Raw genomic sequence first — 57,671 nt, forward strand, 5'->3', positions numbered from 1 at the left:
GGGTACAAGAAATAGAAGGGGCTTTATTGCATGAAAGACCTATTTTTTGGCGACGTTTAATTCCAGTTAAGTTTGTTGCGGGGATTTTGGCAATCTCCGGGAAATTAGTGCTTGGTCGCGAAGGTCCAACGATTCAAATAGGTGGTAATCTTGGTGATATGTTTGGAGAGTTGCTTCATTTATCCCAAGACAGACGTGATACGCTAATCATGGCAGGTGCAGCCGCCGGTCTTACAACGGCATTTAATGCCCCCTTAGCTGGAGTGCTTTTCGTACTTGAAGAGCTGCGTAATGAGTTTAATTTCACCTTCACCAATTTTAAAATGGTAGCTATTGCTTGTGTGATGGCGACAATTACCTTGCACTATTTTGTCGGGCCACAAGCAGACATCCCGATGAATGTTTTTGAATTGCCTAGCCTAAGATCGCTATGGCTCTTTTTCCTTTTGGGAATTATGGTCGGTTTTGTTGGTTTGTTATTCAATCATAGTTTGATGCTGAGCTTAAAACTCACCGATAAATTGAATTTCGGATTACGAATACTCTATGTGCTAATGATTGGCGCAGGGGTTGGGGTTCTTGCTTATCTTCAACCTGACTACGTGGGTGGCGGCTATCATATTATTAATCGAGCACTAACACTTACCTCGAGTGTATCAATACTCACCCTTATTTTAGTAATTCGCTTTTTTACGACAATGCTCTGTTACTCAACCAATGTCCCTGGTGGTATTTTTGCCCCGATGCTGGCCTTAGGCGCTTTATTTGGTACGGCCGTGTCACAATTATTACAAGATTTAATGCCCGATATAACACTTCATCCTGGTATGTTTGCCGTTGCAAGCATGGGCGCTTTATTTGCAGCCTCTGTGCGGGCACCGATTACTGGTATTGTTTTAGTTGTTGAGATGACTCAAAACTATTCTTTGATTTTGCCATTAATGGTGTCTTGTCTGACTTCTACTACTGTTATGCAGTTGGCGCGCAACCAGCCGATTTATACGCAGCTATTGCGTAGAGCGATTCGGAAAGAGCGTTTAGAGGTAGGGTCCGACCTACGTTAAATGTAATAGCTAATCTTCTCCCCCTAAGTCACATACAAGGACGGCATAGGGTTTGGCATTAGCTATGAGCTCAGGAATATAAGCCATTGCTAAGGATCCGGCTTCTCAATGGTTGTTGTCATGAATTGCTTTGAAAAGGCTTGCGGCGACTCTGATTTCTGCAAATTATCCAGATAAATAAGTTTAAAATAGCTTTTATTGGCTTGAGAATTAATATCCGGATTCTCAGGAAAATACTTAAGAAGCGGAAGAAAGGCCGACTGACCTATGATATAGCGTTTATCTCTGTTTTTAGGCGTAAGTCCCCAGACATTTTGATAGCTAATTGCTTCTGTTTCTTGGTTATCTAATTGTTTATTGCCGACATACAACATTACATGACCGCCAATATAAATTAAAGTCATTAATGGATGCCCCTGCGATTTAAGTGTTTCTAGACGGTCATCAATATTTTTCTGCGATAAATCGATAGCAGAATTCAATTTCCCTTGGGCTCCTGAATTTCGAGGCAGCCAAATACCGAAAGGCGCAAAAATACTTTTCATTTCTTGTGAGCAATCATTAAAAAAGAAAGTACTGCCCCAACCATAGGGTCGATTTTTTAATTGCTTTAGAATTTTCACCAGGTTTTCTTTAGAAGCGGCTAAAGGCATTAGAGTTGCCGCTTGCGCAGAGATTAAAGCTGTTTTAATGATGGCTTGATTGTACTCATTTTTAACCGGGATAAGAATAGATGTTTTTGACTCATCTTGTTGAGCAAGCGGGAAGACAGCGCCAATATAACCGGTAAAGCGAAAATTATTTTTGCTGTCGACAATAGGTGTTTCTGTTTTAGTGATTGCGACCAGATTTTTTTTGGCAGCTTGTTGCCATTGCTTAATAAATTGGGGAGAAGCATAGGCCAGATCATTGGTTTTTATCCAAGCAAAATAAGCATCTGGAGTCAGAACTAATGACCATGCCTTATCTTTAGAGGTTGTAAAAACATAGAGAGGTGTACCTGCCCAAATTGCTGATTCTTGCAAATTATCAAATGGGAATCCTTGCCCTGGTATACTAATATGATAGAAATCAGGCGCCTGATCCGGTAGGGCACGTGCAAAACTATTGTCCACGGCGATCGCTCTATTTTCTTCCTTGAAATAACTCGCTTGTATCGTATCAAGGGCCATATTGTGTTTTATTTTATTCCACCAAATGGCATTTTGTTCTTTAAAATTTTCTGCATAATGGCGATCATTAGGCGCTTTATTGAGGTTATTAAACTCCTCCAATACCTGTAGTTCAACTGTTTTCATAATAGGCAAAACTGACTTAACCATTTGCTCACTCCAAGGAGAGAGCGCTTGTGCATCGCTTGCATAATAATGATTATAAAATTGCTGTAACTGTGTTTTTTGATATTTTTGGCTTAGTAGTGGGGTAGAGTAATCATTGCTGTTTTCCGGTAAATAGTCGTTAATATTTTGACTGTAGTTATCGAGAGGAAAGTCATAAATAGGTACTTCAATGGCGAAAGAGACAGTGTCAGAGAGCATTAAACTGATTGAGAAGATAATGTTTTTATTTAGCATAGATAATTAGCTCAACAGAAAAATGGGTCAGGAAAATATATATTTTATCATAAATTAATTAACCCGGTAACATTCATGGTCAATGTGTTCCCTTTTTTTTGTTTTTGTTCATTGGTAAATCAGTTCGGTAGCACAACCGACCTAATCCATACGAATCACAATTTTCCCAAAATGCTCACGACTTTGCATACGAGCATGAGCCTGCTCAATATCAGAAAAACTAAATTCGGAATCAATAATGGGCACAATATGTTTGTTGAGTAAAGCGGTAGCCCAATGCATCTGGGTGGATTTCCACAACGCTGCTTTTTCATTAATGGATTGAGCACGTAAAACAAAGCCAATAAGCTGCAGGCGTTTTCTTATCAAAGTGACCAGGTTGAAATCAACTTTGGCGCCTTGCATGCAAGATATCTGTACTAATCTACCCTTTGTTTGCAAAAGCTCTAAATGCTTTTCAAAGTAATCTCCGCCAATAAAATCAACGATCAAATTAATGGAGTTACTCTCGATAAGGGTGTAAAAATCTTCAGATTTGTAGTTAATAACCTTCGTTGCACCCAATTGCAGCGCCTTATCAATTTTTTCTTGAGTACTAGCAGTAGTAAGGACTTTGGCGCCGATGTGTCTGGCCATTTGAATGGCAAAAGATGAAATGCCGCTACCAGCGGCATGGATAAGCATCGTTTGACTTTGATTTAAATGTCCGAGTAGAAAGACTGTAGCATGAGCCGTGACTAAAGCTTCAGGAATAGCTGCAGCATCGCTAAATTCCCAGCCTTTTGGTATGGGCGCTGCCAGTGACTGATTTAGACAGCAATATTCAGCATAGCCTCCGCTGCCTACTAGCCCGTAAACACGATCGCCAACACTAAACTGTTTAACATGACTACCGATTTCCACAACCTCACCAGCAATTTCTAAACCTGGAATATTCGATTCACCTGGAGGAGGAGGGTATTTCCCTTGTCGTTGCATGAGGTCAGCGCGATTTAATCCTGCTGCTTTGACGCGAACAAGCAGCTGATCTTTATGATATTGGGGTGTTTCCTGTTCTTTTATAATGATACGGCTTTCTGGTCCAGGAGCGTCAATTGCTGCATAGCGCATAAAAATCCTCATGACATGTTTAGCTACTATTCATAACTCATTTATTAATCGGGAACAATATATTCGATTCAAAATTCTCTGATTTAAAACAACCAGCATGGCTGCAATTTAAAAAAGCTCGCTAAATAGAAAAACTTCGTTATACTTTTGCACATTGCTAGCAACCTGGTTGTTTGATGGCAAAATACACTAAGCATAAAAAAATAGCGTTATTTTTTATATTTTTCCAACTATTGGTAACTCTTTTGTTTTTCATTTGGCCGTCATGTTCGGCATTAATTCAATCGTTATTTTTCAGTGACTCTTTTGGTTTGCATAATCGCTTTGCTTCACTGACTAATTTTCTCGATTTATTACGCGATCCGGATTACGGAAAAGCTATGCTCATTACCTTAGTTATCGCTTTTTCTATCACTTTAATAACCATGAGCTTAGGTTTATTACTTGCAATTCTTTTGCAAAAGCGAAATAAAAGCCAAAAGATTTATAAATCCCTGCTTCTGTGGCCTTATGCTGTTGCCCCAGCAGTGGCCGCGATTTTATGGCGTTTTTTATGTCAACCAACGATAGGTTGGTTGGCACATGATTTTGAACTACTTGGGATAAATTTTAATTATCTTACTCATGCTAATCAGGCATTGTTAGTTGTTATTCTGACCGCTAGTTGGCAGCAATTCAGTTATAATTTTCTTTTTTTCTTTGCAGCGTTGAAGGCCATTCCCCAGTCTCTCCTTGAAGCAGCTATCATTGATGGCGCATCCCCTTGGCGACGTTTTTGGCAAATTATTTTTCCTCTTTTATCACCCACCACCTTCTTTTTATTAGTGATGAATTTAATTTACGCTTTTTTTGATACCTTCGGTATTATTGACGTCATGACGCATGGCGGGCCTGGTAATAGTACGACGACCTTAATTTATAAAGTATATAAAGATGGTTTTGTGGGAATGGATCCGGGAAGTTCCTCTGCGCAATCGATATTGTTAATGCTGATTGTGATCAGCCTCACGCTAATCCAATTTCGTTACCTTGAAAAAAAGGTGCATTACGAATGAAAATGATAAGACGATTATTAGCTCATAGTGTGTTGATTGGATTTATAACGGTTCTATTTCTACCACTTTACTTAGCACTGGTTGCTGCTAGTCATGAAGGTGCTGCAATGATGCATGCCCCCTTGCCGGTATGGCCGGGCACGGCTTTATTTCATAATATAAAGAGCGTACTCACGGAAGGATTGATGGCTACCGGAGGGCAGCCAGTAGGGCAGATGTTAATCAATAGTTTATTAATGGCAGTGTTAATCGCGGTAGGTAAGATTATCTTGGCTTTATTCTCGGCTTTTGCGCTAGTGTATTTTGAGTTGCCCTTAAAACGAGTTTTCTTTGCGCTTATTTTTTCAACGATGATGTTGCCTGTTGAAGTGCGTATTGTGCCTACCTTCCAAGTCATTGCTTCCTTTTCATGGTTAAATACCTTTGCAGGGCTTAGCTTACCATTGATGGCCTCGGCAACTGCGACTTTTTTATTTAGACAATTTTTTAAAACAATTCCACCAGAGCTTGTTGATGCTGCAAAATTAGATGGGGCCGGACCAGTTCGATTCTTTCTTGATATTCTGCTTCCCTTATCGAAAACACAAATTGCTGCTTTGTTTATAATTCTTTTTGTCTATGGTTGGAATCAGTATTTATGGCCTTTGGTTATTACAACAGAGACTAATATGGCGACCATCGTGATGGGTATTCGTTATTTAGCCGGTGTTGCGGATCAAATTCCTCAGTGGCATTACATCATGACAGTTGCGCTCATTGCTTTATTACCACCCTGTCTAGTCGTAGTGACGATGCAACGTTGGTTTGAAAAGGGGTTAACTCATTAAATGTCAACGGTAAATTTAGTCAAAGTCAGTAAATATCAAGGGCAACAGCTTATTCTTGATCAACTGAGCTTAACAATTGATAAAGGTGAATTTGTTGCTGTTGTAGGGCCTTCCGGTTGCGGTAAATCAACCTTGCTTCGTTTGGTTGCGGGATTAGATACGGTCAGCTCCGGAAATATTTTAATTAATAATCAATGTGTTAATGAAATACCTCCCGCAAAACGGGACATGGCGATGGTATTTCAAAATTATGCACTTTATCCTCATATGACTGTATTTGATAACATGGCCTATGGCTTAAAAATGCGAGGGATGAAAACTGATCTTATTCGTCAAAAAGTGGCTGAAGTTGCCGCTTTATTGCATTTATCGGATTATTTGACGCGTAAACCCTCAGCACTTTCTGGTGGGCAACGCCAACGGGTGGCGATGGGAAGGGCGATTGTTCGCTCACCGGCGGTGTTTTTATTTGATGAGCCGTTATCAAACCTGGATGCAAAATTACGCAATGAAATGCGTCAAGAAATAAAAAAATTGCATCAACAATTAAAAACAACCTCTCTTTATGTTACCCATGATCAGACAGAAGCAATGACCATGGCTTCCAGAGTTCTTGTTTTAAATAAAGGAAGGGTAGAGCAAATTGGTACCCCGCGGAATTTGTATCAACAACCTGCCTCCCTCTTTGTTGCCGGTTTTACCGGTCATTATCCAATTAATTTTTTGGCGGCAAAAGTTAATCTGAGTTCGCAAAAAGTCATTTCTGAGCTTGGTTTTGAGTTAGCTTTGCCTAAACTCAATGAATCAGTAACCTGTGGAGAAGAGGTGATTTTAGGCATAAGGCCTGAGCATCTTAATATCGTAGCCAATAATAAACCAGGGGCAATTTCAGTAAAAGTAGAATATATTGATGATATGGGTGCAGATAAATTAATTCAGACTCTGAGTTTATGTGGTAAGGCGCGTTTTTCTATAAGGACATCAGCCGATACGGAAGTGATCAATAATCAACTTGCTTTAGACTTAGTGATTAAAAAAGCAAATTTATTCCATAAAAAAACAGGTTTGCGTTTAGGAGGATGGCATGACTAACGACAGTAAAGCGTTACGCGAGATTGATAAACCCTTCTATCGTTATTGGCAAGCTTTATATCATTCATTTTTTAATAGTGAGTTATACGTCGATGTAGGGAAACGTTGGAGAGGGCTTGCCCTAGGTTATTTACTGCTTTTAATGTTTGTTGTAACACTGCCGTTTTCTTGGCGGGTCAGCATGGATTTCCGGCAATTTTTTATGCAAGACTTGATTCGGCCTTTGGAGCAATTGCCAAAATTATATATTCAAAATGGTACCGTATCACTCAATGAGCCTATGCCCTATGTGATAAAAAACAAGCTAAATCAGGCGGTCGCCATTGTTGATACGACAGGTACAGTCAAAACTATCGATCAAACTTACCCTTTTTTGAATATCTTAATCACCAAGGACAAACTGTTTTATCGCTTTCCCTCACCGCAATTCTTTTTTAATCTGGACCATGTTCAGAATCCAGTGAGTCCCATTTATGTTTATCCATTTAGTGAGCATAGTAATGCGGTATTTGATGGCAAGGAATGGGTTAAGTCGTCTGGAATACTACATTTAAAAACCTTTTTTGGATTTTTGATTTACCCAACTATTGCTCTCGTATTTTTTGCAATGTTCCTTATTATCCTGCTGGCCTTTGCATTGATGGGGCAATTTATTGCAAAATTATTAAAATTTTCAATCAGTTATAAGCAGTCCTCTCGTTTAACAATGGTGAGTATAACTCCATTTATGATAGTCTTATGGATCCTTTTAACCTGTGGGTGGTTTTCTAATCGCGCCGGCTTTTTTATGCCCCTGCTTTTCATCCTCTATTTTTGTTATGCTGTAATATCACTTAGAAAAGAGAGCCAAAAGCTGGTGGTTATGTGAGGGACTTGATTCATTTTGCTCATGGTAATGGCTTTCCATCTCCATGCTATAAGCAATTATTTAAGGGATTAGAAGAACGTTATGATTGCTGTTATATCGATAGAATTGGCCACGATCATAAGTTTCCAGTGACGGAGAATTGGCATTTTCTAGTTGATGAAATTATCGATAGTATTAAACAACAAGCTAAGCAACCCGTTATCGCTGTCGGACATTCATTCGGTGGGGTTTTAAGTGCTCTGGCAGCGATAGAGCAGCCGTCTTTATTTAAGGCAGTCATTATGCTCGATTCGCCGCTGATTGGACGCTTTAAATCAAGTATGGTGCGTCTGGCTAAAGCTCTGGGGGTGATTGATCGCGTGACGCCAGCTTTTCGCACGCGAGAGCGAAGAGAGCACTGGCAAAATAGGGAGCAGCTGATAAGTTACCTGCGCGAAAAGGAGTTGTTTAAATCATTTACCGATGAATGCTTACAAGATTATATTGATTATGGTTTAGAAAAAACGGGCGAAGGCTACGCGCTCCGCTTTAATCGGCATATTGAGTATTTAATCTATCGTACGATTCCCCATCATTTAGCGGAATACGAAGGTAAATTAAAGACTCCAACTGCATTGATTTATGGTGATAAGAGCAGTGTTGTGGATCGATTAGACCTTCGCTACATGAAAAAAAATTACAACATATTGAGCTACAAAACGGAGGGAACTCATATGTTTCCAATGGAGCATCCCACCGAGGTAGTGAAGCAAATTTTCTACCTCTTGGATGCTATACTAAAAAAATGAGTTAATGGTATTGTTCAATACAAAGGACCGTTTTTTAATAAGGAGAAACCCGTGTTGCAAAGTCTAATTATTTTAGCCGTTTTGTCAGTAGCCCTTTTATTATTTTCCCGTCAAGCATCTCTTGCGGTTTGGGCTATCAGTTATGCAGTGTTTGCCTTATTAATTGAACGTTATGGCTCACCAGGTATGCTTGCACAAATTTTCTTATGGGCGGTATTCGCAGTCCTTGTCTTGGGTTCAATAAAACCATTACGTCGGAATTTATTATCGCGTCATCTCTTTCCTATAATTAGCAAAACAATGCCCGCGATGTCTGCAACTGAACGAGAGGCTTTAGAGGCTGGAACGGTAAGTTGGGAGGGTGATTTATTCAGCGGTGCGCCAGATTTCAATGTTTTACTCAACGCGCCAGTGGTGAAATTAACCGCTGATGAACAAGCTTTTATGGACGGACCAGTCAATGAATTATGTCGCATGATTGACGATTGGGATATTACTCATGTACGTACTGATATGCCTCCCGAAATGTGGCAGTTTATCAAGGAGAAAGGTTTTTTTGGCCTGATCATTCCCAAAGAGTATGGCGGCCATGATTTTTCTGCGACAGCGCAAATGTCTATTTTAGCAAAAATATATGGGCGCTCAGTGACTGTTGGCAGCACTGTTTCTGTGCCTAATTCCTTAGGCCCAGCCGAGCTGCTATTAAAATATGGAACGAAAGAGCAAAAGGATTATTATTTACCCCGCTTAGCGGATGGACGAGAAATTCCATGCTTTGCTTTAACAGGACCTAATGCCGGTTCGGATGCGGCATCGATTCCCGATAAAGGCGTTGTCTGTCGCCAAACTGTGAATGGTCAGGAAGTTTTGGGTGTCCGCTTAACTTGGAATAAACGTTATATTACGCTTTGCCCAGTAGCAACCGTAATAGGCTTAGCCTTCCGCTTATTCGATCCTGATAATCTCTTAGGCAAAGGATCTGATGTGGGAATCAGTTGTGCTTTAATTCCTGCTAATACCCCTGGCGTCATTAAAGGTAGGCGTCATTTCCCTTTAAATACTGCCTTTCTAAATGGTCCAACTCAAGGCAAAGATGTGTTTGTTCCTATGGATTATTTAATTGGTGGGGCCGATATGGCCGGACATGGCTGGCGCATGTTAATGGAGTGTTTAAGCGCCGGACGTGCTATTTCTTTACCTTCCAGTTCTGCGGGTGGTTCGCAAGCCGGTGCCCTTGCAAGTGGTGCTTATGCTAGAGTCCGTAAACAATTTAATCAAGCAATCGCTAATTTTGAAGGAATAGAAGAACCTTTAGCTCGTATTGCCGCCAATACTTATATGATTGATGCAGGGTTAACAATGACTGCTGCTGCAATCGATCATGGCGCAAAACCCTCTGTGGCTGGTGCTATCTTGAAATTCCACACGACTGAGCGTGCTCGTCAACTTGTTATGGATGCAATGGATATTCACGGTGGCAAAGGAATTTGTTTAGGTCCCAACAATTATCTAGGACGTGGTTATCAAAATGCACCTATTGGTATTACTGTTGAAGGGGCAAATATCTTAACGCGTAATTTGATTATATTCGGACAAGGTGCGATCCGTTGCCATCCTTATGTATTCAAAGAATTAGAAAGTGTAAGAGAAAAGAATCTGAACCATTTTGACAAAGCGTTTTGGGGGCATATTGGATTTGTCTTTGCTAATTTAACCAAGTCGTTCATCTTTGCATTTACTGATGGACGCTTTACAGCTACTCCGCCAAGTGCAGCTAAGCGTTATTATCAACTGATTCATCGTTATAGCGCGAACCTTGCTTTTCTTGCTGATTTCTCCATGGCAGTGCTGGGCGGTGAGTTGAAACGAAAAGAAATGATTTCTGCTCGTTTAGGTGATGTTTTATCTAAACTCTATCTAAGTTCCGCAGTTTTAAAACGTTTCCATGATGATGGTGAACAACTTGCTGATTTGCCCTTAGTTGAGTGGTGCTGTCAGCAATTGATGCATGAAAGTGAGTTGGCGATTCGGGGCGTGATAGCGAACTTCCCAATGCGCTGGGCACGTGTGGTGCTGAAATTATTTTTACAACCTTTTGGTAGCCAACGGCCTGAGCCTTCGGATAAATTAAGTCAAAAATTGGCGCACATGCTCACGGAACCGAACGAAACTCGCAACCGGTTAACCCGTTTTGCCTTTTCAGAAGCACTCCCTAATTGCCCGCTTGGACGGCTAGAGGAAACTTTCAATAAGTTATACGCAGTAGAAGAGTTGGAAAAGAAAGTGAGTCGTGCAGCCAAAAAAGGCCAATTACAATCATTAACCTTGCTTGAGCAAATTGATGAGGCTGTGCATGCAGGTATTTTAGATACTAAGGAAGCTCAACAATTGAAAGATGCTGAATATGCAAGGCAAGAAATTATTGCTGTAGATGATTTTGCTGATGAAGAATTACGTAGACAACCAGTCGTGAGTAAAGCGAAAAAATCCAGCAGTTATGACGATTTAGCTGAAACGGTCTAACCCGTGGGAATTCTCCTCTCTACGGATGTTATTGTCATCCTGCCTGCGCAGGCATAGGGATGACAATAACAAAATACCAACCAACGTATTTTAACAAATGCCCCGATGCCTTTAGTATGAGATGTTAGGTTAAGCTTGAGAATCTGAGAACTAACTTATTTCTCTTCTAGCACTTCATCAGGCATGGTGACATTGAGCTCAAGAACTGCATTATCACCCATGCGCTCAAGATTCACGCTAACTTGGTCTCGGTTAATGCGAATGTATTTTGCAATAACCGCCAGAATTTCTTCTTGTAACTTTGGCAGATAGTCCGGTGTATTACGCTGAGAACGTTCATGTGAAATAATAATTTGGAGACGCTCTTTTGCCACTGAGGCAGTATTATTACGTTTCCTCAAATAATTGAATATGCTCATGCTGGTGCTTCCTCCTTGTTTTTACCGAACAGGCGACGTAGCAATCCTTTACGCTCGCTGGTAATAAATCGCATGGGTCTGTTTTCGCCAAGAAAACGAGCAATAGCATCTTGATAGGCAAGACCAGCGTCACTGGCTTCATCAAGAATAACCGGTGTTCCTGTATTTGAGGCTTTAAGAACAGCCTTTGATTCAGGTATCACCCCAATTAGAGGAATTGCAAGAATTTCTTTAACATCTTCAACAGAAAGCATTTCACCTTTTTCTACTCGCTCGGGATCATAGCGAGTTAACAAAAGATGTTCTTGAATGGGCGCAACATTATCAATTGCCCGTTTGGTCTTAGAGGCTAATATTCCTAAAATGCGATCAGAGTCTCGCACGGATGACACTTCAGGGTTAGTGACAACAATGGCATGATCTGCAAAATACATCGCCATGTGTGCACCTGTTTCAATGCCGGCAGGTGAGTCGCAAATGATGTAATCGAATTCATTTGCCAAATCGGATAAAACTTTTTCTACCCCGGCTAAAGTCAATGCATCCTTATCACGTGTTTGTGAAGCGGGTAATATAAACAGATTAGGAATACGTTTATCTTTGATTAAAGCTTGATTTAAACTCGCTTCCTGATTGATTACATTGACAAAATCATAAACCACCCTGCGTTCGCATCCCATAATAATATCAAGATTCCTAAGGCCAATATCAAAATCAATGACTACGGTTTTGTGACCTTGCAAAGCAAGACCTGAGGAAAATGCTGCAGAAGTTGTGGTTTTGCCCACGCCACCTTTACCAGATGTTACAACAATAATTTTAGCCAACGTAGAACCCTTCCATTAATCGTTAGATTAAAAATTTTATTCAGTTTACACGGTATTGTTTGCTCAGTTCAAGCTCAAAGAATGTCCTTAAGAAATTAATTTTATCGAATGGGAATTAAATGCTTTTTTTAAGGTCCAATTTATTAAAATCGAGCCCCTTAAAGCCAAGTATTTCGAAATAAATAACCGAATGGATTGTTATGACAAATTTGTTACAAAGTTTTTTATTGCTGTCATAAGTGCATTACATAGTTTGGCTAATCTTAGCTTGTATCTACTAAAGAGGAGATTAACCATGTATTTAAAAAAGCTTATTATGACAACAGTACTTGGCATGTCAGTGCTGGGAGCTTCGGTAGTATCAGCGGATTCATCGCTTAATGCTGTTAAGATTGTTCCAACAAAACAGATCCATCAAAAACACGAATTTAAGGGGTTATTAACTGCTGAGCAGCGTAACGAACTAAAAGCAATAAAGAAAAATTTGCATGAGCAATTGGTTCCATTATTCAAAGAGAAAATGGCTCTTAAATTGCAATTAAAGGGCAAGATGGCTGCTCCACAAACTCAGTGGGCTGATATTAGTAAACTAGTCGAGCAACTTAATGAAAATAATGCAAAAGCAACGACTTTAATTGCTCGTACTCAACTATCAACCTTTCAAAAATTAGGTGTTTTACTCCCACTACAACACCATCATCATCACCATGGGTTTAAAGGGTGGAGATAAAGACTCTTTCTCGCGGTAAGTTCAACTATTATAGCAACTGACTTGCAAGACAGTTGCTATAATCTGCACTTAGATCTTAGTACCATCCATTAGAGCCACAGCAACCACCATAATAGCTAGTGCTACAGCAGGAAGTACAAGTTGAATAACCGCAATTAGAAAATCCACAGCCTGTTAATGCTGCTGAGGCAACGAGCACTGCAATTATTAGTATTTTTTTCATGACGGCGTCCTTGCTTTTAGTTATTATCAATAATTATACACAAAGAGCGAAAAATAAACAAAAAAATAAAGAAAAAATTATCCCTTTAAGCTTATAACAGCATATTTAGTGCCTTTCTCTAGCGATATTTGAAAAAACTTAGTGACTAAAATAGAAACATTCTGTATGATATGAGTAATAAAAGAATTAACGGTACTCATTAGTGACTGACTTCTTTGCGTAGAGTAGTTGTAGAATACAGGGATATAGACAGAGATGTGCCGACTTAATGCTTGTTTAATTAATAACGAGCTGTATCAAAGTCAATAAAACACAGAGTCTGTGAAAATATTTTAATACTAAACTTGATACTGCAAATTTAATGCTTCACTATGCATACTATAAAAAAGGATAGTCTAGATGAAAAATTCAATACACATTCTCGTAGTCGAAGATTCTAAGATAGCGCAAATGGTCATTGAAACCAATTTAACCCAATGTGGCTGTATTGTTGATATTGCAGCCGATGCTCAAGGCGCTTTAGAAAAAACACAAGGTCATCATTATGATGTGATTTTGATGGATATAAGTCTTGGAAACGGCCCCGACGGATTTGATATCGCAGCGCAAATAAAAGCGCACAGTACCTTGAATAAACAAACATCGATCGCTGCTGTCTCTTCACATGTCGAGCCCGAATACCGCGATAAAGCAAAAGCAGTGGGTATGGTAGGGTATTTCAATAAACCCTTTACCCAAAAACATGCTGAAAAAATCATTGGTTTTGTCAAAAATAATCAATTAGCTCACATTATAAATCACATGAGATAACTCATAGAGTTTGATAGGGAAATAGTAAGGCAATCTTTTTTTCCGCTCTTAAATCACCTCACATGGACTACGAGAAATTTATTGATCTGAAAGAAAAAATAACTCATTATAGCGCCCGGGAAAATAGCCCACAGAACAAATAAGTGGCCTGTGCGTATTATAAAACCTCCTTTGACATTTATATTGTGATAATTGATTAATACGGATAGAGCCGCTACCTAATGCAACTTGCTATAAGGAATAATAAATGAAGTATGCACTAGTAGCGACACCAGGTTATTTGCTTTGCATTAATTTGGAAACCAAAGAAGTCACACCAATTGAAAATCATCGACGGGAATATTATGGGATTTCCTGGTTTCCCGGACAAAAAGAATTAATTCTTTCTCACTCTAATCTAGACAATAATTCTCTTATCGATATTCATGGCTACAGTCAATCTGAAGTAGGCTATGTTAGTGAAGGTACTCAAGTAAGCCAACAATTTTTGTCTCAACCACACCAACTTTTATGTGCTCCAGATAAGCGTATTATTTGTACAAATACCGGTAGAAATGCTATTTCAGTGATTGATCTGGAAAAACCAGGTTTATACCATGAAGCTCGTGTCAGTTCTGCGCGTTGGGATCGCCTTTCTTTGACAGAATACAGCGGTGATCATATAAATTCGGTCTTTTTAAAAGATGATCAATTATTCGTTATCTGCCATCGTTTCAAAAAGGGCTCTATTTTAGCTACCTTCGCTTATCCCTCTCTAGAATTAATTGATGTCAAAAATTTATACGAAAAAACAGGCTTACATAATATATGGGTTACTGATGAAGGCCAACAAATCAGTTGCGACTCGGAAAATGGCTCTATTATAGATTTATTATCTGGCCAAATACTCTGGCAATCAGAAGTCAATATTATGACGCGTGGCATTGCGGCAAATAGTGAATACTTACTCGTGGGGGAAAGCAAAATAACGGGGCGTACTTCACGTATGGCGTCTTTAAGTGGTTTGTGGATCTTAGAAAGAGAGAGTTGGAAAACAGTCGATTATTTCTGTCTCGGACCTTTTGGTTGTGTTCACGAAGTACGTCTACTTGATGTTCCTGATGAAGCACATCATGGACATATTTATTATGGTTTAGAAAGCTTACTCCAAAAAAATATGTATCGTGATATTGAGCGTCAATCGATAATAGGCACTTCATCTGAAGTTTATAAATTCTGGAAAAATTATCGCCTATTGTATGGCGCTCCAGAAATACTCCCTGATAGCTCGAAAAAAGTAGATGATGCTGAACTTTGTTTAGCAATTACCAAAAATCCTTCTGAATCGTCAAATAGTTCCTTTGCATTTGATTATTTTTTATCGACTGATACCAAAGAGTCACATGTCTCAGCAGTGCTTGGCTATCATGGAAACGCTAGAGACACTCACATGCATGCTATTTTGCTGCAGCGCACAGAGGATATTGCCTGGCTATCAATTTGGATGAATGATGGTAATTCATGGAGCTTAATTCCTGGAATAAGTATTAGTGGGCTGCCTATATCGGGAATCATGAAAATTAATATCGAGGAAAACAACATTCAAGTATTGATAAACCAAAAAGAAATTTTAAACTTAAGCCCTGAGTCGATAAATTGTCCTAATTACCAAAGAGGATTTGGTATCCGTTGGCTTGGTGCTGCAGTGAGACCCTGTCCATGAATCACCTAGCCGCGCTTGAAGCAGAAAGTATTTATATTATTCGTGAGTTGGCTGCAGAAGCAGAAAGACCAGCAATGCTTTATTCTATTGGCAAGGATAGCTCAGTACTTCTTCATTTAGCACTGAAAGCATTTTATCCGGCCAAACCTCCCTTTCCCTTGGTACATGTTGATACTACCTGGAAATTTAGGGATATGATTCGTTTTCGCGATCGCCGAGCTCAAGAATTAGGATTGGAGCTCATCTCTTATACGAATCAAGAAGGTATTGATGATAAGATCAGTCCCTTTACTCATGGCTCATCTTATTACACTGATGTAATGAAAACGGCTGCATTAAAACAAGTATTGGATAAATTTCAATTTGATGCCGTGCTAGGTGGCGCGCGTCGTGATGAAGAAAAATCACGAGCCAAAGAGCGTATTTTTTCTTTGCGTAGTAAAAATCATCGCTGGAATCCTAAAAATCAGCGGCCGGAATTGTGGAGTTTGTACAATACCTGTATTCATCCTGGTGAAAGCTTAAGAGTATTCCCACTTTCTAACTGGACAGAATTAGATATATGGCAATATATTTATCGAGAAAATATTGAAATTGTCCCTTTGTATTTCGCAGCATTACGTCCAGTTGTTGAGAGAGGGCAACAATTAATCATGGTTGACGATGATCGTCTGCCGCTCGAACCAGGAGAAGAACCTAAATTGAAGAGTGTGCGTTTTCGTACTTTAGGTTGCTATCCATTAACTGCTGCGATTGAATCCACAGCACAAACCCTGCCCGAAATTATTCAAGAACTATTATCAAGCACCTATTCGGAACGACAGGGGCGCATGATTGATCACGACAGTACTGCCTCAATGGAAAAGAAAAAACTAGAAGGATACTTTTAATGCAGGTTAATAGTTTAGTCACAACTGATTTTACCTCGTACCTAAACCAACATGATCAAAAAGACTTGTTGCGCTTTATTACTTGTGGCTCTGTCGATGATGGTAAATCGACATTAATAGGACGTTTACTCTACGAATCACAACTTATTTACGATGACCAATTAGATTCGCTAATCACAGACAGCAAAAAATTTGGCACTATTCAGGATGGGCTGGATTTGGCATTGTTAATGGATGGTTTGAGTGCTGAACGAGAGCAAGGAATAACTATTGATGTAGCTTATCGTTTTTTTAGTACAGACAAACGAAAATTTATAGTAGCAGATACCCCGGGGCACGAGCAATATACCCGTAATATGGCAACTGGCGCCTCCACAGCTCAAGCAGCTGTGCTCATTGTTGATGCGCGTAAAGGCATTGTTACGCAAACACGCCGTCATAGTTTTATTCTCAATACTTTTGGCGTAAAAAATATAATTTTAGCCATCAATAAAATGGATCTGGTTCACTATGAACAATCCATTTATGAAAAAATTAAAGAAGATTATCTAGAGTTTGCACACAGCTTAGATTTTACTCAAATTATTGCTATCCCTATTTCTGCGCTAAAAGGTGATAATATAATTCAACCTTCCGTACCAATGCATTGGCATAAAGGATTAACACTCCTTCAACATTTAGAACAAATAACAATACAGCAACCTAACCAAGAACAAGCCTTCCGTATGCCAGTACAATGGGTAAATCGTCGGAGCCATGACTTCCGAGGTTTTGCTGGTCTTATCACTTCTGGCTCGATTAAGCCCGGGGACACTATTAAAGTTATACCAGGCAATAAACAAGCAACCATTAATCGTATTGTAAGCTATGATGGCGACTTACCTATGGCTGAGGTCGGCCAATCAATAACCCTTACTTTAAATGAAGAAATAGATATCTCACGGGGAGTAGTATTGTGTGATGCGGATAAGCCCTGCGCTACTGCCGATCAATTTATGGTTACTCTATTATGGATGCATGAATCACCAATGATTGCCAGCCGCCAATATTTATTTAAAGGCCATACAGTAACGAGTTTGTGCTCTTTAGGAAAACCGCAATACCGTATTGATATAAATAATGGAGAACATTTGGCTGCACAGGACTTTCAGCTGAATGAATTGGGAAGCTGTGAATTATTTCTGGATAAAGCTATTGCATTTGACACTTATAAGGCAAGCCCTCGCTTGGGAAGTTTCATTCTTATTGATAAATTAACCTATGAAACCGTCGCTGCGGGACTAATTCATTCCGAGTTGCGACAATTAACTCATTTATCAGAACAAAATGTATTAATAAAACCAAGTCACCGTGCCGCAATAAAAGGACAAAAACCTCTTGTACTTTGGTTTACGGGATTGTCTGGTGCTGGAAAATCTACTATTGCTAATTTATTAGAATATGAGCTTAATTCTCGAAGAAAACATACCATTTTACTTGATGGAGATTTAATTCGACATGGTTTAAATCGTGATTTGGATTTTTCTGTTTCGGGACGCGCTGAAAATATTCGCCGTATTATTGAATTAGCTAAAATAATGACTGAGGCAGGGTTAATCAGCTTAGTATCTTTTATTTCTCCCTTTAAAGCAGAACGTGAAATGGCTCGCGAGCAAATAGGACGCGAACAATTTTTAGAAATTTATGTCGATGTTCCTTTAAATATTGCTGAAACTCGGGATGTTAAAGGCTTATATAAAAAAGCTCGAGCAGGGGAGATAAGTAATTTTACAGGGATTAGTAGTCCCTATGAGGCACCTGAAAATCCCGATTTGCATTTGGACACTAGTGTTTTAAGTCCAGGGCAAGCAGTGCATGCCATAATTGATTTGTTAGGTTTCTAGCAAAATTTGAATGAAGCTAACTTAAGGCCAAAGTGAGATCATTAAAAAATCTAACCCCCTATGGCATGGTTGGTGATGCGTTTCTTATTTATTTTTATATTGAAAATTAAAACAAAAGTTTTATACTCATAATTTCCAAATTAGAAAGGAATTTGCAAGGTGATGAAACGTTCAATAATAGCTTTGGGAGTTTTGTTGAGTAGTTCCAGCTTTGCTGATTCACTTTCTTACGAAGAGATCCAACTTTGTACTAATGCCTACAATCATGTTTGGTTTTCCTTTGAAACACTAAAATCCACTCTAAAAGAAGATCCTGCCGAGCAATTACCACAACTTATCACCGAATTTACCAAAGCGGTGACTTCAGATATTCATTTTGAGGTTCAGAAGCTTCCTGTCCCCCCCGATTTTACAAGCACGATTTCTATCATAGTGGATGGTATTCCAGATTTAGCGAATACAGCGGCATTCGGAATAGAAAATTTTGGCGAACATCATATTACATCTCCATTTAGCATTAAAAGACTTCCTAATACTGATGCGGGCCACGTTTATAGTATGACCACTCGCGATATGGAGTTTAGCCGAGATGCGAGCGCAGAAGGTGGATGTACAGTATATCTGTCGCAAAAAGATGTGATTTGTACCGTGCAAAAAGGAGAAACAGGTACGAAAGCCTTATTGAGTAGTATCATTGATAATGTTGTTACTGCCTATACAATCCCTGCGCCCCAATGTGCAATGTGGAATGCTGCGCCCATTACTCCCTATGTTTAAAATGCGTGATATATATGAAGTTAAGCCTTCCTCATTTCCTATAATTGTTGTATAATATTCGGTTAATTTAATTATAGGAGTGTGGTATGTCACTTTCAATTGTGCAACAAGCACTGACTTTTGATGATGTGTTGTTAATCCCTGCCCACTCGACAGTCCTACCGAAAGAGGTTTTGCTAAAAACCCATCTTACTCGTGAAATTGAATTAAACATCCCTTTAATCTCAGCTGCGATGGATACAGTGACCGAAGCGCGATTGGCAATTGCTATGGCACAGGAAGGAGGAATCGGAATTATTCATAAAAACATGAGTATTTCCGCTCAAGCCGATGAAGTGAGAAAGGTAAAGAAATTTGAAAGTGGAATGGTAAAAGATCCGATATCCGTTACCCCTTCCATGAATGTCCAAGAATTATTGGCAGTGATGGCTAAGCACAATTTTTCTGGGGTTCCAGTGGTTGACGGAGAACTTCTGGTAGGAATTGTGACTAGTCGAGATATTCGATTTGAAACAAATTTAGCCTTACCCGTTTCGGCAGTAATGACCCCTAAAGAGCGTTTAGTTACTGTCAGAGAAGGGGCAAGTCGAGAAGAAATTCGCAGTCTTCTTCATAAACACCGCATTGAAAAATTACTGGTTGTCAATGAGGCATTTAATCTTCGAGGCTTGATCACGGTAAAAGATATCCAAAAGGCCAAAGAAAATCCCTTTGCTTGTAAAGACAGTGCCGAGCAATTAAGGGTGGGTGCTGCGGTTGGTGTTAGTGAAAACACCGATGAGCGAGTCATTGCTTTGATTGAAGCGGGGGTAGATGTCATAGTGGTTGATACTGCTCATGGCCATTCACAAGGTGTATTAAACCGAGTGAAATGGATAAAACAGAATTTTTCTAATGTTCAGGTTATAGGCGGTAATATTGCTACTGCTAGGGCTGCTCTAGATTTAGTTGAGGCAGGAGTGGATGCAGTGAAAGTAGGCATAGGTCCTGGTTCTATCTGTACTACACGAATTGTAACCGGTGTTGGTGTTCCACAAATTTCTGCGATTGCTAATGTGGCACACGGGCTTAAGGGCAGGGTCCCTATTATCGCTGATGGCGGTATTCGTTTTTCTGGTGACGTTTGTAAAGCTTTAGCTGCCGGTGCAAATACGGTGATGCTAGGTGGAATGTTTGCCGGCACAGAGGAATCGCCTGGTGAAATAGAGCTATACCAAGGCCGTACTTATAAAAGCTATCGTGGTATGGGTTCTATCGGAGCTATGGCACAAGCTCAAGGCTCCAGTGATCGTTATTTTCAGGATGTCAGCCAAGGTACTGAAAAATTAGTCCCTGAGGGAATAGAAGGGCGAGTACCTTACAAGGGTCCTGTACAGACCATTATCCATCAAATGATGGGCGGACTGCGTTCTTGCATGGGCTATACTGGTTGTAATACTATTTCAGCCCTTCATGAAAAAGCTGAGTTTGTTCAAGTTACCAACGCTGGGATGCGCGAATCGCATGTACATGATGTGAGTATCACTAAACAAGCGCCTAACTATCAGGTTGATGATTAAAATGAGAGATATTACTCAAAAACCTCTTGTTATTCTTGATTTCGGTTCCCAGTATTCGCAGCTCATTGCTAGACGCGTCCGTGAAATGGGGGTGTATTGTGAAATACATCCTTATAATATCGACGTGGCAAGCTTACAAGCACTCAGACCTTGCGGTATTATTTTGTCGGGTGGGCCATCCACTGTAACCGAAGTTTCTAATCCACGAGCACCAGAATGGTTATTTGAATCCGGATTGCCCTTACTCGGAATCTGCTATGGCATGCAAACGATGGCAATACAGCTTGGTGGCCAGGTGCAGTCGTCGACGATTCGCGAATACGGTTATGCAGAATTGCGCTTACACAGCCATAGTCAATTATTAGACAATATTGAAGATAGAACAACGCCCGAAGGCGAAGCTTTATTAGATGTATGGATGAGTCATGGCGATAAGGTAACTGTTCTCCCTCCTGGTTTTGAAATCATTTGCGAAACACGCAATGCACCCATAGCCGGTATGGCTAATGAAGCTCATCATTGGTATGGCTTGCAGTTCCATCCTGAAGTAACTCATACCGTGCAAGGATTACGAATTCTGGAACGTTTTGTCATTGATATTTGTAAAGCGGAAACAACCTGGACGGCGGATAATATTATCGAACAAGCAATTAGCGCTATCCAAGAACAAGTAGGTGATCAACAAGTCCTTCTTGGTTTATCCGGAGGAGTGGACTCTTCTGTCGTTGCTGCTTTATTACATCGAGCTATCGGTGATCAATTAGTTTGTGTCTTTGTGGACACAGGGTTACTGCGTTTAAACGAAGCCGAGCAAGTGATGGCTATGTTTGGGCAACACATGGGGATACGCATTATTGCTGTTAATGCAGAAGAAAAATTTTTAAAAGCCTTGGAAGGCGTTGATTGTCCAGAAACAAAACGCAAAATTATTGGCCGAACGTTTATCGAGGTTTTTGATGAAGAAGCACAGCACATTCCTAATGTGAAATGGTTAGCTCAGGGTACCATTTATCCTGATGTCATTGAGTCGGCTGCGACAAAAACAAATGGTGCTGCTGTAGTGATAAAATCCCACCATAATGTGGGTGGTCTACCAGAAACGTTGAATTTAAAATTATTAGAGCCGATTCGTGAACTGTTTAAAGATGAGGTTCGCAAGATTGGTTTGGAGTTGGGTCTACCTTATACCATGGTTTATCGTCATCCTTTTCCTGGTCCTGGTTTGGGTGTGCGTATTCTCGGCGAGATAAAAAAAGAATATGCAGAGATTTTACGTCATGCGGATGCAATTTTTATTGATGAGTTGCATAAAGCTGATTTATATCAAAAAGTCAGCCAAGCCTTTGCCGTTTTTCTACCGGTAAAAAGTGTAGGGGTCATGGGTGATGGGCGGCGTTATGATTATGTTATTTGTCTGCGTGCTGTGGAAACAATTGACTTTATGACGGCCCATTGGGCTCATCTACCCTGGGATTTTCTGGCTCAAGTCTCTAACCGTATCATCAATGAAGTGGCTGGCGTATCTCGGGTCACTTACGATATTTCCGGAAAACCGCCAGCAACTATTGAGTGGGAATGAGCCATCAGTTTTGGATGAGACAAGCTTTCGAGCTTGCCTTAAAAGCAAAGGAGCAAGGCGAAATCCCTGTGGGGGCTGTGCTTGTTTCTCAAGACCAGCAGTTGCTAGGCTGTGGTTGGAATCAGGTCATACAAACCAATGATCCCTGCGCTCATGCTGAACTTCTCGCCATTCGGACTGCGGCGGCCAAACTTGATAATTATCGGTTATTAAACACCACGCTCTATGTCACTCTAGAACCCTGTTCCATGTGCGCAGGAGCGTTAATTCACGCACGTATTGAGCGTTTAGTTTTTGCCACCCGAGATTTTAAAGCGGGAGCTGCAGGTTCTGTTTATAATTTACTGCGCGGTTATCCTTTGAACCATCAAGTGCAGATTGATGAAGGAATTATGCAGCAAGAATCTGCGGATTTATTGGCTGATTTTTTTAAAAGGAGAAGGAGTTAGCTGCTAGCTAAGGTATTCGAGCAAAAAAGTAGAAAAAATAAATAAAAGACCTAAGATTAAATAAAATAAAAAGCGGTCCTGAACAAGCCGTTGCTCTTTTGCTTTTGGACGCAGCGTATTAAAGGCGATAAAAAGAAAGACGGCGCCAATGATTATGCATAAAATTTGTATGAATAAAAATATGGCCATTTCAAATTCCTTAATTTAAGTACGTCAACTCCGCAATTAACGCTTGCTTTAATAGCTCTTTTCTCTTTTGACTTAAAGCCTGCCCATTTAAAGTTGAAATAAAAAACATATCTTCCGCACGCTCACCCGCTGTGGCAATTTTTGCATTGTGAAGATGAATGTTTTGGTTTAAAAAGACACGGCTAATACTAGCCAACAAACCCGGTCTATCGGGTGTCACCAGAAATAAGCTACTCACTTGATCATCCTCTTCGCTAAAAGTAATTTGCGGTTTCAATTTAAAATGAGCTTGAGTGCGTGACAATCTACGTCGAGTGATAGCAGGTATTTGCGCTGTGTTGGCTAAGTGTTTTTCAAGTGCTTTTTGAATATTTTCAGTACGCCGCTCATCAAAAAACACTTGCTGCTGCTCGTCCAAAATGATGTAACTATCTAAATCATAATTGTTGTCGCAGGTAAGAATGGCTGCTTCTTGGATAGTTGTATAATGATTGCTGAGAACAGTGGTGGTGATAATAAAACGCTCATCACGATGAGGCATATAAATAAAAACTTCAATCCCACCTCCGCTGTGATGCGGCATAATCAGGACTAGAGGGTATTTTTTACAATTGATAATTGCTTTAGTATGTCTGGCGATCACTTCAGGCGGCTGATGAATAAAATATTTTTCCTTAAAATTTGCCCATAAGCTTTGAATTGTAGGGCTATAAAGGCCCTCACTAACTAGAATAGCTAATGCCTCTTGTTGGCGAGAATAAAGCAGTTCAGTTTCATCAACTGATATTTTCTCTTGATGCATCAATTGGTGGGCTGCACGATATAACTCTTTTAACAAGGAATCTTTCCAAGCATTCCAAAGGGTGTGATTGGTTGCACAAATATCTGCGACGGTCAGTAAATAGAGATATTCAAGATAATCTGCTTGTGGTAATTGACTGCAAAACTGCTGCACTGTTTTAGGATCATAAATATCTTGTCGTTGAGCCGTTTGTGACATGAGTAAATGATTGTGCACCAGCCATATTAATAAGTTCGACTCTTCTTCGCTGAGTTTATGACCTAGGGCAAATTGTCGCGCTTCTTCGGCACCCAATTCAGAGTGATCGCCGCCGCGCCCTTTAGCGATATCATGAAAAAGAGCGGCTAAATATAAAATTGCTGGATTCGCGATTTTTGACATTAATTGAGCAGCTAAAGAAAATTGTTTTGCATATTCTGGTTTTAAAAAACGAGCCAGATTACGGATAACAAATAAAGTGTGTTGATCAACGGTATAGACATGAAATAGATCGTACTGCATTTGTCCCGTTACGGCTGCAAAACAATCCAAATAATGACCTAAAACACCATAGCGATTCATATGATGCAGAGCATCGTAAGGATCTTTTTCTTTAAAAATGGCAAGAAAAGTTTGAGTGGCAAATTTACTGATGCGAAAACGGCGACTGATTAAATAAAGATATTGTCGAATCAAGCGAATTGTGCTGGCGCGTACTCCTTTAATGTCAGGTATTTTGGCAATCCAGAGAAAGATTTCCAATAGCGCCTGTGGTTTATAAGCAAATACTCTAGTATTTTTTACTTCAATGTAGTTATTTGATAGCTGAAAATAACTATTGAGTGGGATAAGGCGTTGTTTTTGATGATGAACAATCTCTTCAGCAAACCATTGTAAAAGCATTTCATTCAATTCGCGACTGCGTTTAATCACTTTGAAATAGACTTTCATGAATTGTTCGATCGCGAGAGATTGCTCGTTATCAACGAACCCGAAGAGGGCGGCTAATTTAACTTGATTATCAAACAATAATCGTTCTTCCTGTTTTTCAGCTAACAAATGTAAGGCAAAACGAACTCGCCACAGAAAATGTTGGCAAGCGATGAGTTCTTCATATTCTTTATCGGTAATAAAGCCGCAATTAATACCATCAGCTAATTTTTTAATACCAAAATGGCGCTTACCAATTGATAATAAAATTTGTATATCACGCAGTCCACCGGGACCATATTTTACATTGGGCTCCAAATTGTAGGCGGTTTCCCCGTATTTCGCATAGCGTTGCAGTTGCTCTTGCTGTTTAGCAAAAAAATAATCATGGCTGGGCCACATATGCAGTGGATGAGTCTGATAAATTAATTCTTCCATTAAGTTACCGCGACCACAGATTAGATGCATATCGAGGATGCTTGAAATGACACTTAAATCCGTCGAAGCTAATTCGGCACAGGCATTCACCGTAGTAATTTGATGACTCACTTCTAAGCCGATATCCCAGCAGTCTTGAACGAAGGATTGCGCATTTTGTAGCTGTGTTTTGGAAAGATTTTCTGTATGGAGTAATAGTAAATCAACATCAGAATACAGTTGTAATTCTCGGCGCCCATAACTACCTAAAGCAAGTAGGCAAAATTTATTGCCCTTATGCAAATGGTTTTTATGAAAGAGATTCGTGAGGATTTCGTCTATAAAGCTGACTAATTTACGAGTGAGGGGACCGATATTCGTTTTTTGTTTAAATTCTTTACACAGCTCATCCTTGAACTGCTGAATGGATAGCTTGAGATGGTGATTATCGTTCTTCATTGCGTAAGGTCAGTATTTCCACTCCGCTGTCAGTGACTAAAAGCGTATGCTCCCACTGTGCGGATAGGCTGTGATCTTTGGTAACTACCGTCCATCTGTCAGGGAGCAGTCGGGTATGATGTTTCCCGACATTGACCATAGGCTCAATCGTAAAGGTCATACCAGGGCGCAAAACTTCTCCGGTACCAGGAGTCCCGTAGTGAAGCACTTGAGGATCCTCATGGAAAATACGTCCGATACCGTGGCCACAATATTCGCGAACGACTGAGCAGCGATTTTTTTCTGCATGCGTTTGAATTGCATGACCGATATCACCTAAACGAACACCGGGTTTTACCATTTCAATGCCGATAAATAGACATTCATGGGCAACATTGACAACATGCTTAGCTTTTATGGTTGGTTCGCCAATAAAGAACATTTTACTAGTATCCCCATGGTAGCTATCTTTAATCACAGTAATATCAATGTTAATAATGTCGCCTTCTTTGAGCGCTTTTTTGCCTGGAATACCATGACAAACGACGTGGTTTATGGAGGTGCAGATCGATTTAGGAAAACCATTGTAGTTCAAAGGAGCAGGAATAGCCTGTTGTTCATTGACGATATAGTTATGACAGATGGTATTCAATTCATCCGTTGTTACACCTTCGCGTACGTAGGGGCCAATCATTTCTAAAACATCCGCTGCAAGCCTTCCGGCTACACGCATTTTTTCAATTTCATCCGGGGTTTTAATGGTTACTGACATGATTTGGGAATCCACAAAATTATAAATACTAGCATAAGTGATTATAGCGATAAAAATTAGATGCTGTCGCGAATTTGTTTTGATTTGAAGCGATTAATTGCAGCAAATAGTACTGGATTGATAATAATAGAAATGATTGCTGCGGCAAGTATCAGATCTTTCGCTTGTTCAGTTAACATATCTAACTTATACCCAAGTTGCGCAAGAATGAATGAAAATTCTCCAATTTGTGCGAGACTTACGGAGATAGTGAGTGCTGTGAATAAAGGATAGCGAAATAGACGCACGATAATAAAAGCAACAAGTGATTTGCCAAGAACGATTATTAATACACTGATGAGTACCAATAATGGCTGGGAAATCAAAATTTCCGGCCGTAAAAGCATCCCAACCGAAATAAAAAACAGTACCGCGAAGGCATCTCGTAAAGGCAAGGTTTCCTCAGCGGCACGATGGCTAAATTTTGATTCCCTTAAAAACATACCCGCAAAAAATGCTCCTAGGGCTAGAGAAACACCGAATAAATTCGCGGCGATAAAGGCAACCACTAGAGCAATAGCAAGTACAGCTAGTCGGAATAATTCATTTGAGCCATTTTTTGCAACAGCAGTAAGGATGAGCGGAAGGTAGCGTCGGCCAAAAAACCACATAATAGTAAAGAAAGTAATTGCCTTAAGTGTCGTTATGCCCACTAGAAAAAAGGGGTTGGCATTTACCGTAGACGTTTGCTGCGTTGCCGTCGTGTCGGCAAGGGAAGGTAGAAAAATAAGAATAACTATAATGGCAAGATCCTCAACAATTAACCAACCAATAGCAATGCGGCCATTTCTTGTCTTAAGTATCTTCCATTCTTCTAAAGCACGAATTAACACCACAGTACTTGCTACAGAAAGGGACAAGCCAAACACGATGCCTGTATTGATGGGCCAGCCTATTCCATAAGCGAAACTGAAGCCTAGCAGAGTCGCGATGATCATTTGAGCGATCGCCCCTGGGATGGCGACTTTTTTAACTGATTGTAAGTCAGCAAGAGAGAAATGAAGTCCAACACCAAACATTAATAGAATAACACCAATCTCAGCTAGTTCAGCAGTGAGGTTATGATCAGCAATATAACCCGGTGTTGAAGGGCCAATAAGGACACCTGCGAAAATATAACCAACAATAGGGGAAATACGTAAACGATGAGCTAGATAGCCAAAGATAAAAGCTAATCCAAACCCAATAACTAAGATAGTAATGAGCGGAGTGTAATGCGTCATACTCCTCCTAATCTAGCATTCAACACGGCCTGACTGCCTCCTCAGCCCGAATGGTTTGCAAGTTATCCAAGGCCCAAATCTATAGGTTCACATCCATTCGGGCTCTGAGGTATCCCCACAAAATTAAATAGACCAGACCGTTTAGTTCTCATCGATCGTTTTGTTTATCCCGTACGCACTGAGGGAGCGCGCAGCGCTGTCGCCAAGTGCCGGGAAAGCCCCCCTTCGAGAGCCTCAGGACATGCCTTCGAAAACCTCAAGCCTTCGAGACGCACGTCATTCGTGCTTCTCAGGCTGAACGGAATAAAATGAATACGAATTCCTTAGATCCTCATTTCATGAGGATATACTTCAGTTTGGACTGTGCCGTCTTGAAGCCTCACCTTAGCCCGCCTGAGTACTGCAAGCCCTCAACCAGCCGAGAAAATTATCTCAATTTGAAGGGATTATAGACTTAGAATTGAGTTTTTGCTTAAAAATGCACCGTAACATCAGGATTTATAAGCTTTTGAGAGTGAAGGTCATTGATGATTAAAGCCTATTATGGTATAAATATCGCGCTTTAAATACACACACGTTTCGTCACATACGGCTGGGTCCCATGAGGGTGCTGTATGGGGGACGTGGAGGCCTAACCCTGGAGAAATAAAATGAATGTTAGTATGCGTGAACTGCTTGAAGCGGGTGCTCATTTTGGGCATAGAACCCGTTTTTGGAACCCTAAAATGGCTGAATATATTTTTGGGGCGAGAAATAAAATTCATATTATCAACTTAGAAAAAACAATGCCTATGCTGAGTGATGTCGTTAATTACGTCGGTCGTTTAGCGTCTAACAAGGCAAAAATCCTATTTGTTGGTACAAAAAGAGCGGCACAAGACAGTATTCGTGAACATGCTAAGCGTTGCGGCATGCCTTATGTCGATCACCGTTGGTTAGGTGGTATGTTGACCAACTACAAAACTGTACGTCAATCTATTTTCCGTTTAAAAGAATTGAAGGAAATGCGCGAGAAGGGTGCCTTTAATTCGATGATCAAGAAAGAAGCGTTAATGCTTACTCGAGAGCTTGAAAAATTAGAGCGCGGATTAGGTGGTATCGAAGACATGGGTGGTTTACCTGATGCCTTGTTTGTTGTCGATGTTGGCTTTGAGCATATTGCTGTCGAAGAAGCTCGTCGATTAAAAATACCTGTTATTGGTGTTGTAGATACAAATAACAGTCCAGATAATATCGATTACGTTATTCCAGGGAATGATGATTCAATGCGCGCTGTCGATATTTATGTACGTTGCGTAGCAGACGCTATACTTGATGCTAAGCGTGGAAACACTGTAGGTGGTGTTGCTTCTGATGCTGAGTTCGTAGAAATTGCCGCTGATAAAGAATCAGAAAAAGCGGGTGAATAATATTTTTAAAGGGGTAGGCATCATTGCAATTTGATAATGGACCTACCCTTTTTGCTATGTGGAGGATTCAATTATGTCAATTAGTGCTTCGTTAGTTATGCAACTTAGAGAACGTACTGGCGCTGGTATGATGGAATGCAAGAAATTCCTAATCGCTACGAATGGTGATATTGAGCAAGCGATTTTAGAAATGCGTAAAGCAGGACAAGCTAAAGCCGATAAGAAAGCTGATCGCGTTGCTGCTGAAGGTGTTGTAGTACTCGCCCGTTCTGCTGATGGTCGTTCTGCAGTAATGCTCGAAATCAACAGCGAAACTGATTTCGTCGCACGTGATGAGAATTTCACTGATTTTGCTGGCAAAGCAGTCGAAACAGCACTGCAAAGTTCTGTGGCCGATGTTAACGCCTTAGCAAACGAAACCTTAGTGGGTGCTAACATCACTGTTGAGCAAGCAAGACAAGAATTGATTGCTAAAATCGGTGAAAACATTAAGTTACGTCGCATGGTTCGTATAAGTTGCGATGGGGTCGTTGGTTCTTACTTGCATGGTGCGCGAATCGGTGTAATGGTTGCGTTAAAGAATGGTGATGAAGCCTTGGCTAAGGATATTGCTATGCATATCGCTGCTAGCCGTCCTATGGTCATAAACAACGACCAAGTTCCCGCTGAAGCGATTGAAAATGAGCGTGATATTTTCACTGCCCAAGCTCGTGAAAGCGGTAAGCCTCAAGAAATTATTGATAAAATGATTGAGGGCCGTATTAACAAGTTCCTTGATGAAGTTAGCTTGATGGGACAGCCTTTTGTTAAAGATCCTAATAAGAAAGTTAGCCAATTATTAAAAGAAAAAAATGCTGAAGTTGTTTCTTTCATTCGCTTTGAGGTTGGTGAAGGTATTGAGAAAAAAGAAGATAACTTCGTAGAAGAAGTAATGGCTCAGGTTCGTGATCAATGATGGACGAGAATCATCCAAAGCTAAAGTACAAACGCATTTTATTAAAATGCAGTGGTGAAGCGTTGATGGGTCAATCTCAATTTGGGATTGATCCATCTGTTCTCGACCGAATCGCCAAAGATGTTGCAGAACTTATCCGTATGGAAGTAGAGGTCGGTTTAGTTATTGGTGGTGGCAATTTATTCCGCGGAAAAGCTTTATCTGAAGCGGGTCTCGGGAGGGTAACTGGCGATCATATGGGTATGTTGGCTACGGTGATGAATGCTTTAGCCATGCGGGATGCTTTAGAGCGAATTGATTTACCATCTCGAATCATGTCTGCGATTCCTATTTTAGGAATTGTTGATCCTTATCATCGCCGTAAAGCCATAACTCATTTACGTAATGGACATGTCGTTATTTTTGCTGCGGGTACAGGGAATCCTTTCTTTACTACCGATACGGCTGCCTGTTTACGTGCGATTGAAGTAGGTGCGGATGTAGTTTTAAAAGCCACTAAAGTGGATGGAATTTATTCAGATGATCCGGTCAAGAATGCTAACGCGACACGTTATGATTTTTTAACTTATCAGCAGGTACTGCAGGATGGGTTGGAAGTAATGGATGCTACGGCTATCTGCTTATGTCGAGACCAGGGCATGCCTTTACAAGTATTTGACCTAGCCGCACCAGAAGCCCTAAAGAAAATTGTTTTGGGTGAAAGGGTTGGAACCATAGTAGGAGCAAACCATGATCAATGATATTAAGCAAGATGCTGAAAAGCGGATGAAAAAGGCAGTTGAAAGTCTACGTAATGATTTAACTAAAGTCCGCACAGGACGAGCAAACGTCGGTCTTTTAGATCATGTTATCGTGGATTATTACGGTAACCCAACACCAATCAATCAGGTCGCTAACATTACCAGCAGTGATGCACGTACTTTATTAGTAACACCTTGGGAAAAAGCGATGGTGGCTGCTATTGAGAAAGCCATTTTGACTTCTGATCTGGGTTTAAACCCTGCAACCTCAGGCAATGCAATTCGTGTCCCCATGCCGCCCTTAACTGAGGAGCGCCGAAAAGAATTAATTAAGGTAGTTCGAGGTGAAGGGGAGCAGTCTCGTGTTGCTATTCGCAATATTCGTCGTGATGCGAACTCTCATTTAAAAGATTTGGTTAAAGATAAATCGATTTCCGAAGATGATGAACGTCGTGCGACTGAAGTGATTCAGAAAATTACTGATAAATACATCGCTGATGTAGATGTTGCGCTTCAAGAGAAAGAAAAGGATTTGATGGAAATTTGATAAATAACTCTTTAAAAAAACGCATTCTAGGATGCGTTTTTTTTTTGCTAATAGAAATTTTGATCTAAGTCACTCCTCTCCTTCGTTAGGCCTCAATTAGCAGCTGATGGACATCCATTGGGAGCATTGAATCAAATCAAAATTGCGAAAAAGGATTGTATTGATGATCAGATTATCCTGTTTGGCATGTTGGTAATTCAATAGTAGTACTTATTAATAAAAAAGGGGAAATTTCATTACACAGTAGTGAAAAAGCTAAAAGTGGAGATTTCAACTCGCCCCGTAGCCTGGTTGCTTGCAACTGTCTCTTGATTACATTTTTGCCTACGGCCCGCGGCTTGTCCAACGGTGTTGAAAATTTTAGCCCTCCTGCCTATGTACCTACGTACCGTGGCTTGTCCATCGTATCCAAGCGATCTCTTCCGATGTTCAGATCTCTGGATCCCACGAACAAGCTTCGGGTCGTAGGCGGAAGGGAGCAGAGCCATTAGGCCAAGACCCAACCTAGGCGTCAACTCGCAAATTTCCTGTAAAACAGTTAGCGAATTTTAGCGACATGACCCCATTTATTGTTCCAAGTTAGCTGTTTCAATTGCTTATGTTTTTTAAGAAACTCTAAAAAAGGAGTAATTGAATCGCTATTTTGCGCAAGGATTATCATATTGGGAGAATCTAAAACAGGTAGGGCGAGGGTTGAAAGTCGAAACTGTTTTTGGATGAGTTGGAAAATAGGCCATTGCTCATGTCTGTTGGCTAGGTTTACCGCAAGAATACCATCGGGTTTTAATAGTCGTTTGCATTGAGCAAAAAAAGCTTCGTTATTGCAATCGGCAGGAAAGACATTCGCATCAAATAAATCAACTAAAAGATGCTGAAATTGATGAGTACATTGATGCACGAAAGAGTTTGCATCTTGATGCACAATACTAAGGTTGTCTAACTGATTTATCATAAAAAAACGAGAGGCGATGTCTATCACCTCATCATTATTTTCTACAATTAGAAGTTTATCGGGACTAAGCAAGGGGGAAAGTGCATGCGCTGCACCGCCTCCTCCAAGGCCAAGCATGCAACATTGGGCTGGCTGCAATCGCACCGCAAAAATCAGAGTCTTTATATAACTTAATCCGGGTCGATGAGGGAAATAACGATTAATTAAGGTTTGTATAGCTCTACTTTCAAATTGCAGCCAACGAAAGAGGGGATTTTGGAAAACGCGTATGCCGGTAGGTGATTGATAAATGCAGTGTCTAGCAAAAGTTTTCCACATAAATTAGCCATTGATTTCGCATTGAAAGGGATAAATCGCACCTAGCTTAAGCACTTTACTGAGCTCATCTAAGGCAGATAAGCATTCATCAATTAAATTAGGATCAGCCAAATCAGCGGCATTCAATTGACTACGATAGTGGCGCATGACCCAAGTTTCTAAGCGATCCAATAATAAATCCGTCACCAAAATGTTTTGATGCATTGCCATTAACTCTTCTTCCGTTAAAGCTATTCTTAACCGAAGGCAGGCAGGACCACCGCCATTTCGCATGCTTTGTTTGAGATCAAGATAATGCACGCAGGAGATAGGATTGTCCTGGTTCTCAATGATTTCATCAAGCAAGTTTTTGACTTTAGAGTTAGTTTGGCACTCCACCGGCGCAATAAAGGCCATTTTTTGAGGTTCCTTGGGTAGGGTAATGACCTGAGAGTTAAACAAATAAGTTGCCACTGCTTCTGTCAAATTAATCCGCTGACTATCAACGCTAATCACTTGCACAGGAAAATCTGCTTTGAGTTGGATTTCTTTAAGCACGTCGGCTTGGAGAACAAAGGCTTCCTCATGGAGGAATAAAAGAGATTCATTGGCAACAGCAATGACATCATTATGAAAAACTCCTTGGTCGATTGCTTTGGGATTTTGCCGCGCAAAAACAACTTTATCGGGATTTAATCGATGAGCACGGGCGATTGCTTGTGAAGCTTCTAAGGTTTGGCGAGCGGGATATTTAAACGGGCCTTCAATCGCCGAAGTTTTTAAGCTTTCTTTGCCATAAACGAATAGATGAATTCCTGGCGTATTGTGAGAGCGGCATAAACGACTATGATTAGCCGCTCCTTCATCACTGGTTGTAAAACTTCTGGGAAGAGGCTGATGATGGCTAAAAAATTTCTCGTTGTTGAATATTTTTTTCAGCAATGTATAAGAGAAATCAGCTTCTTGATGACGATGTAGATTGGAAATAAGATTAGCTGCAGTAAAATGCAGCCGATGATCTACGGTATCTAAACTAGGAGAAACGGTGGCCGCATTAGCGGTCCACATCGCAGAAGCGGAATAACAAGCCGCTAGAAGCTCAGGGGCTGTACGATAAGCTTTTTCAACCTGTTGTGTTGGTGAGCCGGTAAAACCCAATTGATAGAGTAACTCTAAGTTAGGGCGCTGCTGAGGGGGTAATAAACCTTGTTTTAGTCCCATGCGGTGCAGTAAGCGCATTTTAGCAATCCCTTGTAAGGCTGCTGCCTGCGGATTTGAAGCGCTGAGCGCATTACACGCGGAGGCAAGATTGCCTGCCGACAAGCCGGCATAATTGTGATTAGGGCCGACTAGACCATCTAGATTTAACTCATAAACCTGCATTATTATTCCAAGTGTATGCCAGGCAATAATTCTTCTGGCGTCGATAATTGAGCTTGTTCCAAGCTGGCAATAGGATAGGAACAATAATCCGCCGCAAAATAGGCACTAGGGCGGTGATTTCCGCTACAGCCCACTCCGCCAAAAGGTAGATTACTGACTGCTCCGGTGGTTGGCCTGTTCCAATTAATTAAACCGGCACGGATATGCTTATAGAATTGTTGATAGCGCTCTGGGCTATCGGACAATAAGCCGGCCGATAAACCATAGCGTGTTTGATTCGCTAGGGCGATCGCGTCATCAAAATCATTGTAGCGATAGATTTGCACAAAGGGAGCAAAGATTTCTTCATCTGGAGCTTTGGATGCCTCGGTCATGTCGATAATCCCCGGAGTCAGGAAGCCCGTATTTTCTGCCAATGATGTCATCATTAATAGCGATTTACCTCCTAGGTGAATAAGTTTTTGCTGAGCCTGCAGATGTGCTTTTGCATGTTCAAAGTTAATAACTGGCCCCATAAACGGCTCTGGTTGGTCATTAAATTTGCCCACGCGCAGTGCTTGGCAACTTTTAATAAACTGTTTTAAAAATCGCTCCCCCTTGGGGGTGTTGGGCACAAAAAGCCGCCTGGCACAACTGCAACGCTGTCCTGCAGTTATCATGGATGAGAGTATGCTGTGGTAAACGGCGGCATTGAGGTTTTTAACTTCATCAATAATGAGTGGATTATTCCCTCCCATTTCCAACGCGAGGATCACCTCGGGTTTAGCACTAAAATGTTGATGAATTTGCTGACCTGTTTTATAACTTCCTGTGAAATAAACGGCTTGTACATCGGAAGCTAAGAGTGCTTTTCCGCAAGCGCCATCGCCCTGTACACAATTAAGAACCCCTTTAGGAAGGCCACTTTCATGCCAGCATTGCATAATAAATTGCGCGACAGCGGGAGCAAGTTCACTAGGTTTGTAAATGACCGTGTTACCCGCTAAAAGGGCGGGCACAATATGCCCATTACTGAGGTGAGCAGGAAAATTAAAAGCGCCAAGTACTGCTGCAACGCCATGGGGCTTGTAACGTAAACAGGCGTTGACTTCTTGAAGGTTAGCTTGCTTTTCTGCATTCCGCTCTTGATAGGCTTGGATTGATAAAGTCACTTTACTAATGACAGCACTCACTTCGGTCTGGGCTTCCCATAAAGGTTTGCCTGTTTCTAGGGCGATGAGAAAGGCTAACTCTTTGCGTCTCGCTTCGACTTCTTGTGCAAAATGTTGCAAGTATTGAGTACGCGCTTCGAGCTTAAGCGAAGACCAGTAAGGAAGGGCTAAATGAGCAGCCTCGCGGGCTAAGGCTACTTCTTCGCTGGTTGCATTGCGGCCTCGCCATAGAATAGAACTATCCGCGGGATTTTTAGAAATAAAATTTTCACCTTGACCGTTAATCCACTGGCCATCGATATAATGATCCGCTGTTTTGCTCGGTTGTTGAGGAATGTTCATGTTTTACTCACTTGGTCGCTGATGTTCGAGATGCTCAACTTGTAGAGGGGCTACTCGTAAGCAATCGCCTGGCTTAACCTCTAAAAGCTGTGCGGTTTTTTTAGAGATAATACAAGAGCCTTGCAACTCATTAAAAATGACTTGACTGATAGTGGCACGGTAATTGAGTTGAGTATTCGCAAGCAAATATCGTTTGGAGCTCACCTCGTCACTGATATTCTTGATGGTCATAATGCGACTTGCCGAGATTGTTTTTATTTGTGAACGCTGAGCTTCGATGGTAGGTCCGGCATCAAAAATATCAACGTAGCCATTATGACGAAACCCTTCATGGAGTAAGATGTTCATTGCCGGTGCAGTGGATTGATGGGGTTTAGCAATCACAGCTTGCGCAGAAGGATCTAGCAATTTTATATAAAGAGAATTCCTTGGCATTAAATCAGCAATGAATTGTTTATTAGTAGAAATGGTTAAACGATCCGCGTCAGGAAAAGGCATGTGAAAAAAATGTCGCCCCACATTGTCCCAAAATGGAGAATGGCCCGAATCATCAGATACACCGCGCATTTCTGCTATGACTGTTGAGGCAAAACGTGTTGGATAATTTGCCATGAATAAAAAACGAGCACGTGATAACAGCAATCCATTATGGCAGTGGCGGAAGTTAGGTTCTAAAAAGAGGGTACAGATTTCACTGACACCTTGATAATCGTTTACTAGCGTTAGGATTTCATAATCGCTACGAATATTGAGCGCGTGAGAGATGCGGGTGCGTTTTGAGAGTTTATAAGAATAAAAGGGCACTTCATAACCTATTGCCGATTCAATGGCAGAGGTACCAACCACTTTGTTTGATTCGGGCTCTTCTAAAACAAATAAGTAGTATTCATGGACTGGCGAATTCACAACTTTCTTAAACGATTTGCAAGCCCAGTCAAGGCGAGCAGCTAGTAATTCTTTGTCTTTAGGTAGGGTTGTCATCCCAATACCGCAGTGCTCGGCTAAATGAAAAATAGCATCTAAATCCGACTTTCGAGCGCTGCGTAGGAGCATCATTTTTTGAGATCCTCAAGACCACCAGCGGCTAAATCCATAAGTAAAAGTGCAGTGAGTGCTGAGCGCTCGACTAGACTATCTAGCAAAATAAACTCATTTGCACTGTGGATATGACCGCCACGAACGCCCAGAGTATCAAGGACAGGGAGACCATGACGGGCTAGATTATTGCCATCACAACAGCCGCCACTATCTTGCCAATCAATGGAGAGTCCTAAGACCTGTCCTAACTTTTGAATGCGTGAGAATAAGCGTTCGGTAGCCGGGCAAACCCGTTTAACAGGTCGGCCGAAATGACCATGAATAGTTAAAGTATAACCTTCGCGTTTCATACTATTGAGGATTTTATTAAGTTGTTCCCTCACCCAATGTTCATCTTCAGTTTTAGAGACGCGCACATCTATTTTGACCACCGCTTTATCAGGAACCATATTGATGGCGTCACCGCCTGCAATTTTACCTACGTTGATTGTAATACCCTGGCTATGGCTGTACTGATTGAGTGCATGAATTGCGGTAATGACTTCGGCTAAATAGCAGATTGCATTGCGGCCTTCGCTGAAATCTCGTCCTACATGCGCCGATTTGCCTGTTGCTACCAGGGTAAATTTGCCGCTGCCGCGCCGATTTTTAGCTAAGATACCACTGGCAGTCATTGCAGGCTCATAAACCAAAGCCGCTTGGTAAAGATTCGCAAATTCGTCAAAAAGCGAACTAGATGCTAGAGAGCCAATTTCCTCATCAGCATTGATTAATACATCCCAGCCAAGGTTTTTTACCTGTTGGGTTTCTTCAAAAGCGGAGAGCGCATGCAGTATAACGAGCAAGCCACCTTTCATATCCGCAACACCGGGTCCATTAATCTGATTATCATTAATATAAGTCAGAGTTTGAAAAGGGTGATTAACGCCATAAACAGTATCCATATGGCCAGAGAGTAGAATACGTCGCTTCAACTCAGGACGTTTGCGAATAAAAAGCGCATCGCCACATTGTTGTATACTGATTTCACCTGCCATATTCATCGTGGTGATGGAGGGAAGTTGCAGTGTTTCAACCTGATCAGCAAGAGGGGTGAATACCTCTTTTAAATGTTGGTGCATTAGGGCTAGGCCCAGTAAATTTTCAGTGCCAGAGTTAATTTCGCAGAATTGGTGTAATTGCTCCACCATGGTTTGTTTACGGGGATTTAAAAAATGCAGAACGTCCTTTGTCATAGCGGATCACTTTTACTCAAAAACTATCTATGACATTAGCGGAAATTAGCGGCATACGCAACTTTGGTTGTTAGATTAGTTCAAGTTGTGATCTCAAGCCGTTAACTTTGAATCGAAAACAGAAAAAATAAATTGATTTAATTGCGCAAGCTGTTGGTGAATTTCTTGTTCGTATTCAGGGGTCGAATGCTCATCGGCATCTTTCAGGAATAACAAGTATTCTGGGTTTTCTTTATTTTTCCTGACAAAATTTTTACGGCCATTAATGCTTGCGAGTTCTTTGAGAAGTTCGGCTCTTCGTTTGTCAAAAATTCTATCGATATTATCATTAACAACTGAAAAAAATTGGTCATAGAGTTCGATATAACTAAAATGGGGATTGTAATTTTTCTGCAGTTTCAAATGGTTTAACTGATAAGCAAGAGAGGGGGCTAGCATATCAAAATTCTCAAATACTGAAGCTGGTATTTTCAGCATGTTTAAATAAGTGTAGCAAGAGTAATTATAGATACCTTTAGTTCTTGGTTTTGCTATTTTATAGGTATTCATCAGCATAATTTAAGCCCGTTGAATAGGTTAAATAAATTATTCTATCGAAGAAGGCTTAAGAAAATATGAAGTTGAATTATAAACGACCAAAAACAAATGTTTTTAACCAACTAGGATGCCTGGCCTTTATCAGTTATGATGCTTAGCTCATTTAGATTTAAGGGAGAGTTTGTGCATCATCTTATTGAGAATACTCATCCAGAATGGCATGAATTACTTAATCAAGCGTTGTTGCATGTGGAACAGGAATATTTGCGGCAATTAAAAAATAGTCAACACTGGCTGCCAGGCTATTCTGCTTTATTTGCTGCATTTAGCCAGCCATTAAGTAAAACGAAATATATCTTACTTGGCGAATCACCTTACCCACGGCCAGAATCCGCCAATGGTTATGCGTTTTGGGATGAAGCTGTTCATGCCTTGTGGAGTAATACTGGACTTAGTAAGCAAGTCAATCGTGCGACTTCTTTGCGCAATATAATAAAAATGCTGCTTATTGCTCGGGGGGATTTACAACAAGATTGTTCCCAACCAGCAATCGCTGCTCTCGATAAATCTCAATATTGGCAGACTTCTGAGCAATTGTTTGGCAACATAATTAATAAAGGGTTTTTACTTTTAAATGCGTCGCTAGTCTATGCTGAAGACAAGGTGCGGTTTCACGCACGCCAATGGCAGCCTTTTATGCATAGTCTACTTTGTCAATTAGCTAAGAGAGAGCAAAAGGTAGAGTTGATTTTATTTGGACGAATTGCAGAACAAATTCCTGAATCTATCTTTTTTCCTTGCTTAATTGCCGAGCACCCTTACAATTTAAGTTTTATTACTAATCCTAAAGTGTTGGAATTTTTCAAACCTTTAGATTTATTGAGTTGCCATGAATAAATCAACAGTAGATCCTCAAGAAGTTGCTAAATTTGCTCAACATGCTAGTCATTGGTGGAATAAAGAAGGCCCTTTAAAAACTTTGCATGATATTAATCCTGCTCGTCTTGAATTTATTAAAAATCACCTTAAGCTTGAACAGAAAACCGTTCTCGATGTGGGTTGTGGCGGAGGTATTTTATGCGAGGGAATGGCAGCAGAAAAAGCGCAAGTCACAGGTTTAGATGTTGAAATGGATGCACTAGAAGCTGCGAAAGCGCATGCAAATCTCAGCAAACTCAGTATCAATTATGTTTGTTCACCTGTGGAAGACTATGAGGCAAATGCTTTTGATGTCCTAACCTGCATGGAAATGCTAGAGCATGTTAATAATCCCCAATTGGTAATTAATCATTGTGCGCGTTTGTTAAAACCAGGCGGCTATCTTTTCTTATCGACAATCAATAGAACTTTAAAAGCCTATGCAACCGCGATTGTTGCAGCAGAATACGTATTGGGAATCTTGCCAAGGCAAACTCATGATTTTGCAAAATTTATTAAACCCAGTGAGTTAGCAGCCATGATCAGAGAAGCGGGGCTTGAATTCAAAGATATCGCAGGGATAGCTTACAATCCTTTAAGCCGTACAGCTAGGCTTAAAGAGTCGGTGGATGTCAATTATTTGCTTGCTTGTTTTAAACCCGTCTCATGCGATTGAGTTGTCATCCTTGCAAAGCCTGATAGCAAAATTGCAAGGATAACAACAGTGTCTGAGAGGTATTACTCTTGATTTTTCTTTTCAACATAACGTTGCTGATAGCGTTGATGAGCGTATTTTGCTTGCTCTTCTGTCACTACATCCACTTCATTACCAAAAAGATCAACACGAGCGGTGTTGGCTTTCTGACAATTTAAATAAGCAGGGGATGAGCTATAGTAACTCAGTGCTTCTCGTAATGCTTTTTTACTAAAAGGTGGGCTATCTAAGCGTTCATAAAAATCAATAATTTCGTCAAATATACCGATCTGTAATGGCTTAACCTGGCTTCCTTTTTTAAAAAAAGCACAAGGAAAATGCTCAATTAACCAATCGATAATTTGGAGCTTATCTTTTTTGACGATTTCACTCTGCTGGGTCATGCTTGTACTCCATAGCAATGAATGTTGTTAAACTACCACAATCAATATGTTTATCAAGGGCTGGTTTACCCTAGTTGGTGACAATTTTGCTACGAATTATATGATTAATTGTTGTATAAACCATAGTATTTATTTTTCAATCTAGCTTTTTTCGATCTTCGTGTCTTAGTTTAGTCCAAGAGATTTCTCAAATTACCTCAAGAAATCAGTAGTTATAGCTTGGTAATTATTCTTTTAGAATAACTAACCTATTGAATTATATTGATTAAGCTATTTTATAAGAAAAAGACATTTCGTCTTAACCGTGACATACTGTCTTGCAAAGCAGCACTCTAGTTGCTAAATTTTAGACATGGCTTCAAGGGATTTGAGGCTTTTTAAAAGGATTTTTAATCATAGGGATATGATAGTCAAGGATGATGTCGGAACAGGATGTTCTGACGGAAGACTGCGAAAAGCCAGGTTTAATACCCTGGCTTTACTTTTTTATAGTATAGCCCAGCGCGAGTCAAAGCAGGGATGACAATAACTTCGTGGAGATGCCTCAGATTTCGAGCACAGAGAAGAAGGTCCCAATATTGCCGAAGATCCTTCGCCATACTTGGATGACTTAGGCTCAGGAAGCCGGGGTGCTGAGATAGTGTTTACGTTGACAATGAGATAGTTTCTCAAGAAGAACAAAGAGGATGCAAATCATCCTCTCTCCGTCAGGATTTATACAGTGGCAAAGCCGGAATGGGATAGGTAATAACTGTCAGGATAATAAGCAAAAACTACAGAGCCGCCTTTTAACGTATTAATCACAGGCTTAGCTAGGGTTTTAGCAATTGAAGGACAGCCCCAACTGCGGCCAGCGCGGCCAGCTTTTTTAATAAAATCAGGCTCTACATACCAGGCACCATGGATAACCACACGTCTGCTGTAAGCGTTGTCATTAAATCCTCGCTCCAGGCCTTGTAAATTTAATGAATAGCCTTTAGAACCTATATAAGTATCGCTGGTAACATAGGTACCGAGACTTGTTGCTTTACTGGAGGGGGCGTTTGAGAAATGAGTAGGAGTGTCCATTCCTGAATTTCTGCCATGAGCAACATAGGTATTGTATAAAAGTCGCTCGCTATTGACATCAAAAACCCACATACGTTGCTTATTAGAAGGCAGGGAATAATCAATAACAGTGAGAACGGGTTTTTTTACAGCCCCTTTGTCGGCTGCTTTTTTATAGGCTGTTAATGCGAGCTTAAGAACTTGTTTGTTAAGCTGTGGCGCTATTTGACTCAGGTGCTGAACATGTTGGTTAACATCAAAGCCCGTTTTAGTGGGAATTGCATTGTGTGAAAGACCTGTCGAAAAAAACGCTGCAGAAAGTATGCTTAATATTGTACTCATAACACTCCTTTTTTCTTGTTAAACGTCGGAAATAAGGTATACATACGGATGGTGATTATATTTACAAGTAACACAAATGTAAAATTACAAGAGAAGTGATTGCCCATTAGGGTGAAATATTATCCAATTCAGAAAGTTAGAAAAAGATAAGCTTATAATCTCAGAATAAATATTACACAAAAAGTTTGTAAAAAAATCTATCTAGTCTTAATTCCACCGATTTAACAGTATTAAAAAAGTGCAATATTAACACAAATAGATCTGTTTTGGCTATAAATTGATCATTTATTCTGCGAGAATAGGCGACATAAGGGCTATAGATTTGGTAAAATACTTACCGGTACATTTCAATTAGAGATGTTCTGAATTATTATCGCCTGATATTTTTTGACCTGTTGGATTGGAGATTACACCATGCTTGAGCGATACTCAGCACAACTTCCGCAAGGTGCTCGCGCACTAATAAATAATGCTTACCGTGTTGATGAACTAACCGTACTTACCGAACTAATAAAAAATGCTGAGTTAGATAGTGAACAGATCAATGCTACTCGCAATCAAGCAACAATTCTCGTTGAACAGGTACGCGCAGAGCGTAAAAAAAGCACGGGTATCGATTCTTTTCTTACCGAGTACTCTTTATCAAGCGATGAAGGGATTGCATTAATGTGTTTGGCAGAAGCGTTGCTGCGCGTACCTGACAATGCAACCATCGATAGTTTAATAAAAGATAAATTGACAACTGCTGATTGGAAATCGCATCGGGGTCAGAGTGATTCTTTTTTTGTGAATGCAACAACCTGGGCTTTAATGTTAACAGGAAAAGTGCTCACGCCAGAAAAAGCAGATTCCATGTTATCAAAAACCTTATTTAAATTGCTCAACCGTAGTGGTGAATCCGTCGTACGTAAGGCAGTAGACAAGGCAATGCGCATCATGAGTAAACAATTCGTGACTGGGCGAACAATTGGCGAAGCTTTATCGCGCGCAAAGAAAAAAGAAGCTATAGGTTACCGTTATTCCTACGATATGCTTGGCGAAGCAGCCCTCACGATGATTGACGCCGACCGTTATTTTGATGCTTATAAAGAAGCAATCAAAGCAATCGGCGCCAGCGTTGATAAAAATATCCATATCTACCAACGTGCTGGTATTTCCATCAAACTTTCTGCTTTGCATCCTCGTTATCAAGAAGCACAGCGTGTGAGAGTTATGGAGGAGTTGCCCCCTAAATTATTGGAGTTGTCTCAATTAGCTAAAGAATATGATATTGCTCTTACTATCGATGCAGAAGAATCCGAACGACTTGAGCTCTCGCTCGATATTATAGAACGCGTATTCAACGATGATAGCTTGCATGGTTGGCAAGGCTTTGGAATGGCAGTGCAATCTTACCAAAAACGAGCATTCTATTTGTTAGATTGGATTGCTGATTTGGCGAGAGGAAAACAGCGCCGTATGATGGTGCGCTTAATTAAAGGAGCCTATTGGGATAGCGAGATTAAAAAAACGCAAATGCAGGGATTTTCTGAATACCCTGTATTTACGAGAAAAGTATTTACCGACGTCTCGTTTCAGGCTTGCGCTAAAAAGCTGCTGACGATGACTGATGCGATTTATCCTCAATTTGCTACCCACAATGCTTATTCTGTGGCAATGATTCTCAATATCGTTGGTAATTATCGCGATTTTGAGTTTCAGTGTTTACACGGTATGGGTAATGAACTTTATGAGCAAATTGTACCTGCGAATCGTTTAGGAATCCCTTGCCGGATTTATGCACCAGTTGGCTCTCATGAAGATTTATTACCTTACTTAGTTCGCCGTTTATTAGAAAATGGCGCGAATTCTTCTTTTGTAAACCGAATTGTCGACGAAAAAGCACCCATCTCTACATTGGTAGAAGATCCGGTAAGCAAAGCGAGTCATTTATTGGGTAAAATCAATCAAAATATTCCTTTACCTGCATCTATTTTTGTCCCAGGGAGAAAAAATTCGAGTGGTATTGATTTTACTGATCGGGAGGTAGTTGCCAAATTACAGCAACGCTATATTGATATGGATCTTTCTCATTGGTTTGCTAAACCACTTTTAGCCGGTGGAAAGCAAGGTGGAGAAGTGGAGCGCTCAGTCTTATCACCACAAAACCCTGAGCGGCCAATAGGTCGGGTGAGTGATTCCACTCAACAGGATATTGATTGGGCTTTATCCCATGCTGAACGCGCTTTCCCAAGCTGGTGTCAAACCCCAGTCATTGAGCGAATAGCTTGTATTGAACGTTTTGCCAATCTTTTAGAAGAAAAGATGCCTGAATTACTGGCGATGGCTTGTTTAGAAGCAGGTAAAACCTGGAGTGATGGTGTTGCAGAAATTCGCGAGGCCGTCGATTTTTGCCGTTATTATGCAATGATGGCAGAAAAATTAATGGCCAAGCCTATGAAACTTCATGGTTATACCGGTGAATTAAATGAACTTAGTTTACATGGTCGTGGAGTCGTTCTCTGTATTAGTCCATGGAATTTTCCTTTAGCTATTTTCACGGGGCAAGTGGCTGCAGCTTTAGTAACAGGGAATTGTGTGATTGCTAAACCTGCTGAGCAAACCTCTTTAATCGCTTGTTTTGCTGTGCAGTTAATGCATCAAGCGGGGATCCCTACAGAGGTGGTGCAATTATTACCTGGAAATGGTGAAACCGTAGGTGCTGCATTGGTCGCTGATCCGCGTATTAAAGCAGTGATCTTTACTGGCTCAACGCAAACGGCTGCTCATATTAACAAAACACTGGCGACTCGCGGAGGAGAAATTATTCCTCTTATCGCGGAAACTGGTGGGCAAAATGCAATGTTAGTTGATTCTTCTGCTTTATTAGAGCAAGTTGCGATTGATACAATTACTTCTGCCTTTGGTAGTGCTGGTCAACGATGCTCTGCTTTACGGGTTTTATTTGTACAAGAAGAAATCTACCCGCGCATGATTCATTTATTAAAAGGGGCAATGGCTGAATTACAAGTCGGAGATCCTCGTTGGCTTTCTACTGATATTGGGCCAGTTATTGATAATGAAGCTTTATCAGGGTTGAAAGCGCATGTAAACGCGATGAAACAAAAATACGAAATTATTTATCAATGTAAACTGTCGGAGGAGTGTGAATCTGGGTATTTCATGCCTCCTACTGCAATTGCGATAGATAATATGGCTGCCCTGGAAAAGGAAGTTTTTGGTCCTGTTCTACATGTTATTAGTTATAAACGTAAAAATCTTGATGACGTTATTGAGCAGATCAATAATACAGGTTATGGTTTGACCTTGGGGATCCACAGCCGAATTAACCATACTGTAGAATATATTAGAAAACGAATTCATGCAGGAAATTGCTATGTAAATCGTAATATGATTGGTGCTGTTGTTGGTTTACAGCCTTTTGGTGGAGAAGGCTTATCGGGCACAGGACCAAAGGCAGGAGGACCCTATTATCTCCTGCGCTTATGTCATGAACGAACTTATACTGTTGATACCACGGCAGCAGGAGGTAACGCGAGTTTAATGTCGTTGCCAGAGGGATATTAGAAGGTTGGGCTTTGGCCCAACAAATTCATTTTTATTTTATTCACAAATCTTCCCAATAAAGCCTATTATTATAATAATTAACAAAATCTCCCGTATGTCATCCCGAATGTGGGATGAGGTATGAGAATAGTTTATAGGTTCAAGAAGTAGGTAGTAGGGCAGTTAATACACGGAGCTAACAACAAAAGGCCGAATAAAATGAAAGCATTCTTTTTGAACTCCTTGGCGTACCTCGTCAGTTTCCTAAGAATATGTATACTTCTTTTCGTTTTTCTTTTACTTATTGCTTTTATCTCTCAATTCGTAGAAAACATCGGGCAATATCCCACTTTAGTAAAAATAAATAATCTAGAGCAACAATTAAGTAAGCCATTCACCGACCAAATTAAAATGGCAATGCCCTATCGTTATAAAGAGGCGGATTACAGTGAGATTATCCTTATATTCCTGATGCTTATCTTGGCTCATATTTGTGTAGTGCTGCGATCAAAATTACAGGGAAAGTTGCGACGTATCCATGAAAAAGAAACCTATTACAAATGGCGTAACCAGGTCAGTCGCGTTGTATCAAAGGATAAAATGAAGGAGATCGATAGCAAATTTGAAGCTTTAAACACAAGCAAAGCTAGCGATAGGAAAAAAATACTTCGCGAGTTTGCTATTTTAAAAACGAAGCTTGATAGTATGGGACAGCAACTTGCGTTTCTTGCCATTGATGTTGTTGACTCTACAGGTATGAAGCGGGATGAAGACAAATATATTGCTGCTTACGATTTTGATCGTTACAACCACCTTGTTAATGAAAGCCTTAATGAAAGTGGGGTGTTGAAATTTGCAATGACTCCTGATGGAATTATGAGTTGTTTTCGCACCGTTGATGATGCGGTCAAGGCAGCAATCACTCTACTTGATAAGTTAAAAATATTTAATGCTAGTGAAAAAAAAATCAAGAGGGAATTTCAAATTCGTTGTGGTATAAACGCCGGTTTTGTTTATTTTGATGAAGAGATGCCACTTGAGCAAGTCAGCGATCGGGTTATTGATATAGCCGGACATATGCAAAAATATGCTAAACCTAATAGTATTAATATTGCTGCTTCAGCAATAGAGCCCCTAAAAAATCGCGGTGGATTTAGTGAAACAAATGATGTAATTGACGAGCAAAAAGTGTTTGAATGGATAGCTAATAAGTAATTAAACAGAAAATAAGGATATTATCATGAAGAATAGGGATAAAATAATCAAAGCTGCTGTAAGCGCTTTTCTCGCGATGGCAGCTACTCAAGTCGTCGCTGATACAAATGCTCAAAATCAGGGAGCACAGAATTCGGTAAAATGCTACGGAGTAGTTAAAGCAGGTATGAATGATTGTGCTACTGCAACTGCTTCTTGTGCCGGCTCTTCAACAAAAGACAATCAAGCTGATGCTTTTGTGTTCGTTCCTGCAGGTTTATGTGAAAAACTAGTAGGGGGCAGTTTAACTGCGGGAACAGAAAAGAAATCTTAGTTTAGCCTTTTAAAATTCATATACTTACATGGAGTACTACATGATTAGGACTATAGCGCGTTTTTTGATAGCATTATTATTCATTCTACCAGTCTCTTTTCTGCATGCTGCAGTTGAAACCTTAACTCTTGATCCACAACATAGTTATGTTTTGTGGGAAATTGAGCATCTGGGATTTTCAACACAAGTCGGTAAGTGGTATGTCACTGGGACCGTCACTTTAGATCAGGATCAACCACAAAACAGCAAGGTCGAAGCGACTATTAAAGTATCTAATGTAATCACAGGTATACCGGAGCTTGATAAGCATTTGCAAGGACCGCTTTTTTTCGACACTGCAAAATACCCTACAGCGACTTTTGTTTCTAACAAAGTCGATGTGCTGAGCAAAACGAAAGCAAAAGTCGAGGGTATGTTAACTCTACGTGGAGTGACCAAACCAGTTACTTTGAATGTGACTCTGAATAAAGTGGGTAAAAGTCCAATTACTGACAAAATGACAGTCGGTTTTACTGCGACGACTACCCTTAAACGCTCTGATTTTGGAATGAAAACCTTGATACCTGATGTTGGGGATGAAGTTAAAATTCAAATTGGTGCCGAAGCATACAAATCATAAAAAGGGTTAAAGGAGACTTAGGCCATGAAAATAAATGCCAATAAGGGATTAGTCTGTTTGCTATTTATACTCGTACCACTCCTAGGGCGAGCTGCACCACCAGAATGGCAAATCGAGCCGAATCAAAGCAGTCTTTCTTTTACTGCCACTCAAAATGGTGCGCCGGTTACTGGTCAATTTAAGACTTTTACAGGAGAAATTTTTGTTGATCCTGCTAATTATAAAGCGAGCTCGGTACATATTGTCATTGATATGAATTCGATTTCTACCGATTATGCTGATGTTAAAAATACGCTGCTTACAGCGGATTGGTTTGATGTGAAAATGTTTCCAAAAGCGGAGTTTAAGTCCACTGATTTTAATAAAACAGGGGACAACAGTTATCAGGCTATCGGAAATCTCACAATTCGTGATAAAACAGTACCAGTCACTTTGACCTTTACTACAGAGCAACCTTCTGCCGATACTGGGGTAGTCATTGGTAATACCATATTGAAACGAGAGGCCTTTGGTGTTGGGCAAGGGGAGTGGTCGAGTACTGATCAAATAAAAGATGATGTGAAAGTTGATTTTAAAATTACTGCAAAAAGAAAAAATTAAACTTCATTGCTACCGAGGCAGGAAGATTAGAATCTGTAACAACGCTGGTTTGATTGAACAGGGCTTAAATCATCTTTGTTAGGAGAAGATAGCAAAAGGACATATAGTGATTAGGCGCTCAAACTTATATTTATTTATTTTCCTTGGCATTTTTTCCAGCTTAGTTTTGGTAGGGGGTATACTTTCCCCTCTACTGCTTCATTATATTCGTGCAACCTATCTTTCTATGAGCACCATGGTTCATCAGCATGAAGCAGAAATGTTTGGTCGCTTCATATCCAAATTAATTGAAGAAGGCGAGCCGAAAGAAAAGGTTATCGATGCCTTTCAACATTCGCTCAATAATACGGAAATGTATCGCGGCTATCTTTATTTAGTGAATGAAAATACGGGCGTGTTTCTTGCCCATCCCGATAGAAATGTTGTGGGAAGAAATGCCGGCGAGCTTGATGCAGATTTTTTACCGATTAATGATCATAAAACCATGAAATGGTCTACTGCCATGAAAGAAAAGAAATTAGCCCAGGGAGGCATGCTCAAAATGCCTACTGGCCGCGTAGAGATTTTCAATTCTTTTCTCGTTCCTTCCACTGATTTTCGTGTTTTCTCTCATGAAAATTTAAAACGCTTAAACAGAGAAATAGCTAAATTACAGCGAATTACCATCTTAATTTTCATATTACTGGGATTTTTAATTGCCCTACCTGCTTCCTATGCGGCTTTGAAAGTAAGTCGTCGTTATGAAAGAACAATTGAAGAAGAGCAAGACAAGTCCGAACGATTATTATTGAATATCTTACCTTTAAGTATTGCTAAACGATTAAAAGCACAGGAAACAAATATTGCTAACCGTTATGAAGACGTTTCAATATTATTTGTTGATATAGTCGATTTTACCTCTCTTGCGGCACAGATGAGCCCAGAACGATTGGTTGAAATACTGAGTTATGTCTTTTCTCAGTTCGATGCAATTTCAGTGAGACATGGTTTAGAAAAGATTAAAACAATGGGAGACGCTTACATGGTGGCCGGAGGCGTTCCTGAGTTTAAAGAAAATCATTTAAAATGCTGCATAGAAGCGGGGTTTCAAATGATGGAACTAATTACTAAAGAATTTAATGCGGATATTCAATTACATGTTCGCATGGGTTTACATGTGGGGCCGGTTGTTGCGGGAGTAATTGGTACTCATAAGTTTACTTATGATCTATGGGGTGAAACGGTGAACATTGCTTCTCGACTTGAAAGTATGGGTAGCCCGGGCTATATCCATTGTTCTGAAATGGTTTATGAGCGCATGAAGGACGAGTACAAATTTCTACCTAGGAAAAAAATGGTATTAAAAGGAATGGGTGAAGTTTCTACCTATTTTTTAGTTCCCCGAGGGGCATAAAAAACTATTTTCTTAACTTTGCAGAATCTCTTTTCCTTGCCTATGCTTTAAAGAATTTAATAATTTTAAAAATAGGGAAGAGGGCACCATGGATCGATCAAGCCTATTTAAAATTATCCTTGCTGTTACATTCTGCTGCTTAGTCGTAGTGGGTTTTGCGCATACTAAGGATATTTTTGCACAAGCGGTTATTGCCAATAAATTTGGAAATTTTAGTCAAGCTAAGCCGATGCAGTAAATGCATAATAGCTTCATCCCCTTTATTACATAAATGCCCAGGATAGCTGGGCATTTACTGACACCCAATTGGCTAATTATTACTGGAAAGAAGGAGCATCTGGCTCTGGCTCCATTCCGTTAGCTAAGGTTTTATGGTAGATAGCTGCTGCAATAAATAAAATAGCTGCAATAGCCATAATAGCGGCAATAGTTGGTGTGACAAAACCCAAGATTATACAGGCTACACCTGCAGTGGCTCCTAATACGAACTCTGCTTTAGCTAGCTTATTGTATTGATGTTTAGTAAACAGAGTATTTGTGCCATTCAAATGGGATTGTACCCCCCCAGCGAATACTTTGGCAGATGGAACGAGATGGTTTTTAAAACCATCTGTTAGCGTATGCCACATACCGGCTAGTAATTCACTGGACTGAAATTGTTCATTAGATGTTATCTGCTCTTGAATATGCGCAGTGTGTGAAGCAACATAGTCATTGAGCTCTTTCCTTTCATCCTCTATCCTTTCCTCAAAATAATAGTGAAACTCAATCTCAGCGTCTTTAATACTAACAAGAGGGCGATCTCGTGGTGGAATGAATACACTTGCTGTAGTAATGTGTAGTTCATGTTCTCCATCAGGTAGCGGATGAGCGGTGAGTAATTCTTTAAGTGCAATTCTTTTCGTTTTAGAAGAGCCTGATAAAACGAGATTTATACGCATAGTTTTTCCTTAGATAAATAAAGTGAGTGAAAAAATTGCTAAATAATAATGGTGACCTCAGATTGATTAGCCTGTGCCTTTTCAAGTAAACCAGCCGCAAGAAAAAGAGCTGCTGCTAAAAGAAGAAAGCTAGCGGTAATCGGTTCTATAAAAAAAATAGGTATGCTGAGCAATGACAACGCAATTGCCGTTCCAAATTCAGCCCTAGCTTTTCTTTGATGATAATCATCATATTGAGGTCTGAAAAGAACAGCCCTACGCGGGTAACCATAAGTTGAATGAGGGTTCTGGTATTGTTGATTGCTCCATTTGTCTTTTTCTCTTTTTATAAAGCGGTTCAGTTCACTTTGATGATGACGAATAGCACGGAGACCAGATTCAGAAACTCTATCCATGTAATCTGCAGAGCTTCCTAAACAATGACGGACAAATTGCTCGTAGGACTGAGCAAACTCTTCAAGGTTATTAAGATCACTTAACTCATTTGAGGGAGAGTTGTTTGCAAAGCTGTAACTCAGATTAAGATTAAAGGCTGGCTGCTGCGGATAATAGGGACTGGTTGTGGAGCGGCTGTCATGATGAAATTGACTCGGCTCTTGAGGGATTAAATGGAGCTGATAATGTCGATATTTGGGATAGCTGCGCAAAAAATTTTCTAGATTTGATTCGAATAACTCTGCTAATTCATGACTGGCATCAAGGTTTTCTGCTTGTACCCTAATATTTAGTTGGCGCATGATCTTTCCTTAAATTTAAACAATAAATCAAAATCAGGGGAGCTGAATGAGTTTATTGACTACCGTGAATATCAAACTCCTCTGAAACAATCCCATGTTCACGATCAAACATTTCTTCATGCTTTTTAGCAAAAAGCCATGGAAGAACAACAAAGAGCAATAATCCACCAATCAAAAAGCTTTCAAAAAAGAACAGGTTCCCTACTGGAATTTGAGTTGGTGGAACAAAACCAATAAACATTGCAGAAAGGCAGCAAAGAATGCCTAGCCCAGCAACTAGCCACATCACTGGCTTTCCTCCGGGAATGGTATAGCTTCGAGGTGTATTAGGCTGGCTGTAGCGTAATTTTATCGCTGCAGAAAACATGAAAACATAAACTAATAGAGCCATTTGTGCGCATAGGTCACTTAAAAGCCAATAGGCAGCATTAATTGAATCAAGCAGGATAAAAACTGAACTTAAAAGCGTGAAGATTATACCCTGGGTGATTAAGATGGCAACGGGTGCGCCGTGGCGATTAACTCTAGCGAAACATTCGGGCAGCGAACCATCGCGTGCAGCAACCAATAACCCTTTTGTTGGGCCAATAATCCATGCAGAAACACCGCTGACACCACCGAGAATAATTAAAATGGCAATGAGCTTAGTCATCCAAGGAAGATGGTAGCTATTAAAAAATATAGCGTAGGCATCAATTAAGCCTGAGACAACGCTTAAGTCCTTGTTGGGTACAACAAGGACAATGGCTAATGAACCTAAAACCAAGGTAGAAAAAATAAGGATCGTTGAGTATAAAATGGCACGAGGGTAATCTCTTTGTGGATTTTTAACTTCCTCAGCGTGCACGGCTGACATTTCCATGCCGAGTAGACCAAATAGAACTGCGGCGAAAAGCGATAAGTTACCAATAGAATTAAAATCAGGTACCCAAGATCTGGACAGATCAGCAGGAAGAGGTTTTCCTTGAAAAAGCCAGATAGCTCCTAAGATGCTGATTAAGAGCATCGGTAAGATGGTGCCTAAGCTGGCGCCAATAATACTCACAATACTTGAGACCCTCATTCCAAAACAATTGAGGAAGGTAAAAAGCCAAAATAGCCCAAGGATGGTAGTCAGTAAATAAAATTTATCGTTAGCAAGCTGTGGTGCAAATAGATAAGAAAGCGTCGCTGCAATAAACGCTAAAATAGTAGGGTACCACACCACATTATAAATCCATTGTAACCAGATGGTAATAAATCCAGCACGTCGGCCAAAAGCTTCACGTACCCAGACATAGAGGCCGCCCGTATTGGGAAAAGCAGTCGCTAATTCAGCAGCGACTAGCGCAATGGGTATAAAAAAGGTTAGCGCAGCAATCAGATAATAAGAAATTAGAGGGAGACCCAGCTTTGCGCTAATTGGTAAAGTTCGCAGACTATCAACAGCAATGACATTGATCATAACCAATGAAAAGACTGACAATACTTTTTTAGAGGGATGCATGCAAACTAGTCCTTATTAATGAGAGGGTTACCAATGATAAAATTGGTGATAGATAAGTGAGAACCATGCATCTAAGTTATTAATTTATCAAGCGGCAAAATTTAGCAGTTTAGCTGAATAAAATCAATCAATGGATTAGCAAAATGAAATGAGATCGCATGGATACCGCGAACAAGTCGCGGTAGGTAGGCACGAAAACAAGATCTGCAAAAGGATGACATTTTTATAAAAACTGTCGTAGTGGATCCCTGCAGATCTAGGTTGGGCCTTGACTCAACATTAATTCTCTACAGCAAATTACGTAATACATACTGTAAAATCCCGCCATGGCGATAATATTCCAGCTCATCTGCTGTATCGATACGACAAATTACCTGGATTTTATCTTCCTTGCCATTGGAACGAAGAATGCTAAGGTTTAGCTTGGCACCTGGTTTTAGAGAATCATCCACAGCGATGCTTATTTGCTCACTGCCATCTAAATTTAAGGTTTTTCGAGTAGTTCCTTCTTGAAACTGTAAAGGTAATACACCCATACCAATCAGATTAGAACGATGAATACGCTCAAAGCTCTCAGTAATGACAGCTTTAACGCCTAAGAGGTTTGTGCCTTTAGCAGCCCAATCACGAGAGGAACCCGTTCCATATTCTTTACCAGCAATAACAACGAGCTGATGATTTTCCTTTTGGTAAAGCATTGATGCGTCATAAATTGACATTACTTTACCAGTTGGAATGTGACGAGTTACTCCGCCTTCGATATCAGGAGTCATTTCATTACGAATACGAATATTGGCAAAAGTTCCTCTCATCATTACTTCATGATTACCGCGTCTTGAGCCGTAGGAGTTAAAGTCAGCTTCAGCAACCCCTTTGGATTTAAGATACAAGCCAGCAGGGGAGTTTGCTTTAATAGAACCTGCTGGTGAGATATGATCGGTCGTAATGGAATCGCCTAAAAGGGCTAAAACATAAGCTTTAGTCACCGGTTGTATACTCTGTGGTTTGATAGACAGATTTTCAAAGTAGGGTGGGTGTTGAATATAAGTAGAATCGGCATTCCAATTATAAGTCGAACTACTGCTTGTTTTTATGCCTTGCCAATGGCTATCGCCGAGGAAGACTTCAGCATATTCTTTACGGAACATAGAGCCCTTGACTTTGGCTACTTCACTAGCAATTTCCTCGTTGCTTGGCCAAATATCCTTCAGATAAATATCTTTGCCATCAGCGCCTTTTCCAAGCGGTTCTTTTGTTAAATCAACTCGAACAGTTCCTACTAACGCAAACGCCACAACAAGTGGGGGAGAAGCTAACCAATTAGCACGGACTTGGGGATGTACACGTCCCTCAAAGTTACGGTTACCTGAAAGCACAGAGCAAACAACCAGATCGTTATCATTGACGCTGTGAGCAATCGGGTCAGGCAATGGACCAGAGTTGCCGATGCAGGTGGTGCATCCATAACCCACTAAATTAAAGCCTAGCTGATCTAAATAAGTTTGTAATCCAGCATGTTTTAAATAATCAGTCACTACTTTTGAACCGGGAGCTAGTGAGGATTTAACCCAAGGTTTACGCTTTAATCCTTTTTCCACTGCTTTTTTAGCAACTAAACCCGCTGCCATTAAAACACTTGGATTGGAGGTGTTGGTGCAACTAGTGATTGCGGCGATAACCACAGCTCCGTGCTGCAGTTCGTAAGATTCATTGTTTACAGAAAAGGTTTTATCCATTTCATCGATTTTGTTTACCTCTTGCATAAAGTGAGTAAATTCTTGCGAGAGGGTATGTAAGTTAACTTTGTCTTGAGGGCGTTTGGGTCCTGCAAGGGAGGGTTCAACTGTGGACAAGTCGAGTGTTAGAGTATCGGTAAATACAGGTTCTTCTGCTTGAGAGTCATACCATAAACCTTGTTCTTTTGTATAAGCTTCAACTAGGGCAATCGTGTGTGCATCGCGGCCTGTCAATTCCATATAATGTAAAGTTTCTTTATCGACAGGGAAAAAGCCGCAGGTTGCACCGTATTCTGGGGCCATATTTGAAATGGTTGCGCGATCAGCTAGTGGAAGTTCAGCAAGTCCTGGGCCGTAGAACTCAACAAATTTACCCACAACTCCCTTTTTACGCAACATTTGTGTGACGGTTAACACTAAGTCGGTTGCGGTAATCCCTTCTTTCATTTTGCCAGTCAGTTTAAAACCAACTACTTCAGGAATTAACATGGAAACCGGTTGGCCAAGCATGGCTGCTTCTGCTTCGATACCACCAACGCCCCAGCCTAGAACACCTAGACCGTTGATCATTGTTGTGTGTGAGTCAGTGCCTACCAGTGTATCAGGGTAGGCATAGAGGGTTCCATTTTGCTGATTAGACCAGACCGTTTTACCTAAATACTCTAAGTTGACCTGATGGCAAATCCCTGTTCCTGGCGGCACTACTTGGAAATTAGCAAAGGCTTTTTGTCCCCAACGTAAAAATTCATAGCGCTCGATGTTACGTTCTAATTCAATTTCGGTATTGACTTTAAGTGCATCCGGGGTAGCGAATTTATCAACCATTACGGAGTGATCAATAACTAAATCGACGGGTGAAAGGGGCGAAATTTTTTCTGCCTTCCCGCCCATTTTTTCAAGTGCTGCGCGCATTGCTGCTAAATCGACCACTGCAGGCACCCCTGTAAAGTCTTGCATTAATACGCGAGCAGGGCGATAAGCAATTTCATGCTGAGAAGTTTTTGTGTTAAGCCAGTCAGCGACTGCTTTAATGTCCTCCGTGGTAACTGTACTGCCGTCTTCAAAACGCAATAAGTTTTCTAAAAGGACTTTAAGTGAATAGGGTAAGCGATTGATGCCCTTGAAATGTTTTTTCTCTACTTCCTTGAGACTATAGTAATGGTAATTTTTACCATCAACTTGTAATTGGCATTCAGTTGAGAGACTGTCTTGACCCACTTTCATATACCGACTCCATTGAGTTCAAAAGAGTTATGATAGCTCAAATAAATGAAGTTTTCATGGGTCAAAGACAGCTTTGCTCGTTTTTTTCAGAAAGCCGTTGATCTCTATTGCAGGCTTGCACTTTCTCTATGATCACCATCTTCGTTAGCAGCCACGGAATCTGTTGCAACTAATGCTTTAGCTGCAGTAAACAATTTCTCTTCTTCTGCGTAAACTGCGTTTTCATTAGGACGCGTGATTACGGCAGAGTAATAGGCGCTAGGGGCTAGCATGGTTATACCAACGCCGATGGTGATTAGTGCTGCAGGTAAATTGACTGGAATAAGGAACAGCCCTAATAGCGTTACCAGAACACCTGCGTAAAAGGTTGCTTTTGATTTGCTATCTGCAGAACTATAGGAATGGTCTGGATCCGCACCTACATAACAATAATAGGGAGAGTTAGTGTAAACGCTTAATGGATTTGGCATGGTCTGTGGCGCTTCGAAGTAATCCTTTAAAGTTTTAGCAAAAACATAAAAACTATCAACATAGGGTTGCTGAGCTTTTTCAGTGGCCTGCCTATTGCTGTTCCTTGATGCATTAGGAGAGGCTACTTTTTGTGAGACAATTTGCGTCTGGAAAGCGAGCTCTCTAGCGCTAATTAAGTCTAATAGTGTTCTACTGTTTTCCTCATCATACTTTTCTGCGATTATCCTTTTTGCCTCTGCTAAAGTATCTTCAGCCTGTTTTTGAGTATAGTGGGGAGTTGACTTAAAGAAAAAGGTCATAGTTTTCTCTCGCAATAGTTTTAATTGCGCTGAGACTATCATGTTCAAACCGAGGCCAAAAGAATCAATTGTTAATCTTTACGAGCAGGAAATAATTATTAACAAAATATTATGAATGAGTTAAGTTGGTATGTATTTTGCTTAGACTTTTCCTTTGAGTTAGTGAAGTGAATTAATAAGGAGTTTTCTTAGGGATGATGAATTTAATTCAACTTTTATTTTCTCAGCCAATGTCAATGGACACCTTGAGTTCAGAAGAGCAAATTGATAATGGTGAAGCTGAAGGTTCTGCTTTTTTAGCACTCATAGAACATTTTTTTGCTGAGGTTGATTTGACTCCGAGTGAGCAAAGTTTAGCTGTAAAAGAAGACGATCAACTTATTGATATTGAAGATAAAAATAGAGGGGTTATAGATCCTGCGGTGACCCTAATGACTAATCCGGAGCTTCCTAAAAAGGAGAGTTCAGAAGAGGAAAGCGCTTATCCGCTAGTCGATAAAAATCAAGATGAATCATTAACAATTAATAATAGCCAATTGGCTTGGTTTGATGCTGATTTCTTCATACCGCCATCTGAAAAAATGAGACAAGAATTAAATCAGACCGATAAAAATTTGGAGCATATTTTGCTTCCAACGACGCTTGATAATAAAGAATCTTCTGTTTCTCAAGAAATTATAAAAAATGCTAATGAAATTGCGGAAATTGATGAGCAAAATAAAATTGAGCAAGAATCAGAATGTCAATTTGAAGCTCTGCCTAAGGTCAATGAAAATTTATTAGCGCTAAAGATGCCGGAGTTAGTGCAGGATAGCTCTTTTCAGAATCAAATTGCACAAGCAATTTCGCATAATTTAACTCAAAAAATCACCAGCAAATCGGAGATAGTTAAACCAAACGAGAACCCGGAAAAAGTTGAAAATACTCAAGTTCAAGCTATTTTTAACAGTAATGAAAGTCCTGTAACGCCAAAAATAGAATTATTAGGCGATTTTGGGCAAAGCGATAAGGAATTAGAACCAGAGATTGAAAATAAGCTAACAAACGATCCCGCTTTTCCCCTACAAAACAATCCTAAATTTGCTTTAGAGGAGCAGCAGCTAATAACAGCAAAAACGATAGAGTTGCCTCAACATTTGGAGCATCCTGACTGGAGTGAGCACTTTAATCAACAGATTGTTTGGCTAGGACAGCAAAACATTAAGACGGCAATTATTAAATTAAATCCACAAGAATTAGGTCCGATTGAAATCAATATTAACGTTAAACAAGAGGATGCATCAGTCAATATTACCCTTCATCGATCTCAGGTCCATGAGATCATTGAAAATGCAATACCACGGTTACGAGAAATGATGGCTGAACAAGGATTAAATTTGACTCAAGTAAGCATCGAATCCCATCATCAGCGACAGAATCCACAATCTCGGCAATATGAGCATTCAATAGAAAAAAAACAAGCTAATAGTGAGCTGTTTGAAGAGCAACCTTTGGAAATGAAAGTAAAGAATGGCTTGATCGATTATTTTGCTTGACTAAAGGAAAAATTTTATTGAGTATTG

General features: G+C 40.3%; 52 protein-coding genes (1 of these 52 cut by a window edge). 30 read left to right on the forward strand and 22 right to left on the reverse strand.

The window, feature by feature from the left end; all coding sequences use genetic code 11:
* Positions 1 to 1,064 carry the 3' portion of a H(+)/Cl(-) exchange transporter ClcA gene (gene clcA / locus Lnau_RS05420; RefSeq protein ID WP_058504122.1) on the forward strand. The gene continues 241 nt to the left of window position 1, outside the view, so only the last 1,064 of its 1,305 coding nucleotides appear in the window; the start codon falls outside the window, past its left edge; the stop codon is at positions 1,062 to 1,064.
* Positions 1,065 to 1,153: 89 nt separating this feature from the next.
* Here clcA and Lnau_RS05425 read toward each other — a convergent pair whose 3' ends face one another.
* Together Lnau_RS05425 and Lnau_RS05430 are read right to left on the reverse strand one after the other, a co-directional pair.
* Positions 1,154 to 2,638, reverse strand: a complete 1,485-nt coding sequence (locus Lnau_RS05425; protein ID WP_058504123.1) for an SH3 domain-containing protein — start codon at positions 2,636 to 2,638, stop codon at positions 1,154 to 1,156.
* A gap of 141 nt (positions 2,639 to 2,779) precedes the next feature.
* The gene (locus tag Lnau_RS05430; RefSeq protein WP_058504124.1) at positions 2,780 to 3,748 is read right to left on the reverse strand and encodes an NAD(P)H-quinone oxidoreductase; all 969 of its coding nucleotides are present in this window, start codon (positions 3,746 to 3,748) and stop codon (positions 2,780 to 2,782) included.
* A 176-nt stretch (positions 3,749 to 3,924) separates the two neighbouring features.
* Here Lnau_RS05430 and Lnau_RS05435 point away from each other — a divergent pair, with 176 nt between their 5' ends.
* Genes Lnau_RS05435 through Lnau_RS05460 form a run of 6 tightly spaced genes read left to right on the forward strand, consistent with a single transcriptional unit; the run spans position 3,925 to position 10,901 of the window.
* Positions 3,925 to 4,803, forward strand: coding sequence for an ABC transporter permease subunit (locus tag Lnau_RS05435; RefSeq protein ID WP_058504125.1), 879 nt, complete (start codon positions 3,925 to 3,927; stop codon positions 4,801 to 4,803).
* A gap of 2 nt (positions 4,804 to 4,805) precedes the next feature.
* Complete coding sequence (gene ugpE / locus Lnau_RS05440; protein WP_420795478.1) at positions 4,806 to 5,630, forward strand: sn-glycerol-3-phosphate ABC transporter permease UgpE; 825 nt, start codon at positions 4,806 to 4,808, stop codon at positions 5,628 to 5,630.
* A complete protein-coding gene (locus Lnau_RS05445) occupies positions 5,631 to 6,722 on the forward strand; it encodes an ABC transporter ATP-binding protein (RefSeq protein ID WP_058504127.1) in 1,092 nt (363 codons plus the stop codon).
* The gene (locus Lnau_RS05450; protein ID WP_058504128.1) at positions 6,715 to 7,590 is read left to right on the forward strand and encodes a DUF1189 family protein; all 876 of its coding nucleotides are present in this window, start codon (positions 6,715 to 6,717) and stop codon (positions 7,588 to 7,590) included. Before Lnau_RS05445 ends, Lnau_RS05450 begins: the two co-directional genes overlap by 8 nt.
* Positions 7,587 to 8,378 (forward strand): alpha/beta fold hydrolase, encoded by a 792-nt coding sequence (locus tag Lnau_RS05455; RefSeq protein ID WP_058504129.1) that lies wholly within the window; start codon positions 7,587 to 7,589, stop codon positions 8,376 to 8,378. The genes Lnau_RS05450 and Lnau_RS05455 overlap by 4 nt, the downstream gene beginning before the upstream one ends.
* A gap of 51 nt (positions 8,379 to 8,429) precedes the next feature.
* The gene (locus tag Lnau_RS05460) at positions 8,430 to 10,901 is read left to right on the forward strand and encodes an acyl-CoA dehydrogenase (RefSeq protein ID WP_058504130.1); all 2,472 of its coding nucleotides are present in this window, start codon (positions 8,430 to 8,432) and stop codon (positions 10,899 to 10,901) included.
* Positions 10,902 to 11,056: 155 nt separating this feature from the next.
* On the opposite strand, the gene minE is transcribed toward Lnau_RS05460, so the two are convergent.
* The gene (gene minE, locus Lnau_RS05465; RefSeq protein WP_058504131.1) at positions 11,057 to 11,320 is read right to left on the reverse strand and encodes a cell division topological specificity factor MinE; all 264 of its coding nucleotides are present in this window, start codon (positions 11,318 to 11,320) and stop codon (positions 11,057 to 11,059) included.
* Positions 11,317 to 12,147, reverse strand: coding sequence for a septum site-determining protein MinD (gene minD / locus Lnau_RS05470; RefSeq protein WP_058504132.1), 831 nt, complete (start codon positions 12,145 to 12,147; stop codon positions 11,317 to 11,319). Before minD ends, minE begins: the two co-directional genes overlap by 4 nt.
* Before the next feature lie 295 nt (positions 12,148 to 12,442).
* Between minD and Lnau_RS05475 the strand changes: the two genes are divergently transcribed.
* Entirely contained in the window at positions 12,443 to 12,877 is a 435-nt protein-coding gene (locus Lnau_RS05475; protein ID WP_058504133.1) for a hypothetical protein, read from the forward strand.
* Between the two features lie 76 nt (positions 12,878 to 12,953).
* Here the strand turns inward: Lnau_RS05475 and Lnau_RS16600 are convergent, their stop codons facing one another.
* Positions 12,954 to 13,100: a hypothetical protein gene (locus tag Lnau_RS16600; RefSeq protein ID WP_165482917.1), complete on the reverse strand. Its 147-nt coding sequence runs from the start codon at positions 13,098 to 13,100 to the stop codon at positions 12,954 to 12,956.
* Between the two features lie 399 nt (positions 13,101 to 13,499).
* Here Lnau_RS16600 and Lnau_RS05480 point away from each other — a divergent pair, with 399 nt between their 5' ends.
* The 8 genes from Lnau_RS05480 (at position 13,500) to tadA (ending at position 22,749) form a co-directional block, all read left to right on the forward strand.
* The gene (locus Lnau_RS05480; protein ID WP_058504134.1) at positions 13,500 to 13,910 is read left to right on the forward strand and encodes a response regulator; all 411 of its coding nucleotides are present in this window, start codon (positions 13,500 to 13,502) and stop codon (positions 13,908 to 13,910) included.
* 247 nt (positions 13,911 to 14,157) lie between these two features.
* Positions 14,158 to 15,612 (forward strand): hypothetical protein, encoded by a 1,455-nt coding sequence (locus Lnau_RS05485; RefSeq protein ID WP_058504135.1) that lies wholly within the window; start codon positions 14,158 to 14,160, stop codon positions 15,610 to 15,612.
* The gene (gene cysD / locus Lnau_RS05490; protein WP_058504136.1) at positions 15,609 to 16,502 is read left to right on the forward strand and encodes a sulfate adenylyltransferase subunit CysD; all 894 of its coding nucleotides are present in this window, start codon (positions 15,609 to 15,611) and stop codon (positions 16,500 to 16,502) included. Before Lnau_RS05485 ends, cysD begins: the two co-directional genes overlap by 4 nt.
* Complete coding sequence (gene cysN, locus Lnau_RS05495) at positions 16,502 to 18,385, forward strand: sulfate adenylyltransferase subunit CysN (protein ID WP_058504137.1); 1,884 nt, start codon at positions 16,502 to 16,504, stop codon at positions 18,383 to 18,385. The genes cysD and cysN overlap by 1 nt, the downstream gene beginning before the upstream one ends.
* 162 nt (positions 18,386 to 18,547) lie before the next feature.
* Complete coding sequence (locus tag Lnau_RS05500; RefSeq protein ID WP_058504138.1) at positions 18,548 to 19,162, forward strand: hypothetical protein; 615 nt, start codon at positions 18,548 to 18,550, stop codon at positions 19,160 to 19,162.
* Positions 19,163 to 19,248: 86 nt separating this feature from the next.
* Positions 19,249 to 20,721 (forward strand): IMP dehydrogenase, encoded by a 1,473-nt coding sequence (guaB, locus tag Lnau_RS05505; protein WP_058504139.1) that lies wholly within the window; start codon positions 19,249 to 19,251, stop codon positions 20,719 to 20,721.
* 1 nt (position 20,722) lies between these two features.
* Positions 20,723 to 22,300, forward strand: coding sequence for a glutamine-hydrolyzing GMP synthase (guaA, locus tag Lnau_RS05510; protein WP_058504822.1), 1,578 nt, complete (start codon positions 20,723 to 20,725; stop codon positions 22,298 to 22,300).
* Positions 22,297 to 22,749: a tRNA adenosine(34) deaminase TadA gene (gene tadA / locus Lnau_RS05515; RefSeq protein WP_058504140.1), complete on the forward strand. Its 453-nt coding sequence runs from the start codon at positions 22,297 to 22,299 to the stop codon at positions 22,747 to 22,749. The genes guaA and tadA overlap by 4 nt, the downstream gene beginning before the upstream one ends.
* Positions 22,750 to 22,752: 3 nt before the next feature.
* On the opposite strand, the gene Lnau_RS05520 is transcribed toward tadA, so the two are convergent.
* From Lnau_RS05520 to Lnau_RS05535, 4 genes are read right to left on the reverse strand one after another with little or no spacing between them, the layout of a single operon-like run.
* A complete protein-coding gene (locus Lnau_RS05520; RefSeq protein ID WP_058504141.1) occupies positions 22,753 to 22,938 on the reverse strand; it encodes a hypothetical protein in 186 nt (61 codons plus the stop codon).
* Positions 22,939 to 22,948: 10 nt separating this feature from the next.
* The gene (glnD, locus tag Lnau_RS05525; RefSeq protein ID WP_058504142.1) at positions 22,949 to 25,525 is read right to left on the reverse strand and encodes a [protein-PII] uridylyltransferase; all 2,577 of its coding nucleotides are present in this window, start codon (positions 25,523 to 25,525) and stop codon (positions 22,949 to 22,951) included.
* Positions 25,512 to 26,276, reverse strand: a complete 765-nt coding sequence (gene map, locus Lnau_RS05530) for a type I methionyl aminopeptidase (RefSeq protein WP_058504143.1) — start codon at positions 26,274 to 26,276, stop codon at positions 25,512 to 25,514. The genes glnD and map overlap by 14 nt, the downstream gene beginning before the upstream one ends.
* Before the next feature lie 56 nt (positions 26,277 to 26,332).
* The gene (locus Lnau_RS05535; protein WP_058504144.1) at positions 26,333 to 27,538 is read right to left on the reverse strand and encodes a cation:proton antiporter domain-containing protein; all 1,206 of its coding nucleotides are present in this window, start codon (positions 27,536 to 27,538) and stop codon (positions 26,333 to 26,335) included.
* 650 nt (positions 27,539 to 28,188) lie between these two features.
* Between Lnau_RS05535 and rpsB the strand changes: the two genes are divergently transcribed.
* From rpsB to frr, 4 genes are all read left to right on the forward strand, one after another.
* Entirely contained in the window at positions 28,189 to 28,947 is a 759-nt protein-coding gene (gene rpsB / locus Lnau_RS05540; RefSeq protein WP_058504145.1) for a 30S ribosomal protein S2, read from the forward strand.
* A gap of 70 nt (positions 28,948 to 29,017) precedes the next feature.
* Entirely contained in the window at positions 29,018 to 29,902 is an 885-nt protein-coding gene (gene tsf / locus Lnau_RS05545) for a translation elongation factor Ts (protein ID WP_133134828.1), read from the forward strand.
* Positions 29,899 to 30,642, forward strand: coding sequence for a UMP kinase (gene pyrH, locus Lnau_RS05550; RefSeq protein ID WP_058504147.1), 744 nt, complete (start codon positions 29,899 to 29,901; stop codon positions 30,640 to 30,642). Before tsf ends, pyrH begins: the two co-directional genes overlap by 4 nt.
* Positions 30,632 to 31,189 carry a ribosome recycling factor gene (gene frr / locus Lnau_RS05555; protein WP_058504148.1) on the forward strand — a complete coding sequence of 186 codons (558 nt, stop codon included), beginning with the start codon at positions 30,632 to 30,634 and terminating at the stop codon, positions 31,187 to 31,189. The genes pyrH and frr overlap by 11 nt, the downstream gene beginning before the upstream one ends.
* 538 nt (positions 31,190 to 31,727) lie before the next feature.
* Here the strand turns inward: frr and Lnau_RS05565 are convergent.
* The 6 genes from Lnau_RS05565 to Lnau_RS05590 all read right to left on the reverse strand — a co-directional run bounded on the left by Lnau_RS05565 (position 31,728) and on the right by Lnau_RS05590 (position 38,142).
* Positions 31,728 to 32,459, reverse strand: a complete 732-nt coding sequence (locus tag Lnau_RS05565; RefSeq protein WP_058504150.1) for a spermidine synthase — start codon at positions 32,457 to 32,459, stop codon at positions 31,728 to 31,730.
* 3 nt (positions 32,460 to 32,462) lie between these two features.
* The gene (gene astB, locus Lnau_RS05570) at positions 32,463 to 33,821 is read right to left on the reverse strand and encodes an N-succinylarginine dihydrolase (RefSeq protein WP_058504151.1); all 1,359 of its coding nucleotides are present in this window, start codon (positions 33,819 to 33,821) and stop codon (positions 32,463 to 32,465) included.
* A gap of 2 nt (positions 33,822 to 33,823) precedes the next feature.
* Entirely contained in the window at positions 33,824 to 35,314 is a 1,491-nt protein-coding gene (gene astD / locus Lnau_RS05575; RefSeq protein WP_058504152.1) for a succinylglutamate-semialdehyde dehydrogenase, read from the reverse strand.
* Positions 35,315 to 35,317: 3 nt separating this feature from the next.
* The gene (locus tag Lnau_RS05580) at positions 35,318 to 36,370 is read right to left on the reverse strand and encodes an arginine N-succinyltransferase (RefSeq protein ID WP_058504153.1); all 1,053 of its coding nucleotides are present in this window, start codon (positions 36,368 to 36,370) and stop codon (positions 35,318 to 35,320) included.
* Positions 36,367 to 37,587 carry a hydrolase gene (locus tag Lnau_RS05585; protein WP_083503777.1) on the reverse strand — a complete coding sequence of 407 codons (1,221 nt, stop codon included), beginning with the start codon at positions 37,585 to 37,587 and terminating at the stop codon, positions 36,367 to 36,369. Before Lnau_RS05585 ends, Lnau_RS05580 begins: the two co-directional genes overlap by 4 nt.
* 93 nt (positions 37,588 to 37,680) lie before the next feature.
* Positions 37,681 to 38,142 carry a hypothetical protein gene (locus Lnau_RS05590; protein WP_058504154.1) on the reverse strand — a complete coding sequence of 154 codons (462 nt, stop codon included), beginning with the start codon at positions 38,140 to 38,142 and terminating at the stop codon, positions 37,681 to 37,683.
* Between the two features lie 165 nt (positions 38,143 to 38,307).
* Between Lnau_RS05590 and Lnau_RS05595 the strand changes: the two genes are divergently transcribed.
* Both Lnau_RS05595 and ubiG read left to right on the forward strand, forming a co-directional pair.
* Positions 38,308 to 39,021, forward strand: a complete 714-nt coding sequence (locus Lnau_RS05595; protein ID WP_238585922.1) for a uracil-DNA glycosylase family protein — start codon at positions 38,308 to 38,310, stop codon at positions 39,019 to 39,021.
* A complete protein-coding gene (ubiG, locus tag Lnau_RS05600; protein WP_058504156.1) occupies positions 39,014 to 39,718 on the forward strand; it encodes a bifunctional 2-polyprenyl-6-hydroxyphenol methylase/3-demethylubiquinol 3-O-methyltransferase UbiG in 705 nt (234 codons plus the stop codon). The genes Lnau_RS05595 and ubiG overlap by 8 nt, the downstream gene beginning before the upstream one ends.
* 62 nt (positions 39,719 to 39,780) lie before the next feature.
* Here the strand turns inward: ubiG and Lnau_RS05605 are convergent, their stop codons facing one another.
* Both Lnau_RS05605 and Lnau_RS05610 read right to left on the reverse strand, forming a co-directional pair.
* A complete protein-coding gene (locus tag Lnau_RS05605) occupies positions 39,781 to 40,140 on the reverse strand; it encodes a ProQ/FINO family protein (protein ID WP_058504157.1) in 360 nt (119 codons plus the stop codon).
* Between the two features lie 714 nt (positions 40,141 to 40,854).
* Positions 40,855 to 41,529 (reverse strand): murein L,D-transpeptidase catalytic domain family protein, encoded by a 675-nt coding sequence (locus Lnau_RS05610; RefSeq protein ID WP_058504158.1) that lies wholly within the window; start codon positions 41,527 to 41,529, stop codon positions 40,855 to 40,857.
* A gap of 414 nt (positions 41,530 to 41,943) precedes the next feature.
* On the opposite strand from Lnau_RS05610, the gene putA reads away from it, so the two are divergent.
* From putA to Lnau_RS16355, 7 genes are all read left to right on the forward strand, one after another.
* Complete coding sequence (putA, locus tag Lnau_RS05615) at positions 41,944 to 45,096, forward strand: bifunctional proline dehydrogenase/L-glutamate gamma-semialdehyde dehydrogenase PutA (RefSeq protein ID WP_058504159.1); 3,153 nt, start codon at positions 41,944 to 41,946, stop codon at positions 45,094 to 45,096.
* A 198-nt stretch (positions 45,097 to 45,294) separates the two neighbouring features.
* On the forward strand, positions 45,295 to 46,290 hold the full coding sequence (locus tag Lnau_RS05620; protein ID WP_058504160.1) for a hypothetical protein: 996 nt from the start codon (positions 45,295 to 45,297) through the stop codon (positions 46,288 to 46,290).
* A 25-nt stretch (positions 46,291 to 46,315) separates the two neighbouring features.
* The gene (locus Lnau_RS05625; RefSeq protein ID WP_058504161.1) at positions 46,316 to 46,603 is read left to right on the forward strand and encodes a BufA1 family periplasmic bufferin-type metallophore; all 288 of its coding nucleotides are present in this window, start codon (positions 46,316 to 46,318) and stop codon (positions 46,601 to 46,603) included.
* A 40-nt stretch (positions 46,604 to 46,643) separates the two neighbouring features.
* On the forward strand, positions 46,644 to 47,222 hold the full coding sequence (locus tag Lnau_RS05630) for a YceI family protein (protein ID WP_058504162.1): 579 nt from the start codon (positions 46,644 to 46,646) through the stop codon (positions 47,220 to 47,222).
* Positions 47,223 to 47,246: 24 nt separating this feature from the next.
* On the forward strand, positions 47,247 to 47,822 hold the full coding sequence (locus Lnau_RS05635; RefSeq protein WP_058504163.1) for a YceI family protein: 576 nt from the start codon (positions 47,247 to 47,249) through the stop codon (positions 47,820 to 47,822).
* 106 nt (positions 47,823 to 47,928) lie between these two features.
* Positions 47,929 to 49,215: an adenylate/guanylate cyclase domain-containing protein gene (locus Lnau_RS05640; RefSeq protein WP_058504164.1), complete on the forward strand. Its 1,287-nt coding sequence runs from the start codon at positions 47,929 to 47,931 to the stop codon at positions 49,213 to 49,215.
* An 88-nt stretch (positions 49,216 to 49,303) separates the two neighbouring features.
* A complete protein-coding gene (locus tag Lnau_RS16355; protein WP_157070632.1) occupies positions 49,304 to 49,453 on the forward strand; it encodes a hypothetical protein in 150 nt (49 codons plus the stop codon).
* Between the two features lie 79 nt (positions 49,454 to 49,532).
* On the opposite strand, the gene Lnau_RS05645 is transcribed toward Lnau_RS16355, so the two are convergent.
* The 5 genes from Lnau_RS05645 to Lnau_RS05665 form a co-directional block, all read right to left on the reverse strand.
* Positions 49,533 to 50,156 (reverse strand): hypothetical protein, encoded by a 624-nt coding sequence (locus Lnau_RS05645; protein WP_058504165.1) that lies wholly within the window; start codon positions 50,154 to 50,156, stop codon positions 49,533 to 49,535.
* A 38-nt stretch (positions 50,157 to 50,194) separates the two neighbouring features.
* Complete coding sequence (locus Lnau_RS05650) at positions 50,195 to 50,893, reverse strand: hypothetical protein (protein WP_058504166.1); 699 nt, start codon at positions 50,891 to 50,893, stop codon at positions 50,195 to 50,197.
* Positions 50,894 to 50,945: 52 nt separating this feature from the next.
* The gene (locus Lnau_RS05655; protein ID WP_058504167.1) at positions 50,946 to 52,379 is read right to left on the reverse strand and encodes an APC family permease; all 1,434 of its coding nucleotides are present in this window, start codon (positions 52,377 to 52,379) and stop codon (positions 50,946 to 50,948) included.
* Positions 52,380 to 52,666: 287 nt separating this feature from the next.
* Positions 52,667 to 55,339, reverse strand: coding sequence for an aconitate hydratase AcnA (acnA, locus tag Lnau_RS05660; protein WP_058504168.1), 2,673 nt, complete (start codon positions 55,337 to 55,339; stop codon positions 52,667 to 52,669).
* A 104-nt stretch (positions 55,340 to 55,443) separates the two neighbouring features.
* Positions 55,444 to 56,151, reverse strand: coding sequence for a hypothetical protein (locus Lnau_RS05665; protein ID WP_058504169.1), 708 nt, complete (start codon positions 56,149 to 56,151; stop codon positions 55,444 to 55,446).
* Positions 56,152 to 56,303: 152 nt separating this feature from the next.
* Between Lnau_RS05665 and Lnau_RS05670 the strand changes: the two genes are divergently transcribed.
* Positions 56,304 to 57,644 (forward strand): flagellar hook-length control protein FliK, encoded by a 1,341-nt coding sequence (locus Lnau_RS05670; protein ID WP_058504170.1) that lies wholly within the window; start codon positions 56,304 to 56,306, stop codon positions 57,642 to 57,644.
* The last annotated feature ends 27 nt before the right edge of the window (positions 57,645 to 57,671 follow it).

It is taken from the genome of Legionella nautarum, from assembly GCF_001467895.1.
Classification (GTDB): domain Bacteria; phylum Pseudomonadota; class Gammaproteobacteria; order Legionellales; family Legionellaceae; genus Tatlockia; species Tatlockia nautarum.

Bases quoted from the DNA above. Each gene is read 5' to 3' on its own strand.
- putA (WP_058504159.1), top strand. From the start codon at position 41,944: ATGCTTGAGCGATACTCAGCACAACTTCCGCAAGGTGCTCGCGCACTA.
- glnD (WP_058504142.1), bottom strand. From the start codon at position 25,525: ATGAAGAACGATAATCACCATCTCAAGCTATCCATTCAGCAGTTCAAG.
- Lnau_RS05565 (WP_058504150.1), bottom strand. From the start codon at position 32,459: ATGTGGAAAACTTTTGCTAGACACTGCATTTATCAATCACCTACCGGC.
- Lnau_RS05425 (WP_058504123.1), bottom strand. From the start codon at position 2,638: ATGCTAAATAAAAACATTATCTTCTCAATCAGTTTAATGCTCTCTGAC.
- Lnau_RS05630 (WP_058504162.1), top strand. From the start codon at position 46,644: ATGATTAGGACTATAGCGCGTTTTTTGATAGCATTATTATTCATTCTA.
- ubiG (WP_058504156.1), top strand. From the start codon at position 39,014: ATGAATAAATCAACAGTAGATCCTCAAGAAGTTGCTAAATTTGCTCAA.
- Lnau_RS16355 (WP_157070632.1), top strand. From the start codon at position 49,304: ATGGATCGATCAAGCCTATTTAAAATTATCCTTGCTGTTACATTCTGC.
- Lnau_RS05445 (WP_058504127.1), top strand. From the start codon at position 5,631: ATGTCAACGGTAAATTTAGTCAAAGTCAGTAAATATCAAGGGCAACAG.
- Lnau_RS05520 (WP_058504141.1), bottom strand. From the start codon at position 22,938: ATGGCCATATTTTTATTCATACAAATTTTATGCATAATCATTGGCGCC.
- map (WP_058504143.1), bottom strand. From the start codon at position 26,276: ATGTCAGTAACCATTAAAACCCCGGATGAAATTGAAAAAATGCGTGTA.
- Lnau_RS05620 (WP_058504160.1), top strand. From the start codon at position 45,295: ATGAAAGCATTCTTTTTGAACTCCTTGGCGTACCTCGTCAGTTTCCTA.
- cysD (WP_058504136.1), top strand. From the start codon at position 15,609: ATGAATCACCTAGCCGCGCTTGAAGCAGAAAGTATTTATATTATTCGT.
- Lnau_RS05450 (WP_058504128.1), top strand. From the start codon at position 6,715: ATGACTAACGACAGTAAAGCGTTACGCGAGATTGATAAACCCTTCTAT.
- Lnau_RS05430 (WP_058504124.1), bottom strand. From the start codon at position 3,748: ATGCGCTATGCAGCAATTGACGCTCCTGGACCAGAAAGCCGTATCATT.
- Lnau_RS05480 (WP_058504134.1), top strand. From the start codon at position 13,500: ATGAAAAATTCAATACACATTCTCGTAGTCGAAGATTCTAAGATAGCG.
- Lnau_RS05655 (WP_058504167.1), bottom strand. From the start codon at position 52,379: ATGCATCCCTCTAAAAAAGTATTGTCAGTCTTTTCATTGGTTATGATC.
- Lnau_RS05475 (WP_058504133.1), top strand. From the start codon at position 12,443: ATGTATTTAAAAAAGCTTATTATGACAACAGTACTTGGCATGTCAGTG.
- Lnau_RS05625 (WP_058504161.1), top strand. From the start codon at position 46,316: ATGAAGAATAGGGATAAAATAATCAAAGCTGCTGTAAGCGCTTTTCTC.
- cysN (WP_058504137.1), top strand. From the start codon at position 16,502: ATGCAGGTTAATAGTTTAGTCACAACTGATTTTACCTCGTACCTAAAC.
- Lnau_RS05500 (WP_058504138.1), top strand. From the start codon at position 18,548: ATGAAACGTTCAATAATAGCTTTGGGAGTTTTGTTGAGTAGTTCCAGC.
- Lnau_RS05645 (WP_058504165.1), bottom strand. From the start codon at position 50,156: ATGCGTATAAATCTCGTTTTATCAGGCTCTTCTAAAACGAAAAGAATT.
- Lnau_RS05485 (WP_058504135.1), top strand. From the start codon at position 14,158: ATGAAGTATGCACTAGTAGCGACACCAGGTTATTTGCTTTGCATTAAT.
- Lnau_RS05665 (WP_058504169.1), bottom strand. From the start codon at position 56,151: ATGATAGTCTCAGCGCAATTAAAACTATTGCGAGAGAAAACTATGACC.
- Lnau_RS05650 (WP_058504166.1), bottom strand. From the start codon at position 50,893: ATGCGCCAACTAAATATTAGGGTACAAGCAGAAAACCTTGATGCCAGT.
- frr (WP_058504148.1), top strand. From the start codon at position 30,632: ATGATCAATGATATTAAGCAAGATGCTGAAAAGCGGATGAAAAAGGCA.
- pyrH (WP_058504147.1), top strand. From the start codon at position 29,899: ATGATGGACGAGAATCATCCAAAGCTAAAGTACAAACGCATTTTATTA.
- guaB (WP_058504139.1), top strand. From the start codon at position 19,249: ATGTCACTTTCAATTGTGCAACAAGCACTGACTTTTGATGATGTGTTG.
- tadA (WP_058504140.1), top strand. From the start codon at position 22,297: ATGAGCCATCAGTTTTGGATGAGACAAGCTTTCGAGCTTGCCTTAAAA.
- Lnau_RS16600 (WP_165482917.1), bottom strand. From the start codon at position 13,100: ATGAAAAAAATACTAATAATTGCAGTGCTCGTTGCCTCAGCAGCATTA.
- Lnau_RS05610 (WP_058504158.1), bottom strand. From the start codon at position 41,529: ATGAGTACAATATTAAGCATACTTTCTGCAGCGTTTTTTTCGACAGGT.
- minE (WP_058504131.1), bottom strand. From the start codon at position 11,320: ATGAGCATATTCAATTATTTGAGGAAACGTAATAATACTGCCTCAGTG.
- Lnau_RS05635 (WP_058504163.1), top strand. From the start codon at position 47,247: ATGAAAATAAATGCCAATAAGGGATTAGTCTGTTTGCTATTTATACTC.
- astB (WP_058504151.1), bottom strand. From the start codon at position 33,821: ATGCAGGTTTATGAGTTAAATCTAGATGGTCTAGTCGGCCCTAATCAC.
- guaA (WP_058504822.1), top strand. From the start codon at position 20,723: ATGAGAGATATTACTCAAAAACCTCTTGTTATTCTTGATTTCGGTTCC.
- Lnau_RS05670 (WP_058504170.1), top strand. From the start codon at position 56,304: ATGATGAATTTAATTCAACTTTTATTTTCTCAGCCAATGTCAATGGAC.
- rpsB (WP_058504145.1), top strand. From the start codon at position 28,189: ATGAATGTTAGTATGCGTGAACTGCTTGAAGCGGGTGCTCATTTTGGG.
- Lnau_RS05535 (WP_058504144.1), bottom strand. From the start codon at position 27,538: ATGACGCATTACACTCCGCTCATTACTATCTTAGTTATTGGGTTTGGA.
- Lnau_RS05605 (WP_058504157.1), bottom strand. From the start codon at position 40,140: ATGACCCAGCAGAGTGAAATCGTCAAAAAAGATAAGCTCCAAATTATC.
- Lnau_RS05590 (WP_058504154.1), bottom strand. From the start codon at position 38,142: ATGCTGATGAATACCTATAAAATAGCAAAACCAAGAACTAAAGGTATC.
- acnA (WP_058504168.1), bottom strand. From the start codon at position 55,339: ATGAAAGTGGGTCAAGACAGTCTCTCAACTGAATGCCAATTACAAGTT.
- Lnau_RS05435 (WP_058504125.1), top strand. From the start codon at position 3,925: ATGGCAAAATACACTAAGCATAAAAAAATAGCGTTATTTTTTATATTT.
- Lnau_RS05580 (WP_058504153.1), bottom strand. From the start codon at position 36,370: ATGATGCTCCTACGCAGCGCTCGAAAGTCGGATTTAGATGCTATTTTT.
- Lnau_RS05585 (WP_083503777.1), bottom strand. From the start codon at position 37,587: ATGACAAAGGACGTTCTGCATTTTTTAAATCCCCGTAAACAAACCATG.
- ugpE (WP_420795478.1), top strand. From the start codon at position 4,806: ATGATAAGACGATTATTAGCTCATAGTGTGTTGATTGGATTTATAACG.
- astD (WP_058504152.1), bottom strand. From the start codon at position 35,314: ATGAACATTCCTCAACAACCGAGCAAAACAGCGGATCATTATATCGAT.